Genomic DNA, 57,671 nt, shown 5'->3' on the forward strand with positions numbered 1-57,671 from the left:
GAAATCCTCCAGAGAACTGGCGCTGAACGACTCATCAAAATACCCGAAGCCCAGGTAACGGCCATTGTCTACCACCACCACTGACTTCTCCTCGGGGCTGCGGCCCTTCCCGATGATGACGAATGTATCGTAGTCGTACTTGAACGCGTCAATAGACTCAATCACGCGCTGGTTGTAGTCCTCCGGCGATTCTTTGCCCACGCAGGCGCCTTTGCATTGGTGTACCTGGTAATCAAAGCAAGGACCATTGGATTTGTACAGGTCGCACAGTTTCTGGCAGAGGTTGTACTTGGCCACGCGGTTGTAAAGAAAGTTCTTCGCCTGGAACTGATTGGACATGGTGAGCAGCGGCGGAACCTCGGTCTTGGCCTTCTGGAAGGTGAGCCGCAGGTAGCCTTCCTGATCGTAGTAAGAATAAATGCCCGAGTGGTACACGCTTCGGCGCTGGGCGCGGTTGTAGAAAGGCTTCCGCTTCTTGATCTCATCAGACTCAAAAAGCAAAGCCACTAACTCACTGCCCGTGCGCTCATAGGTAATGCTGGCGATGCGGTTCTTGAACTCTATGGACTTCCGGCTCTTGAAATCAATGTTGAAGTGCTGGATGATGCGCTTCCGAATGCTCTTGCTTTTGCCCACGTAAATGATCTCGCCATTCTCGTCATGGAAGTAATAGACGCCAGCCTCCAGGGGCAAAGCATCTACCATGTCCCTGGAAATGGCCGGTGGCAGGAGCGAGGTTTTGATCTCCTTTGAGATGGAAGAGGTCTCCAGCAGTTTATCGTCTTGGGAGTCATTCACCTTTTTCTCATCGATTTTCAGCAAACGGTCAAAAAGGATGGCCGTGGCCTCGGCATCTCCTATGGCGCGGTGCCGCATCTGCAGCGGAATGTCAATGCTCTTGCAGAGTTTGCCCAAGCTGTAAGACGGAAGCCCCGGCATAAGTTTGCGGCTCAGTCGAACGGTGCACAGGGTCTTGCGCTGGAAAGTAAAGCCAAGGTCGGCAAACTCTTTCTTCACGAAGGAATAATCAAACCGCACGTTGTGGGCCACAAACACGTTGCCCTCGGTGATCTGCACAATCTGCTTGGCCACCTCATGGAATTTAGGCGCGTCTTTCACCATCTCATCGGTGATGCCGGTAAGCTGCGAGATGAAGAAGGGAATAGGCCGGCCCGGGTTGATGAGGCTATGAAACTGGTCTACTACCTGGTTCCCGTCATGGATGAAAATCGCAATCTCGGTAATCCGATCTTCTGAGGGCTGACCACCGGTAGTCTCGATATCTATAATGGCGTACACGCGCGGAGATTAAAGTAAAAGATAGTGCTAGGTACTAACTATATTAGTAGAACCAAGAAAATGCCAAGAACGTTTCATCTGATTTTTGGCACCGTTTTATAAAAACGACGCAAAAAAGGGCAGCTTTATGGAGCTGCCCTTTTTTGCGATCTAAGCTTATGGCTTAATAAGCTTGTTTCAAAGTAGTGATGGTTTGTTTAGCGGCCTCAATTTCCTGCTTTTGACGCTGAATCAACGTTAACACGTTCACCGGCAAATCTTTGTCATTCAAGGCATTGTCATAGGCTTTTAGCGCCGCGGCATCACCGTTTTCGCATTCGCTCAAAATGGCTTTGCTGTCATTGGCGCCGATCGCAGACTTCAGGTTGATCCAGCCGCGGTGTACCGCTCCGGCAGCCTGTAACGCTGCGCCCTCCAGGGTTGTTTTCTCGGTGGTGCTGCCACCCAGGCTTTGGGCTGTACTTTCCAGCTCGCTCACAAACGTGGCGCGCTGATGAGCCAACCGATGGAACTCCGATTTCATTTGTGGGTTGTCTACGGCATCGGCGGCGGTTTCGTAGCCTTTTCTGCCATCGCGGGCAGTTTCCACTAAATCATTCAAAGTGCTGATAACTTTGCTATTTACATTATCCATAGTTTTATGTGTTAAATGGTACAGGTAGTAAGATTAACCCAGAACTGAAGTAAATGTTTGACATTCAACAAGTCTGGCTTGTGGTTTATACTTAACCCAGTACGCATAAGTTTCAGCGTTTATAGCCTGGTTTTCTGTAAACAGCTCCTAAACAGGGCCCTTCACCTGGTTCCGTCGGCTTTTGAGGCGCTTCAGAAGTCGGTTCTCGGCAGGTCCCTGGTTGATGTCGTTCAGCAGGAAGCCAAACGGTTGCAGGGGCTCATAGGCGTCAAAAATCACCTTCAGGATGGCGATGATGGGAATAGACAAAATCATGCCCGGCGCTCCCCAGATCTCGCCGCCCAATATCAACGCCACAATAGCGGCAAACGGGTTGATGCTTACCTTAGAACCTACCACAAATGGCGTAATGAAATTGCCCTCCAGGAACTGGACAAAAGCAAATATCCCGATCACGATGAGCATTTGCCCGGCCGAGCCAGTGTTCACAAACACAAAAAGCGCTGGAAACAAAGCCCCGATCAAGATGCCTATATAGGGAATGACAGTAAGGATGGCCGCCATCACCCCGAAGAAAATAGCGAATTCCACGCCCATGATGAGCAACCCAACGGAGTTGAGCACCGATACCACACAGATCACAATTAACAAACCCGAAAGATAACCCTGCACCACCCGCTGAATATTGTCTACCGTCTCCATCAGCGGCTCGCGCCGATCTCTGGTGATGAACTGAAACATGAACTGCCGCAGGTGATCTCGGTAGTACAGCATACAGAACACATAGATGGGAATCAACGACAGCACAGTAAGCGCCCCGGTAGTGAGGGAAATGGTGCTGCCCAGAAAAGCGGTGCCCGTCTGGGTCACGTTGCCCAAGGCTTTCTGCAGGAACTCACTTTTGTTTGTGGGCTTAATCCCGAACCGCTCATACAAAAAGGACTGGAACTTAGCGATTAGACCGCTCAACTTGCTGTTGATCTCAGTGAGCTCAGAGGAGAAGTTGGCTACCTGCGAGGAGAGAAACCAAATCAACATGCCCAAAATCAGGATAACCACCACCAGGGAAATGACGATGGAAATAGCCCTGGGAAGTCGTCTTTCCAGACCCCGGGCCATAGGCAGCAGCAGCAGGGCGAAAAGAGCCGCAAAGCAAATGGGGATGAGCACCGGTGAGAAGGTCTGCAAGAAATGCAGAAGCAGGAACAGCCCTAGCAGGATCACGGTGTACTTAAAATAGGAGGGTAGTTTTATTTCCATGGTTTTATTTCTGAGGAGTGAAAGGTTAAACAAATATTATTTGATAAAGCTAAAAATATTAGTATTTCAAATAATTGTCTATCAGTTTATTGGGTATTTGGCTAAAAATATAAGCAAAATCCAGGGTCTTAAATGAACTGCGAAGCACTATATTTGGTTACAGATAAATAGAAAACTTGATTTTTGGTAAAGTTTAACAGCCTTAAAACAGACCTTGATTTTAGACCGGTTTCTGCATTAAAATTGCTGTTTCGGGCTTTTGATGTCAAAGTACACGCAAATTTTCTTTTATTTTACCTTATTCTACTAAACCCTTAAGTTCCCCATGGCTGAACTGACTGATGTTACCTACAACGAGGATAGTATACGTTCGCTTGACTGGCGTGAACACATCCGGCTGCGCCCGGGTATGTACATTGGCAAGTTAGGTGATGGTTCCTCTCCCGATGATGGGATTTACATTCTTGTGAAAGAGGTGATTGACAACTCCATTGATGAGCACATGATGGGGCATGGTCGCACGATTGAAGTAAAGATTTCTGACCACAAAGTAGTGGTCCGCGACTACGGACGTGGTATTCCGCTGGGCAAGGTGATTGACTGCGTGAGCAAGATCAACACCGGTGGTAAGTATGACAGCCGCGCCTTCCAGAAATCGGTAGGTCTGAACGGGGTAGGTACCAAGGCGGTGAATGCTTTGTCCTCCAGCTTCAGAATCCAATCGGTGCGCGACGGCAAAACCAAGGTAGCTGAGTTTGAGCGCGGCGAATTGGTGAACGATGAACCGCTGCAGGATTCCAACCAGCGCAATGGTACCACTACCGTCTTTGTGCCAGATGACACTATTTTCAAAAATTACCACTTCATTCCGGAGTTCTTGGAAAACCAGATCTGGAACTACGTGTACCTCAACGCCGGCCTTACTATACATTTCAACGGACAGAAGTATTTGTCTGAGAATGGCCTCAAAGACCTGTTGAGCCGCAAGATTGCCGAGGAAAGCATGCGTTACCCGATCATCCACCTGAAAGGGGATGATATTGAGCTGGCATTGACCCACGGCAATGATTACGGTGAAGAATATTATTCCTTCGTGAATGGTCAGTACACTACCCAAGGCGGTACGCACTTAGCGGCCTTCCGCGAAGCCGTGGTAAAAACCGTGCGCGAGTTCTATAAGAAAGACTACGATGCCACTGATATCAGGGGTTCTATTGTAGGTGCCGTGGCCATTCGCGTTCAGGAGCCGGTTTTCGAAAGTCAGACCAAAACCAAGTTGGGCTCCATCAACGTGGCGCACGAAGGGCCAACCGTACGGAATTTCGTGAACGATTTCGTGAAGGAGCACCTTGACAATTACCTGCACAAGAACCCTTCTGTAGCGGATGCCCTGCGCAAACGCATTGAGCAGAGCGAGCGCGAGCGCAAGGACATGGCGGGTATCAAAAAGCTGGCTAACCAACGTGCGAAGAAAGCGAATCTGCACAACAAGAAACTGCGTGACTGCCGCTTCCACTTCGGTGAAAGCAAAGAACTGGAGAAAGAGGCGTTGACCACCTTGTTTATCACGGAGGGGGACTCTGCTTCGGGTTCTATTACTAAGTCTAGAAACGTGGAGTTGGAGGCGGTATTCTCCTTAAGAGGTAAGCCTTTGAACTGCTTCGGGTTGAAGAAGAAGGTAGTGTACGAGAACGAGGAGTTCAACCTATTGCAGCACGCCTTGAACATTGAGGAAGGCTTGGAAGGTCTGCGCTACAACCGCGTGGTGGTCGCAACCGATGCTGATGTAGATGGCATGCACATTCGCTTGCTACTCATGACGTTTTTCCTGCAGTTTTTCCCAGATCTGGTCAAAAACGGCCACCTGTACATTCTGGAAACACCGCTGTTCCGGGTACGGAATAAGAAGGAGACCATCTATTGCTACAATGAGCAGGAGAAGCAGAACGCCATGCGCAAGTTGGGCAAGAACCATGAGATCACCCGTTTCAAAGGATTGGGCGAGATCTCGCCGGAAGAGTTCGGGAAGTTCATCGGAGACAACATCCGTCTGGAGCCGGTGATCATGGGTAAGACCGAGCAAAACATCCAGAAGGTCTTGTCTTACTTCATGGGCAAGAACACGCCGGAGCGGCAACAGTTTATCATTGAGAATCTCAAGATTGAGAAAGATATAGTAGAGGAGGTATATGCTTAACGAAGAATTGGAAAACGAGAACAACCTGGAACTAGACGCGCAACTGGAAGGAGAGGAGACTATCCATGAGATAAGCTCTGTATCCGGACTGTACGAGAATTGGTTTCTGGACTACGCCTCCTATGTAATTCTGGAGCGGGCTGTTCCTGCTTTGGAAGACGGTTTCAAACCGGTGCAGCGCCGCATCATGCACGCCATGAAAGAAATGGACGATGGCCGTTTCAACAAAGTGGCGAACGTGATTGGCCAGACCATGCAGTACCACCCGCACGGGGATGCTTCCATTGGCGATGCCATCGTAAACCTGGGCCAGAAAGACCTGCTCATTGAAACCCAGGGGAACTGGGGCGATGTGCGCACTGGCGACAGTGCGGCGGCCCCTCGATACATTGAGGCACGCCTCACCAAGTTTGCCCTGGATGTAGTCTTCAATGGCCAAACAACGGAGTGGCAACTAAGCTACGACGGACGTAAAAACGAGCCGGTGACGTTGCCGGTGAAATTTCCGCTGTTGCTTGCGCAAGGCGTGGAAGGGATTGCCGTAGGCTTGTCTACCAAAATCATGCCCCACAACTTCCGGGAATTGATCAAAGGCTCTATTGACGTGCTCAAAGGCCGTAAAACCACCTTGTTGCCAGACTTCCCCACGGGTGGTTTGGCTGACTTCACCAACTACAACGGTGGGGGCAGAGGCGGTAAAATCCGTTTACGGGCTACTATTGAAAAAATAGACAAATCGCTGCTCATCATCCGGGATGTGCCTTACGGTACCACCACTACGGCGTTGATGGACTCTATTGTAAAGGCCAGCGAGAACAATAAGATCAAGATCAAGAAGGTGGTGGACAACACCGCTGCCGAGGTGGAGATTCAGGTGCACATTCCGCCTGGGATTTCGCCTGACTTGACCATTGATGCCTTGTATGCCTTCACCGACTGTGAAGTCTCCATCTCGCCTAACACCTGCGTCATCATTGAAGATAAGCCTCGGTTCCTGAACGTGGATGAACTATTACGTTTATCTACAACCAAAACGGTTCGGTTACTGGAGCGTGAGCTCGAGATCCGGATGGGGGAGTTGGAAGACAAGTGGCACAACTCTTCCTTGGAGAAAATCTTCATCGAGAACCGCATCTACCGCGACATTGAGGAGTGTGAGACTTGGGAAGCCGTTCTGGAAGCCATTGACAAAGGCCTAGAGCCGCACAAACCTTTGCTGCGCCGCGAGGTGACACAGGATGATATTGTCCGCCTGACAGAGATCAAGATCAAGCGTATCTCTAAGTTTGACTCCTTTAAAGCCGATGAGTTCATCAAAAAGCTGGAGGATGAAATGGCCGAGGTAGCCGATAATCTAGCGAATCTGGTGCGTTACGCCATCAGCTATTTTGAGGGTCTTTTGGCAAAATACGGCAAAGGCAAGGAGCGCAAAACACAGATCAGAACCTTTGACGTGGTGTCCGCCCAGAAAGTAGCAGTAGCCAACCAGAAGCTCTACGTGAACCGCAAAGATGGTTTCGTGGGCTATGGCTTGAAGAAAGACGAGTTTGTCTGCGACTGCTCTGACATGGACGATATTATTGCCATCCGGAAAGATGGTAAATTCATGGTGTCTAAGATCAGCGACAAAATCTTCATGGGCAAAGACATCATTCACGTGGGTGTGTACAACAAGAATGATGAGCACATGGTCTACAACATGATCTACGTGGATGGGAAAACCGGCATTTCGTTCGCCAAACGCTTTGCGGTAACCTCTATCACCCGTGACAAAGAGTATGACCTGACCAAAGGCGAGAAGAACTCCAAGGTAGTTTATCTGACGGCTAATCCTAACTCAGAATCTGAATTGGTGAGCATCACCTTGCAACCGGCTAGCACGGCGCGTGTGAAGCAGTTTGACTTTGATTTTGCAGAATTGCTTATAAAAGGCAAAGGCTCGCAGGGGAACATCGTGACCAAGCACCCGATCAAGAAAGTAGTGCAGAAAGCCTTGGGTGAGTCTACCCGTGGCGGACGCGAAATCTACTATGATGAGGTGATTGGCCGTTTGAACACTGAGAACCGTGGTCGCTACTTAGGATCATTCAACACGGATGATTCTATCCTGGTGATCTTCAAAGATGGGTCCTATGAACTGACTTCTTTTGAGTTGTCCAACCACTACGACGTGCCTAACATTGAAGTGATCCATAAGTTCTCTCCAGAGTTGGTGGTGTCTGCCGTGTACACCGAAGGCGAGACCAAGGTCACGTACGTGAAGCGCTTCGTGGTGGAGACCAGCACAATGGGTAAACGGTTTGCCTTCATCCCAGAAACCAAAGGGTCTAAACTCCTGGCGGCGTCTGTGCACCCTGAGCCTAAAGCAGAGATTAAGTTCCAGCGGGATAAGAAGTCTGATAAAGAGACAGAAAGCTTGCTCCTGAGTGACTTCATTGATGTGAAAGGATGGCGTGCCATGGGTAATAAACTTAATTACTTCAAGATTTTTGGTGTAAGTATCCAAAAAGAGGAAGAGACAGAGGTAGTGAAGCCAAAAACTGGTACTAAAATTATAAAAGCAATAAAGGTTGAACCCAGGATAATACAAGAACAACCCGCTTCTTTCTTTACAGGAGACCATGTTGTCCTTGAAATTGATAACTTAGAACCTGTATTGAATTTGGACGTAGATAACGAACAAACCGGGGATCTACTGAAACCAGTAAAGCCACCTAAAAAACAGTTGAATCTCTTTTAGGACTTTTTAAAAGTTATTTGTAGATTACCCTTACGTTGGACTAATAAGTAATTCTGGGGGAAAGGTATGCAAAGGACTTTTAGACTCGTTATAATCTTGATCACACTCATAAGTTTTCCGAACCTGGCTGCTATAGCGGGCGGCTTAGGTTCGGAAAAACTACTGTGGGAAGCAAATCAGTTATTCAGGGAGTTCAAAGACGTTGAAGCACTTGAAAAATATGAATTATTGCTTTCCTCCAATCCTGATATGCCAGAGGCCTTGACCAAGGCCAGCATTGTCTGCGGCCGTATTGGCAGCAGATTCCCCGATGACACTCATAAAGGGCTCTATTTCCAGAAAGCTTTTTCCTTCGCGCAGAAAGCCTTAGAGGTGGACAGTCTCTCCGCCGAACCAAACTATGTAATGGCGCTTTCCCTAAGCAATCTCTGCCAAACGGTTTCCATGAAAGACCGAATGGTGCAGTTGACCCAAATTAAAACATACATTGACAAAGCTTTAATTAAGGACCCCAAACTTGCGGGTGCCTGGCACTTAAAAGGCCGTTGGGCATTTAAAGTTGCCAACCTGTCCTTTGCCGAAAGATCAGCAAACCGGTTGCTCACCCAATTGCCACTGCCAACCGCTTCTAATGAGGTCGCCATCCAGGCTTTCAACAAAGCCATCGAATTGGAACCTTCCAACCTTCTGTATTACTATGACCTTGCCCGCGTGCAGCGGGAGGCAGAACTCAACAACGAAAGCGTGTCCACTTTGCAACGCGCGCTTGATCAAAAACTGGTTACGACCGAAGACCTTGAACTCAATAGAAAATGTAAAATCCTGCTGCAGGAAATCTTGAAAGTTAGATCTTAAAAGATCAACTTTCTTACCTAGCCCTACATGCCAGCGGCGCCCTTGATCAGGGGCGCCGCTGGCATGTAGGGCTTTTTTGTTTTAGGCTTGTTTTACAAAAAACGGGTGAAAAGCAGACCAAGGATAGGGGTTTTTGAATATTGATTGTCTTCTCTAGGTAAGCTTCCAGTAAAGAGCCTTTTAGGCCACCTTGATCATTCCAGTGTTCCTCCGGTGACAGCATAATTAAAATAGGCCTAATTAAATATAAGCTTGCCAAATTTTTTATATTAGAGAATCAAATTTCTTAAAGTGAGAAACTTACTAATCTGTATACTGCTTCTGGTTGGCTTAAGGGCCGCGCATGCCCAAACCGCACCCTTGGTAGGTAAAGTCATAGATGCAGAAAGCAAGAAACCCCTGGATTACGTAACCGTCCACCTGAAATCAGCCAAAGTGCCCGCTTTCACCGATGAGGCGGGACAGTACATCATCCGGAAATACACCACTACAGACACGGTTACTTTTACCTTGCTTGGATATTTGCCGGTGGTAAAATCAGCGGTTGAGCTGTTGAACAACGGCAACATCGGCCTGGTTCGGCAGAGTATTGCCATTCAGGAGATAGTAATTAGGCCCAGGGAGAACCCGGCTTATAAGATTGTGCGCGCCGCAGCCAAAAACAAGCACCTTTACTTGCCTGAAAACCAAGAGGCCATTCAGTTTGGCACCTACACCCTTATGAAAGGCAGCATTTTGGAGCGCGAGGCCACCGATAAAAAGAAAGGTTTCTCCAAAAGGTACGCGCCTTACTTAGACAGCCTGACCTTGAGTGACGCGCCCTCCCGCACGGCCTCCTTGCCCATCTTCCAGTCAGAGACGGTGAAAGAAACCTTCTTCAGCCGCAACCCTAAAAAGTCGAAAGAGATTCTGAAGGCTAGCAAAGTGGCAGGGGTGGGCATTGAAAAGGAAAGCCAGATTGCACAGTTGCTGAATGCCCAAGCCGAGCACTTCTCGCTTAACCAAAACTGGATGCGCATGTTTGACAAGGACTTTGTGAGTCCGATCGCTAACCAGTGGGCCGCTTACTATGATTATGACCTGGAAGACAGTGTGGAGACATCGAGTGGCAAAGTGTACCGCATCAAAATCCTTCCTAAGCGCTCGCAGGACCTCACCTTTGAAGGTACCATGTGGATTGCTGACGGCTCCTATTCTCTGCGCCGGATTGAACTGCGCCTGAACAAAGATGTGGCCCTGAACTTTGTCAAAAACCTGCAGATTGTCCAGGCTTGGAATGAGGAAGACCCGTCTTTGTTGCCTTTATCCAGCAAACGCAAGTTTCAGATCACCGGTTTGCCTGGTTCCGATGTCCGCTTGTTTGTGGAGACAATTACCACGTATACCGATCTGGTGTTGGGGCAGCCCAAACCCGAGGAGTTCTTCGACATGACCCACCAAATCAGTGATTCAGCCCTCAAATACAAGGAAGGATACTGGCAGACTATGCGTCCGCAGGCTTTCTCACCAGAAGAGCAGAAAAGGTTAGAATCCATTGCCCAGATAAACAAACTGCCCGAAATCCAGAGTGCCGTAAAGATTATCAGGGTGGCGGTAGAAGGGCACATGCCATTAAATGACAAATTTGAATGGGGACCGGTTTTTGGGACCTACGTGTACAATAAAGTCGAGGGCCACCGGGTGCAGTTTGGTGGCCGGACAACCCAAGAGTTCCACCCTAATTGGATCTTGAACGGATATCTGGGTTACGGTACCAAAGATGAATCCTTTAAAAGCCTCTTTAACATCCGGTACATCGCAAACCGGCAGAGGTGGACCGAATGGGGCGTAAGTTACCTCAACGATGTGGGACCGGCCTCCATGGATTTGAACAACAGTCAACTCAATAGCCTCTTCTTTTCGGCGTTCAGGTGGGGGAAGATGAATTTCCCTTACCAGCAGGAACGGATGCAGATGTGGGCCGAGCGTGAATGGCTGCCCGGGTTCCGGCAGCGCGTGACCTTCCGGCATACCAACTACCGGCCAGCCTTTGACACTGAGCCTTTAAGCGGGAAAAACGATGTCTCCAAGTACGATGGCTTCAGCACCACCGATGTGACCTTGAGCCTCCGTTACGCCTCAGCCAAGAAGGTTCTGATCAGGCACTATGAGAAAATTCCCATCGCCAATTCCACAGCGCCTATCGTTGGGCTGGATATATCGGCGGGCTTAAGCGGACTGATGAACTCTGACCTGACGTACCAGGAAGTTTCTTTATCGGTGGAGCAGCGCGTACGGGCTGGTATTTTTGGGTATGGCCGGTATTACTTTAAGGCAGGCAAGACCTTTACCAAAGTACCGTTACCCTTGCTGCAAGTACCTATCGGGAACGAGACGCCCTTCTTCATTCTTCATGGCTACAACTTAATGCCGTTCTTCTCCTTCGCCACGGATGAATATGTCTCCCTGCGCTATGACCACCATTTTGAGGGGGCTTTCTCTATCACCAATCGGTTGCCGCTGCTGAAGAAAACCAAACTACTGCTGGTAGCCGGTGGAGCGGTGTTGTACGGACGGTTAACGGATAAGAACAAGCCCACCTATGAGGTAGGGGCTACAGAAAAGGTGAATTTCCGGAGCCTGGAAAAAGATCCCTACGCCGAGGTGAACGTGGGTTTCAAGAACATCTTCCAATTGCTGCGGGTAGATCTGGTGCATCGGTTAACTTACAAAGAACTTGATTCGCCTTTGTGGGGTGTGCGCTTGTCGGTCTCTGTGAACCCTTAGCGTTTTGGGCCTGTTTAGATAAAATTGGTGCTAAAACGCAACAGAACTAAACTGGAAATGGTACCTTCGCTGCAACATCTATTCATGTACCTGTTATCTCATATGCGTTTTTCTTTATGGCTTTTGTGGTTAGGCTTTGGTTTTCTAGCAGCCTGCTCCCAGAAAACATCAGAAGAAAGAATGTTCAATCCTCAGCGGGTAGATAGCAGCGTACAAACCCAGATAAACGAACTGACCAGGGCCTTGGATCAGCGGAATCCGCAGCCTGAGTGGTATGTAAAACGGGCCAAGCTGTATTTGGCCGCAGACAAAGTGCCACCAGCCTTCAAAGATTTAACCTTGGCTACCACCATGGATCCTTCACTGGGTGAGGCTTATTTCTGGAAAGCCAAGATCCTTACCGGCCAGAGAGAATACCAGGAGGCCATGAAGATGATGATGCAAGCCAAAGCCTTTAACTTCTATTCACCCGAATCTGAAGCTATCCTGGCGGAAACATACGTGGGGTTGAAGTTGTATGACAGGGCATTAAGCCACAGCAGTAAAGCCATAAGATTAAGTCCGGGCGAGGCAAAGTATTACGTGTTATTGGCCAAAGCCCAGGCTGGAACCGGTGACACCACACGTGCGCTTTATAACCTGAACCGCGCGTTGGTACGAGATTCAGTCTCCCTGCCGGCGTACCGCGAGCTGAGCGCCATCTACACTGCGCGCGGTTTGTATGAGAATGCCATTCCATTGGTACAGGTAGGGATAAAGAAACAACCCAAAGATGGTTTTTGGTGGCAACAGTTAGGACAGTATTACCTTAACTACAATAGAACAGACACGGCATTGGCCTGCTTTAGCAGAGCCATCAACTTTCAGCCTAACAGGGCAGAAGGGTATGCGGGTTTAGGGGAGGCATGGTACAAGAAGAGACAGTACAGCACGGCGCTTCCGCAACTGCTGAAAGCGCAGGAACTGGGGCTAAAACTCACCGAGCACAACCGGTGGATCTTGGCTACTTGTCTGGAGTGGACAGGACAGAAAGCTGCCGCCAGACCCCATTATGCATTTTTAGTCAGAAAATATCCGCAGAACCGGCGCTATAGTGTAGCTTTGCAGCGCACCAATAGGCCTGTGCCGCAACGTCCAATGATGGATACTTTGCGCGCCGTATCTGTTTTTTAGCTATTTTGCCGGAAACTAGGCTAAACCGAAGAAGTTTATATCTTTATATATGATCAACATTACCTTACCAGACGGTTCGGTCCGTGAATACCAGGCAGGAGTAACCGGTATTGAGATTGCCGCCTCCATCAGTGAAGGATTAGCCCGCAACGTATTGGCCGTGAAAGTGAACGGCCAGGTGTGGGATTTAACGCGTCCTATCTCTGAGGATGGTCATATTCAGCTGTTGACCTGGAACGATGACGAAGGCAAGGCTACTTACTGGCACTCCTCAGCCCACTTGATGGCCGAGGCGCTGGAGGCTTTATATCCGGGAGTGAAGTTGGGGATAGGTCCGGCCATTGAAAACGGCTTTTACTATGACATTGACTTAGGCGATGACAGGAACCTTTCTCAAGAGGATTTTCCGGCCATTGAGCAAAAGATGTTGGAACTGGCCCGTCAAAAAAGCGAGTACGTGCGCCAACCCATCAGCAAAGCCGATGCCATCGCGTATTTCACCGAGAAGAACGATCCTTACAAGCTAGACTTGCTGGAGAGACTGGAAGACGGTTCTATTACTTTCTACACCCAAGGAAACTTCACTGACCTTTGCCGCGGGCCGCACATCCCCAACACAGGGTTCATCAAAGCCGCTAAGCTTATGAACGTGGCCGGTGCTTACTGGCGCGGTGATGAGAAGAGCAAGCAGTTGACCCGCGTGTACGCGATCACCTTTCCTAAACAGAAGGAATTGACGGAGTACTTGGAGCGCCTAGAGGAAGCTAAACGCCGTGACCACCGTAAGTTGGGCAAGGAAATGGAGCTGTTCGCTTTCTCTGAGAAAGTAGGCATGGGTTTACCGCTTTGGTTGCCTAAAGGCACCATGCTGCGCGAGCGTCTGGAGCAATTCATGCGCAAAGCCCAGATGAAAGCGGGCTACCAACCCGTAGTTACTCCGCACATTGGAGCGAAGGATTTGTACGTGACCTCTGGCCACTACGAGAAATATGGTGCGGATTCTTTCCAGCCCATCAGGACCCCGAACGAAGGGGAGGAGTTCTTCTTGAAACCTATGAACTGCCCGCACCACTGCGAGATATATAAGACCCGTCCAAGGTCTTACAAAGAACTTCCGGTGCGCCTGGCTGAGTTTGGGACAGTGTACCGCTACGAGCAAAGCGGTGAGTTGCACGGCTTAACCCGCGTGCGGGGCTTTACCCAAGACGATGCTCACATTTTTTGCCGTCCAGACCAGGTGAAGGAAGAGTTCACTAAAGTAATTGACCTGGTATTGTACGTGTTCAAGGCCTTAGGCTTTGAAAACTACACCGCCCAAATCTCTTTGCGTGACCCAGAAAATAAGGCCAAGTACATTGGTTCTGATGACCTTTGGGAGAAAGCCGAAAGCGCCATTATTGAAGCCGCTACGGAGAAAGGCTTGCCTACTGTAACTGAGTTGGGCGAAGCTGCGTTCTACGGACCTAAGCTGGACTTCATGGTGCGGGATGCCTTGGGCCGTAAGTGGCAGCTGGGAACCATCCAGGTAGACTACAACCTACCGGAGCGTTTTGAGCTGGAATACATCGGTGCCGATAACGAAAAACACCGTCCGGTAATGATTCACCGGGCACCATTTGGTTCTTTGGAACGCTTTGTGGCCGTGTTAATTGAACACTGCGGCGGTAATTTCCCGCTGTGGCTCAGCCCAGACCAGGTGGCAATTCTGCCTATTTCTGAAAAATACCACGAATACGCCCAAAAGGTAAATGCGCAACTTGCCGAGCAGGACATCAGAGGGTACATTGACACCCGTGATGAGAAAATCGGGCGCAAAATACGTGATGCCGAAGTGAGCAAAGTGCCTTACATGATTATTGTAGGCGAGAAGGAGCAGGAAAACGAGATCGTCTCGGTACGTAAACATGGCCTCGGGGACATGGGAACTTTACGCGTAGACGCTTTCGTTGACAACTTCCGAGCTGTGCTGGCAGAGATGCTTAATTAAAAATATTAGGTAATTACTTTTAATTTACAGGGAAAAAGGCGATATTCGCACCCTGATTGTACAACCTTAAACTTTAGGAGGTAAAACTATTTCTACGAATAACAAACGCTACGTGCCACGTGGCAAGGTCGAAGAACCTTATCGTATCAATCAGCGCATCACCGGCGTCCGTGACGTGCGGGTAGTGGGGGAGAACGTGGAGCCAGGTGTATACAGCATAGACCAAGCCCGCCGTCTTGCCACGGAACAGAATCTAGACTTGGTGGAGATTTCTCCAAAAGCAGATCCACCCGTTTGCCGTATTATTGATTATTCAAAATTCAAATACGAGCAAAAGAAGAAGCAGCGGGAAATGAAGGCGAAAACCACGAAGGTGGTGATGAAGGAAATCAGGTTTGGTCCTAACACCGATGACCACGATTTCGAATTCAAGCTGAAGCACGCCCGTCAATTCTTAGGTGAAGGTGCAAAAGTAAAGGCATATGTGCACTTTGTAGGCCGTACAATTGTCTTTAAAGAACGCGGTGAGCTACTTTTGCTTAAATTTGCCCAGGCGCTGGAAGATGTAGCGAAAGTAGAACAGCTGCCTAAACTGGAAGGGAAGCGGATGTTTCTGTTCCTGGGACCAAAGGTGAAGAAATAACAGTACACTTTTTATATACACCCAAATGCCAAAGATGAAAAGCAAATCAGGGGCTAAGAAGCGATTCACCCTGACAGGTACTGGCAAAGTAAAGCGTAAACACGCTTTTAAAAGCCACATCCTGACCAAAAAGACCACCAAGCAGAAGAGAAATCTGACCCACACAGGTTTAGTGAGCGAAGCTGACCAAGCCAACGTGTTAAGAATGCTTGCGTCTTAATCACATTCAATTTTCCAATTGTTTCATCGGGAACTGGTAACTAAGAATTAAACCGAGATCACCAGCCCCAAAAAAAAGTAGAAATGCCTAGATCGGTCAATACCGTGGCGGCTCGCCACAAGAGAAAGAGAATCATGAAAATGGCCAAAGGTTACTTTGGTCGTAGAAAGAACGTTTGGACAGTAGCCAAAAACGCGGTTGAAAAAGGTTTGCTTTATGCATACCGCGATAGAAAAGCGAAGAAAAGAGACTTCCGTGCTCTTTGGATTCAGCGTATCAATGCTGCAGCCCGTATCAACGGTCTGTCTTATTCCCAGTTAATGGGCGGTTTGAAAAAAGCCAACATCAACCTGAACCGTAAAGTTTTGGCTGACTTAGCTTTAAACCATCCAGAAGCTTTCACCGGAATTGTTGAGAAAGTGAGATAAGCTTTCCTGCTCATAACCTTTGAAAAGCCCAGCCAACGCTGGGCTTTTTTTTGTGCCTTTCTCTTCCTGGTTCTTCAAGCAGAAAGATTTGATACGGATACACAGGTCTTGAAGGGCAACGTTAACATGCGGTTCTCCTCAGGCCTGCCCAAAAATTGCGCCCAAATAACGCAAGCTATATTCTATGACTTACCACTAGAGTAAGTTACAAGTATTCATGCTAGCCTTAAATTCCACCTTATACTAAGGTGAATTCCTTAGCAAGGGGGAGAGGCATGTCTTACAACCAACTTCCACCACCAACAATTATCCAATTACAAAAGGTAGAAGGTAACTCTAGAGAAGAATATTTTAAAGAGGTACCAGATAAAACTAAGGCCCTTATGCTTTCAAACGCACTAGCCTTTTCACCTAGTTGGAAAGTAGATGTTAGAAACTGCAAAAGATAAAGAAAAGGGGGAAGAATCTTGAAAAGGTGGAGGTATAACGTATTTATACTCAGATAGTTAACATATTATTTTTGCTTTCTTTTTTGGCCTCTTACCGGAAAAGTTCTAATTATAGATTTAGAGTATAAAAAATGATTTAACTATAATACGTCAACAATCCTGAAAATATTCAAAATCCGGTTAAATCAGCCAAAATCAATCAAATTTTAAAGCTAAATGGCTCATTCAAAAGTGAATGCAATAATTTTGTTTAAAATGTACAAAATCAAAATTTAAACTGTTTAAACACACTTAAATTATTTTATTTCTTAGTTATTATATAACAAAATAAAGGTGTATTAAATGTATATACGTGTTTTTTAGATGTATAGAATCCTTTAGATATTAAGAATGTGTTATACGAGGTTTGTTTTCCTAAAGTTTTAAATTAGTTTTGAAATATAGCAGCTGCTTATCCCCGCCCCTTAATACCTAACCCTTTATTAACTTTATCTTAGAAAAATGAAATTAGGTTTTTACCGCTTCCTGCTCTTATTATGTCTATGCATCAGTTCTTACTCCGTATTTTCCCAGCAACCCACCGCTAATGAAAGTGTGAGACCCTACAATGCCCCATTTGGATTTGGTGCTAATATGGGTGCCTTTGGAAATGGCTGGAATGACAGAACGCTCGCCACAATAGTGAGCAAAGCAGGGGGAAATTCAATTAGGCCAACGTTACCGGAAAGTTTTGTGGAGCGCTGGGGTTATGCCATTCGGTTGAATGAATTCAAGTATTACGCTATTGATTTAGGAATGAAAGATGTGACCGTTTTCTTAGAAGGTCCTTCTGAAGCCCACCGTGACCTCACCACTTATCCGGGTTGCACCTATTCCTCAAAATCCTTTAAGAACCTTTATGAGCCCATCTGGCTATCTAATGGTACTGTAAACCCCAATAACTACTACGCCAATTACGTGTACAAACTGGTACAGACTTACGGCCCTTACGTAAAGAACTGGGAAGTGGTGAATGAGCCGGATTTAGGGTCTGCCACTCGTTCAAATTGGCTTACCCGTGCACCGTTACCGGCCGAGATGTCAAACTTCAGAGCCCCTTTCTTCAGCTACCTCCGCATGCTGCGCATTACCTGGGAAGTGGTTAAGAAGTATAACCCCGATGACTTTGTGACTCCTGGTGGTATTGGCTACCCTGAGTTCCTGGATGCCATGATGCGCTACACTGACAACCCTAATGGTGGAGCGGTGTCAAGTCAATACCCTCACAAAGGCGGAGCTTATTTTGACATGGTGAGTTACCACGTGTACCCCGCTTACAACCTTCGTAAATGGGATAGCAATGTTGGAGGCTTTGTATACCTGCACAACTCAGACTACGCGGCCGCTCAGGTTATAACCCATAAAAACTGGTTAGAGGCTGTTTTGCTTAAATACGGCTATAATGGCGCCACTTATCCTAAAAAGCATTTCATCGTTACGGAAACCAACATGAACCGCCGGACCATTGACTGGCGCTATGGCTCAGATGAGCTCCAGCGGAATTTTGGGATCAAAGCAATGGTGCTTGCCCAGAAGAACGGAATTAGACAGATCCAGGTTTACGGAGTAGGGGAAGCCATGAATGCCCCTGCCGCCGGAACGACCATCACCAGTGATTATAAATTAATGGGCCTGTATGAAAACCTCACCAGGGACACGTATGGTAATGAGAAACTGACCCCAGTAGGCAAAGGCTTTAAGACTACTTCTTTGCTCATTAAGGATTATACCTATGACGCTGGCCGAACCGCGGCCCTGAACTTGCCTGCCTCAGTAGAAGGCGGTGCTTTTGTAAAGAACGGAGAGTACGTGTATGTCCTGTGGGCTAAAAACCCCAATGATAAAACGGAGACTTACTCGCAGCCTTATTCTTTCCCTGCCGGGTTGAACATTGCCAAAGTAGACCGTTTTGAATGGGATTTCTACGCCACGGCCAAAAACACACAGCAGCTTTCCACCAACATCACCCTGAATTCCACCCCTTCCTTCTTCAAGCCGGTTGCAGGTACGTCCACCGGATTGCAAGGACAAACTATCACCTTCCCAACCATTGGATCGAAAGAAAACGGTACAGCACCGTTCGCCCTGCAAGCCACCTCTACCTCTGGTTTAACGGTAAGTTTCAAAGTAGTCTCTGGTCCAGCTACCTTAAGCGGGAATACCTTAACCCTTACAGGTGCCGGTACCGTAACGGTGCAGGCACTCCAAAGTGGAAATACTTCTTACAGTGCAGCCTTACCCGTTAATCAGAGCTTTACTGTTACTTCGGCCACTACTACTCCGGTTAACACCATCAATATTCCAACAACCCGGATTGAGGCAGAAAAATACACCAGCATGAGCGGTGTTTTTGTAGAGAGTTGCAAAGACGCCGGTGGTGGGTATGATGTGGGCCGCATTGATGCCGGAGACTGGATGAAGTACAGTGTTACGGTAAGTACTGCCGGTACCTACAACATGAGTTTCAGAACAGCAGGAACGGGTGTGGGGCAATTTGAGATTAGAAACAGCAGCGGTGCCATTTTGAAGACCGTTGACGTGGCCGCCACCGGAGGCTGGCAGACCTGGAGAACGACCTCTACGCAGGTTGCCTTGAGTGCCGGTACTCAAACCATCCAAATCTACGTGAAGAAAGCCGGCTGGAATTTCAACTGGATTGAACTGGGTGGTTCTGGTTCTACAACTCAGGCAGCTACCATCTCAGAAGGAGGTCTTGCCTCTTTAAATGAGAACGCCCTGACCCAGACCTGGTCTGTGTTCCCTAACCCATCCATTGACAGAGTTCAGGTCAGGGTTGGCCAGCAGGTGACAGGCGCTGTGCAGATTGATCTGGTTGACACTGCTGGAAGAACTATCAAGCATTTCACTGTCACTAAAGGAGCTGAGGAGATTACCCAAACAGTAACTTTAGAGAACCTTAACAGCGGACTGTACTTTATCCGCCTAAGAGGAAATGGCTTAAACGAGGTTAAAAAAGTAATCAAACAGTAGTTACCATTTTAATAGAAACATTTTTTGTCTTCTTTTATTAAATCCTGCCTAAAACAGAAGGGTAGTAAATAAAAAGGCCGGAGCTTTTGCCCCGGCCTTTTTATTTACTTGCTGGAGGTTCTATTTAGAATCCTCTTCTGTGCATAATTCTAATCACTTTATTGAAGCTTCCACTTCACTTCTTCATCTAATATATTGAGCCAAATGGATGGATTCTTTAGATCCTTGTGCCCAAGAAGAAGTGCTTACCCTATAAACCCAAATGTTTATAGCCTGCTTTTAAAAAAAATTGCCCAAAACTAATTATGGAATAGTTCTATTAAGGAATGGATACTTGCTAAATGTAGTTTACTTTAACTTAGCTTAGTATCTTAATCAAGGCTAATTAGTAACCTTATCTTAAAGATTGTTAACAAGGTAATTAACCAATGATTGAACCTTGTTTTTCCAAAATTCAGAAGAGCAACTTTAGAAAATAAGGAAAAAAAAGATGCCGCCTTTAACAACCAATTATAAGGATCTTTAAAAGGGAACACCCGTTCGCTTCTATATTATACATGACGCTTAAATATTAACCTCTGTGAAGGAAAATAATAACTGTTACGTTTATCAACTTTTTAGAAAAATCAAACTCAAAACAGTTAATCTAAAATAGAATCCACCTTCTGCAAACCTTTTCAAAAATTTAGTGGAGTATTTTTTTTGTAATGAAATAAAGGAAAACTAACCCTTTATAATATAAGGAGTCACGAAGGCACATTTTAGGTCTTAATTAAAGTGCTATTGCCCTTTAAACGCAATGCTGATTTCATTCTAATCGGTAATCGTTTCTTGGATAGCGCAAGATGGCTAACGCTAATTTTTCCTGAATATATAAAATGGAATTTAGCGAATCTTGTAAGCTTTTGTTTTTAAATCCTGAAGAAGGCAATCGTCAGGAAAGGAGAAGGTCTGAAAAGCAAAAAGCCTTCAAACGTTCTGTTTAAAGGCTTTTTGCTAAACTGGGTTTTGAACATGTAGCGGGGAGCAGAATCGAACTGCCGACCTCAGGGTTATGAATCCTGCGCTCTAACCATCTGAGCTACCCCGCCGAATTGTGGTGCAAATGTAGGAGAAAGATTTATAACTGCACAAGTTTTTTTCTATAAAAAATTTTCTTTTAATTGAAGAAGCATATCCGCCCCACCTTTACTACACCCTAACACACTTTTAACTTTATTGTCCTATGAGTAAGATAAAGTTCATTAGAGAGTACTCTCTGAATGCATCGCCTAAGATGCTGTATCCTTACCTGAGCACGGCGTCTGGTTTGTCTCAGTGGCTGTGTGACGCTGCCAAACAGATTGGGGACCGCAAGTACAACCTGGTGTGGGATAACCAGGACCACATTGCGGAAATGACGAGCCACCGGATGAACAAGTCAGTGCGGTTTACCTTCCCGGGCACGAACAAAGGGCCTTCCCATGACTACAGCTATATTGATTTCTCCATAGAGTCTGGGGAACTGACCCAGGAACAATTTTTGCGCGTGGTAGATTATACAGACGTGGGAGACGTTGAGCAATTAACCGAGCTCTGGGACAATCAGGTATTGACTCTGCGGGAGTTGATAGGAGGATAGCAGCCCTTTCCGCCGCTTTTTGTAAATTGGGCCACTTTTCCTGAAAGTGGGTCCAAAACCCACGGCCGGTGCTGAAGGAAGCGGTAACACTACATGAAAAAATTAGATAAGCTTATTCTTAAGTCCTTTATAGGGCCTTTTGTTCTCACCTTTGCCGTAGTAGAGTTTATTCTGCTCTTGCAGGTTATCCTCAAATACCTGGATGACCTCATAGGGAAAGATTTAGGGGTAGCCGTGATTTCAGAGCTGTTGTTTTACTTCAGCCTTAACCTGGCGCCTATGGCCTTCCCCTTGGCCATTCTGCTTTCTTCGCTTATGACATTCGGGAATTTGGGCGAGCACCATGAACTCACGGCCATCAAGACCTCAGGTATTTCGCTGGTCCGGGCGCTTAGGCCGGTTTTCCTTTTCGCGGTGCTGCTCACCATTGCCGCCTTTTTCTTCCATAACACCATCGTTCCGAAAGCCAACCTCAAGGCGTATAGCTTGATGTGGGACATACGCCAGAAAAAACCATCCCTTGACCTCAAAGAAGGTTCCTTCTACAACGGTCTGCCTAACCGCAGTATCAGGGTGGGGAAGAAGTTTGAAGATGGCCAGACCCTCAAAGACATCATGATCTATGACCATTCCAACGGACAGGGGAATGCCGTGGTCATGCTGGCCGACTCTGGCAAGATGTACACCCAGTTCAATGACCAGTACCTGGTGCTGGAGATGTTCCATGGCAAGACCTTTGCCGAGGAGCGCCCCAGCAGTTCTACCGGGTTCAGCCAAAGCACGGGTTACCTGCGGCAGGCCTTCACCAAGAACAAGATTGTGGTGAACCTGGCCTCCTTCCAGATGATCAGAAGCAATTCGCAGTGGTTCGCGGACAACAAGATGATGAAGAACATCAACCAGCTTACCCGCGTTACAGACTCTCTGCAGAAGCAGATCAATAAGGAAACCACCTTGCTGGAGCCCAACGTCAGACCTTTTTACTCGCACTTCAGTACCCTTAAAGCCAAAGACACACTTAACATCAAGGTAGCCGCTAAACGGCTCTCGCCAAAGGTTACCTTACAGGATGTGCAGACCGCGGCCAACTCAGCGAGGAATGTGAAAAGCTTCACCAGTTCCTACGCCTCCAGGTTGACCACCATCCAGCGAGAGCGCAACAACTACGAGATTGAGATCTACCGCAAGTTCACACAGGCCTTCGCCTGTTTCATCATGTTCCTGATTGGGGCACCGCTGGGGGCCATCATCCGGAAAGGGGGGCTAGGAATGCCCGTGATCATCTCCATCGCCTTTTTCATTGTGTATTACGTACTTAGCATATTGGGGGAGAAGTGGGGACGCGAAGGCGTGTGGCCGGTTGTAGCAGGCATGTGGGCCGCCAACAGTATCCTGTTGCCCATCGGTCTCTTTTTCCTCTACCAGGCCCGCAATGACTCTAACCTGTTGGAATTTGATTTCTGGCGCAAGTTAACCGCCAGATTCAGGCCCAATAGGGCGCAGTAAAAGAAATAACCGCTCTTTATTACAATGAAATATTTGAATATAAGGGTTTGTTTACTAACTTTGCGCCTTATAATCTGAACTGCGATAAAAAGAAAAGTACAGTTACACGCAATGAAATTAACTACCGAAGCGAAAAAAGAAATCTTCCAAACCAGCGGTTTTTCAAAGTCAGCCACCGACACCGGTTCTGCTGAATCACAAATCGCCCTGTTTACTGCCCGGATTAACCACCTGACAGAACACCTAAAATCCAACAAAAAAGACTTCTCCACTCGTTTGGGTCTTTTGAAATTGGTTGGTAAGAGAAGAAGATTACTGAATTACCTTACTAAAACCGACATTACGCGTTACCGCGCTATTATCGCTGAACTAGGCATTCGTAAATAATCCACATAGAAAGATTAGGGAATTCATTAATAAGGATTCCCTAATCTTTTTTATTGCCTCCGCTTTCCCTTCTTGCACTTAGCGCCCTGGGCTCTCTGCCTTTGGGTGCATTTTACTTTGATTGCATTTATATCAAGACCGATGTCATATAACGCTATAAATAAAACCATCCGCATGGCCAATGGCCGTGACATAACTATTGAGACTGGTAAGCTTGCCAAACAGGCCGACGGTTCTGTTGTGGTAAGATGCGGAAACGCGATGCTGCTGGCGACAGTGGTGTCTAACGTGGGTGCCCGTGAAGGAGTAGACTTCCTTCCCCTTTCTGTGGACTACCAGGAGAAATTCGCTTCTTCCGGTAAAATCCCCGGCGGTTTCCTGAAAAGAGAAGCCCGTCTTTCTGACTATGAAGTATTGATCAGCCGTCTGGTAGACCGTATTCTGCGGCCTATGTTCCCAGACGATTACCATTCCGAAACCCAGGTGATCATCAACCTGATCTCTGCCGATGCAGAAGTACTGCCTGATGCCCTGGCTGCTTTGGCCGCTTCTGCCGCTATCTCGGTTTCTGATATCCCTTTCAACGGACCTATCTCTGAGGTGCGGGTGGCCCGCATTGACGGTCAGTTCCAGATCAACCCCTTGCTTTCTGACCTGAAGCGTGCCGACATCGACCTGATTGTAGGTGGTTCTGCAGACAGCGTTGCCATGGTGGAAGGTGAGATGAGCGAGGTGTCTGAAGAAGACATGCTGGAAGCCATCAGAGTTGCCCATGAAGCCATCAGGGTTCAGGTACAGGCGCAGGTGGAGTTGGCGCAAGAGGTGGGTAACACCACCAAGCGCGAGTACAGCCACGAGACCCACGACGAAGAACTGAAGCAATTGATCTTCAAGGCTGCTTACGACCAAGCTTATGCAGTTGCTGCCGCTGGTAATAACGTGAAAGCCCAGCGTAAAGAAGCTTTCAAAGCCATCAAAGAAGAGTTTGTGGCTTCTCTGCCAGAAGACCATACTTATGATTCAGGCTTAATCAGCAAATACTTCCATGATGCTGAGAAAGAAGCGGTACGTGACGCCGTATTGAAGGAGCGTCGTCGTCTGGATGGCCGTTCTTTGGACGAAATTCGTCCTATCTGGTCTGAGGTGAATTACCTGCCATCTGCGCACGGTTCTGCCGTGTTCACCCGCGGGGAGACCCAGTCTTTGACCACCGTTACCTTAGGTACCAAATTAGATGAGCAGATGATTGATGGGGCCATGTTCTCTGGCTACAACAAATTCATGTTGCACTATAACTTCCCGCCGTTCTCTACCGGTGAGGCCAAACCAATGCGTGGTACTGGCCGTCGCGAGGTAGGTCACGGTAACCTGGCCATGCGTTCTTTGAAGAAAGTATTGCCAGCTGAAGACGAGAACCCGTACACCATCCGTATCGTGTCTGATATCCTGGAATCTAACGGTTCTTCTTCTATGGCTACCGTTTGCGCCGGTACGTTGGCGTTGATGGATGCAGGTATCCAAATTTCGGCCCCGGTTTCTGGTATTGCCATGGGCTTGATCATGGACGAGGAGTCTGGCAACTTTGCCGTTCTTTCTGATATCTTGGGTGACGAAGATCACCTGGGTGACATGGACTTCAAAGTAACCGGTACTGCCAAAGGAATCACCGCTTGCCAGATGGACATCAAAGTGAAAGGTCTTTCCTTTGAAATCTTGGGTCAGGCGTTAGCCCAAGCCAGAAACGGCCGTCTGCACATCTTGGGCGAGATGAACAAAACCATCGCGCAGCCTAACGCCGACTTCAAACCGCATACGCCGCGTTCTACCAATATTATTATTGACAAAGAATTCATCGGTGCTATCATCGGGCCAGGTGGTAAGGTGATCCAGCAGATCCAGCGGGATTCTGGTGCGGTTATTCAGATTGAGGAGAAAAACGACAAAGGCTACGTGAACGTGTTCGCCACGAACCAGGATGCCATGCAGTTGGCGGTCTCTAAAATCAAAGCCATTGTAGCCGTTCCGGAAGTGGGCGATACCTACACCGGTAAAGTGAAATCTATCCAGCCGTACGGCGCATTTGTGGAATTCATGCCAGGCAAAGACGGTCTGCTGCACATCTCTGAGGTGAAGTGGGAGCGTCTGGAAAGCATGGAAGGCGTGTTGGAATTAGGTGAGGAAATCCAGGTGAAACTGGTGGACATTGATCCTAAGACCGGCAAATTCAAACTTTCTCGCAAAGCTTTGCTGCCAAAGCCTGAGCGCCAGGAGTCAGCTCCCAAAAAAGACTAAGCACTAGCATCTTACAACCTGGTTCTGCACGTTCAAAAATTGGACATGAAGGGCCGGGTTTTAGGGCTCATTTATTTAAATCGGCTTTAAAATAGGAATGTTAGCAGGTGTTTTGGATTTAAGAGAACTTTTGGAGCGGGGGAGAGTGTTATCCCAGCAGCCAACCAATACAGAGATTTACACAGATAGAAATACACTCCAATGAGACAGCTGAAAATAAGCAAGCAGATTACCAACCGCGAAAGCCAATCCCTAGACAAATACCTGCAGGAGATTGGAAAGGTGGACTTGCTCACCCCAGACGAGGAGGTAACGCTTGCCCAGCGCATCAGAGAAGGCGACCAGTTCGCCCTCGAAAAATTAACCAAAGCCAACCTACGCTTCGTGGTGTCGGTGGCAAAGCAATACCAGAACCAGGGGCTTTCCCTGGGTGACTTGATCAACGAAGGGAACCTAGGCTTGATCAAAGCTGCAAAGCGTTTTGACGAAACCCGTGGTTTCAAATTCATCTCCTACGCCGTTTGGTGGATCCGTCAGTCTATTCTGCAGGCTTTGGCCGAGCAGTCAAGAATTGTGCGTCTTCCTTTGAACCGTGTTGGTTCTTTGAACAAAATCTCCAAATCTTTCTCAGAACTGGAGCAGAAGTTTGAGCGTGAGCCGTCTCCGGAAGAAATTGCCGAAGTACTGGAACTGACGACCGCTGAGGTAGTGGATACCCTAAAGATCTCCGGCCGCCACGTATCCGTAGATGCACCTTTCGTGCAAGGTGAGGAAAACCGTTTATTGGACGTTTTGGAAAACGAAGACGAAGAGTCACCGGATACCGGCCTGATGAACGACTCCCTGCGGAAAGAAGTGCAGCGCGCTCTTTCTACCCTGACCAAACGGGAGGCCGATGTGATCACGCTTTACTTCGGGTTGAACGGAGAGCACTCTCTTACCCTGGAGGAAATCGGGGAGAAATTCAACCTGACCCGTGAGCGCGTGCGCCAGATTAAGGAGAAAGCCATCCGCCGTTTACGCCATACTTCCCGCAGCAAGGCCCTGAAGCCTTACCTGGGATAGTTTTTACAGAAACATTTCCAAAGCCTTGGTTCTCACCGGACCAAGGCTTTTTGCTTTTAAAAATTCCAGGGCTCCAGCATTGCTGTTTCAAGCATGTTTTACAAAAAGCACTCCTAAAACGAGCGAGTTAAACCTTGAAGTGGGAGTATGGTCTAAAGAATGTTTTAAGCGGTGAGAATTGTTCTTGCATACAATTTGTTCTATTCTAAAGACCCTAAGGGTTGATGCAAGGTGGTTTATGCTTGATAATAAACTATTTAGGCCTGATTAATATTATTAGGACCCTAGAGGGAACCAGCTCATCTGCCGGTGTCTTTAAAATAATTCGTAATATTGCACTCCCAAATTATTACCCGATATGGAAAACGAAAAGGAGCGCGTAAAGTGTTTGATCATAGGTTCTGGCCCTGCCGGATATACCGCCGCCATTTACGCCTCACGAGCCGGTCTTAAGCCGGTTATGTACCAGGGCTTACAACCTGGAGGTCAGTTGACCATTACCAACGACGTAGAAAATTACCCAGGTTACCCAGAAGGCATCAACGGCCCGCAGATGATGGAAGATTTCCGTAAGCAGGCTGCCCGTTTTGGGGCCGATATCCGCTATGGCATTGCTACTTCCGTAGATTTCTCCGGTAAGCCGCACAAAGTAACCATTGATGACCAGAAAGAGATAGAAACTGATACCGTGATCATCGCTACCGGCGCCTCAGCCAAATGGTTGGGTCTGGAGTCTGAATCCAGATTGAATGGCAGCGGCGTTTCTGCTTGTGCGGTTTGCGACGGATTCTTTTACCGTGGCCAGGAAGTAGCCATTGTAGGAGCTGGAGATACCGCTTGCGAGGAGGCCCATTACCTTTCTAACCTCTGCTCCAAGGTGTACATGATTGTGCGCCGCGATGAGATGAAGGCCTCTACCATCATGCAGAACCGCGTGAAACACACACCTAATATTGAGATCATCTGGAACAGCGTCACCGAGGAGATACTTGGCGAGCACGCGGTAGAAGGCGCCCGTCTAAAGAATACGGTGACCGGAGAAACAACCGACCTGAAAGTGAGCGGTTTCTTTGTGGCCATCGGGCATGATCCTAACTCTAAGATCTTCCAACCTTTTCTGGAGCATGATGAGAGTGGCTATCTGAAGACCATCCCAGGAACCTCCAAGACCAATGTTGACGGGGTGTTTGCCTGCGGCGATGTGCAGGATAACGTGTACCGCCAAGCGGTAACCGCCGCTGGTACCGGATGTATGGCTGCGCTGGATGCCGAGCGATATCTGGCCTCGCTGGAGGAGTACTAAATAGAGGAGAACAAGCCACTATGCGTTGCAAAAGCAATAAAATAGGGGCTTGTTCAGTTTTAAAGCCGAACCTGGGAAAATTCAGGTTCGGTGATTAATTCGATTGAATGTTTCTAAGAAAGCTACTTTTACTTCTGTTGCTGGCAGGCTTTGTCCTTACGGGGCATGTGGCCGAGGCGCAGAGGAAAAGAACCAATAAAGACCTATTCAGAAGGAAGTCTCCCAGGATAAAACCGGTGAAGCCCGAAAGCCAGGTGGAGGTGAAGCAGGAGACGTCGCAGGACAAGGACAAACCTAACCGGTCTGAATTCAACCCGGTCAAAAAGCTCTCCATTGTAAGCGAGGATACCAGTTCTCTGAACCTAGGGGAGCAAAGTATTGTGGAGATTTCTGAGCAGATCCAGATGGATGATAGTGCCTGGGTGAAGATTGCCGCCTACTATGCCATTTGGGATACCCACAACCTGAATCCTTACCGCAAAGACGGGAGGCAGATCCAGGATACCATTGCGCTTACGCTGTATGACAAGAAGCACCCGTACAAGATGCCGCTGGTGAAGACCCCAGTGACATCTGATTTCGGCTTCAGAGGTTACCGGTGGCATTATGGGACAGACTTGGACTTGGACACGGGTGACTCAGTGAAGACGGCCTTTGACGGAGTAATCCGGATCTCTAAATGGGATGGCGGCGGCTATGGAAATTACCTGGTGGTCCGGCACGTGAACGGTCTGGAGACGGTATATGGTCACTTGAGCAAGCCCCTTGCCAAAGTGGGGCAGTACGTGAAAGCAGGAGAGTTGATAGGCTGGGGCGGAAGCACCGGACGCAGTTCAGGACCGCACCTTCACTATGAAGTGCGCTATGAAGGAAACCCCATTGACCCAGAGGAGATTTATGACTTCCCGGAGTACTTGTTGAAAGGCGAGAACTTCAAGGTTACCTCGGCGCTCTTCAACTATTACAACCGGGCAAAAAAGAAATCATCTTCGGGAGCCAGCCGGGCCAGAAAAGTAGTGTACCATAAGGTGAGAAGCGGCGAGGTGCTGGGGACCATTGCTCGGAAGTACGGCGTTTCTGTTTCGCAGATTACGCGTCTCAACCACATCTCCGCCAGAACAACCCTGCGGCCCGGCCGAAATCTCCGCATCAAATAACACAGAACATGAAGCTTGACTTACTGGCCTTTGCCTCTCACCCAGATGACGCCGAACTCGGCTGTGTTGGAACCCTGCTGGCCCACAAAGCCCAAGGCAAGAAAGTAGGCGTGGTGGACCTTACCCGTGGAGAACTGGGCACCAGAGGAACCCCCGAAAGCCGGGCACAGGAAGCCGCTGACTCCGCCAGGATTTTGGATTTGGATGCCCGTGAGAACCTGGGTCTGGCCGATGGTTTTTTTAAGAACGATGAGGAACACCAGCGGAAAGTAATTCAAGCCGTCAGGAAATATCAGCCAGAGATCGTGCTCATGAACGCCATTCATGACCGCCACCCAGACCACGGCCGGGGAAGCCAGTTGGTGTCTGAGGCATGTTTCTACTCTGGTCTACGGCAGATTAAAACCCAGGATGAAAATGGCCAGGACCAGCAGCCTTGGCGGCCTAAGGTGGTCTACCATTACATCCAGGACCGGTTCATCTCTCCAGATCTGGTGGTAGATATTACGCCGTATTGGGAGAAGAAAGTAGAGGCCATCCGAGCTTTCAAGACGCAGTTCTTTACACAGGATAGCCCTAACAGTGACGAGCCTGCCACCTATATCTCCTCCCCAGAGTTCCTGCGGTTCATTGAGGCCCGCGCGATGGAGTTAGGACATGCTATCGGCACTACCTACGGCGAGGGCTTTACCCGGGAGCGATTTATAGGGGTAAAGAACCTTTTTGATCTGATATAACCTTCATAATTCGACTTCTAACTAAGAACTCGGTTGTAACACGAAATCCGTTTTGAGCTCAGTTTGAAAAAACAGGCTCAAAACGGATTTCGTGTTTTTACAAGTGCATAAAGGAAATCCCCTGTTTAAAGGCCTATTTTTTAAAAAGGCCTTTAAACAGGGGATTTTAAAATCCTTGCAATTAGCTATTTCAACCGGTTCTTTCTCCATTCTGACATGGTACCAAAAGGGGCGTTTGTAGTTGCAGCGGAGGTGGAAGCTTTTTTGGTTTGGCCGGAGAACAGCGCTGCCAGTACGGCTGCTATTTCGGCTTCTTCCTGAGAAGGTGCTGGTTTCAGCACTGATGGATCCTGGAAGTAGCGCTCAATGAACTTGGTATCGAAGTTACCGGACCGAAAAGCCTCATGTTCCATCACAAATCGCCCGAAGGGCAGGGTGGTTTCAATGCCGGTGATCTGGTACTCGTCAATGGCCCTGATCATCTTCTCAATGGCTTCTTGCCGGTCTTTCCCAAAGGTGACCAGTTTGGCGATCATCGGGTCATAGTAAATAGGAATCTCCATGCCTTCCTCAAAACCATCATCTACCCGTACCCCTAAGCCTTGGGGGCGTTTGTAGGTGGTGAGGGTTCCAATATCCGGTAGGAAGTTGTTAGCGGGGTCCTCGGCGTAAACGCGTAGTTCCAGGGCGTGGCCTGTAATAGTAAGGTCTTCCTGAGAGAATGGGAGAGGCGTGCCTTGCGCAATTCTGATTTGCTCTTTCACCAGGTCTAAACCGGTGATCTGTTCTGTTACTGGGTGCTCCACCTGCAGACGGGTGTTCATTTCCAGGAAGAAGAAGTTCATGTTCTCGTCTAGCAGAAATTCCACGGTACCAGCGCCCACGTAATCACAGGCTTTGGCCACATCTACCGCGCAACGGCCCATAGCGGCGCGCAGCTCAGGCGTGAGTACCGCAGACGGCGCCTCCTCAATGACTTTCTGATGGCGGCGCTGAATGGAACATTCCCGCTCAAACAAGTGCACAATGTTGCCGTGCGTGTCCCCCAAAACCTGGATCTCAATGTGGCGCGGTGACCCGATGTACTTCTCAATGAATACAGCCCCGTTCCCGAAAGCAGAGGTGGCTTCACTTACCGCCAGTTGCATTTGCTGTTCAAAGTCAGAGACCTGCTCTACTACGCGCATCCCTTTCCCGCCGCCGCCGGCACTGGCTTTGATCAGGATAGGGAACCCGATGTTGGTGGCGATTACCTTGGCCTCCTCAATATCAGTGATGGCGTACTCGGTGCCGGGCACCATAGGGATGTTGTACTTTGCCACAGCGGCTTTGGCGGCCAGCTTGCTCCCCATGAGTTCAATGGCCTCGGGGGAGGGCCCGATGAAGGTGATACCGGCCTCTTGCACCTGCTGCGCAAACGTGGCATTTTCAGAAAGGAAGCCGTAACCCGGGTGAATCGCATCCACCCCCAAACGCTTACATACGTCCAAGATCACATCGGCGCGCAGATAAGAAGCGCTGGAGGCGGGCGGACCCACGCAAACGGCCTCATCGGCGAAGCGCACGTGCAGGGCCTGGCGGTCGGCCTCGGAATAAATGGCCACGGTCTTAATGCCCATCTCGCGGGCAGAGCGCATCACTCTAAGGGCTATTTCTCCGCGGTTGGCCACCAGCAGCTTTTCAATTTTCTTCATGTAGGCAAGTTCGGTTCGGTTCGTTCTTCAAAGAAAGTTGATTCCGGGCAAAGTTAAAAGGCGTTTTTGCACCCGCATTCTGGCACTGACTTTGTAATTGATTACATTCAATGTAAATTTGCCTACCTTTTAGGTTTATACTTATTGATTTTAGAAGGAAGTTTCACGGCCTTCACATCATTAACCGCCATAACATTATCTAAAGTGGATCTATTTGAAAAGTTATTAGCCAACCGCGGACCGCTTGGCAGCCATTCTCACTATGCGCACGGATATTTTACGTTCCCTAAACTGGAGGGCGAAATTGCCCCGCGCATGACCTTTAGGGGAAAACAGGTGCTTACCTGGAGCTTGAACAACTATCTGGGCCTGGCTAACCACCCGGAAGTGCGCAAAGCCGATGCCGATGCCGCCGCTGAGTTTGGAATGGCTTTACCAATGGGTGCCCGCATCATGTCTGGTAACTCCAATAACCACGAGCGCCTGGAAAGCGAACTGGCCGAGTTTGTGCAGAAGGAAGATGCTTTCCTGCTGAACTTCGGGTACCAGGGGGTAGTGTCCATTATTGATGCTTTGGTGGACCGCCACGATGTGATTGTATACGATGCAGAGTCACACGCCTGTATCATTGACGGGGTGCGTCTGCACCAGGGCAAGCGTTTTGTGTACCAGCACAACAACATTGAGAGCTTGGAGAAGCAACTGCAGCGTGCCACTCGCCTTACAAATGAAACCGGCGGCGGTATCCTGGTGATCACCGAAGGGGTGTTTGGCATGAGCGGTAACCTGGGCAAACTGCAGGAGATTGTGGCCCTCAAAGAGAAATACAGCTTCCGGTTGTTTATTGACGATGCCCACGGTTTTGGAACGATGGGTAAAACCGGTGCCGGTACCGGCGAGTTCTTAGGCGTGCAGGATGGCATTGACGTGTACTTCTCTACGTTTGCCAAATCCATGGCCAGCATTGGCGCGTTTGTGGCCAGCAATGAGCAGGTAATTGAATATCTCCGCTATAACATGCGCTCTCAGACGTACGCCAAATCCCTGCCGATGACCCTGGTAGTGGGTGCCCTGAAGCGCCTGGAGCTGCTTCGTACAAAACCAGAACTGAAAGACAGCCTTTGGACGGTGGTAAACGCCCTGCAGTCTGGCTTACGGGAAAAAGGCTTCAATATCGGGACCACGGAGTCACCAGTAACCCCTGTATTGCTCAACGGACAAATTCCTGACGCTACTGCCCTTACCCTTGACTTACGGGAGAATTACAATATTTTCTGTTCTATTGTGGTATATCCGGTAGTGCCTAAGGACGTAATCATGCTGCGTCTTATCCCTACGGCCGCCCACACCCTGGAAGATGTGGCAGAAACCATTTCTGCTTTCGAAGCCATTTCGGCAAAGCTGGACAAAGGACTTTACACAAAAACGTCTGTTCCCGCCTAGAAAACGGCTTTTTAAGAAATTAATACAAATGCTTATTTTTTTGCACCTTATTTTAAAATTCCTATATTAGAGCCATTAAACAACATGTTAAACCATTTAAACAAGCTCTAATGAACAATTTTTCCAAACTTAAGGATCTGGTTCTTTCCCTGGAAGGCGATTTTGAGAAATTCTATGACAAAAAGAACTCAGCCGCCGGTACCCGTGTAAGAAAAGGTATGCAAGATCTTAAAAACATGGCTCAAGACATCCGTAAGGAAGTTCAGGACATGAAAAACAGCGAAGGCGCTGAAAAATAATAAGTCGCTCTTTTATAAGATATTATAAAAAAAGGTGGGTCCAAAAGCCCACCTTTTTTTATGCTTTCTGCTAAAGAAGAAATCTCCTATTTCAAGCCTGTTTTCAGGAAAACGAGCTTGAAATAGGAGATAAGTAATAAGGTGGCCTTTAAGCCTGAATCACATGGATTACATCGCTTTTACCAGGTAGTAATTCTTCTTTCCCTTCTGCACCACCAGGTATTTGCCTTGTAGTAGGTCTTGGCTCAAAGCTTCGTCTGGCTTGCCTACTTTCTGCCGGTTAATGCTTACGCCACCGTTCTGGATCATTTTTTTTGCCTCCCCTTTTGATTCGAAAATCTGGTTCTGGGTTAACTCAGAGAGAAAGTCCACCGAAAGGGTTTCAGCGGTCAACGCGTCTTTGGCAACCTCAATCTGGGGCACGCCTTCAAACACCGCCAACAGGGTAGATTCCGGTAAGCCGCGGAGTGTCTCCAGGTCACCTTTCCCGAACAGGATTTGGGAAGCCTCCACAGCGCTTTCGTACTCAGCGGCAGAGTGCACGGTAGTGGTTACTTCTTTGGCCAGGGCTTTCTGCAGCACGCGCAGGTGCGGTGCCTGTTGGTGCTCGGCTACCAGGGCAGCAATCTCTTCCTGCGTCAATAAGGTAAAGCGCTTCACCAGTTTCTCAGCTTCTTCATCGGCTACGTTGAGCCAGAACTGGTAGAACTTATAAGGCGAGGTCATGTTGGGGTCCAGCCACACGTTGCCGCTCTCAGACTTCCCGAACTTGCTGCCATCGGCTTTGGTCACCAGTGGAGTGGTGAGGGCAAAGGCTTTGCCGCCTTCCATGCGCCGGATGAGCTCCGTGCCCGAGGTGATGTTCCCCCACTGGTCAGAGCCGCCCATCTGCAGGCGCACGTTCTTATGCTTGTAGAGGTGGTAGTAGTCGTAGCCCTGCAGCAATTGGTAAGAGAACTCGGTGAAGGAGAGACCCTCAGCGCCGTTTTCGCCCTCCTGGGCTGTGATGCGCTTCTGCACCGATTCCTTCTTCATCATGTAGTTCACCGTAAGGTGCTTGCCCACGTTGCGCAGGAAATCCAGGAACGAGAACTCCTTAAACCAGTCATAGTTGTTCACGATCTCGGCGGCGTTGGCCACGCCTTCAAACTGCAGGAACTTCTCCAATTGTTTCCTGATGCCTTCCTGGTTCGCGCGCAGCACATCCTCAGAGAGCAGGTTACGTTCGGCGTTCTTCCCTGAGGGATCTCCTATCATACCGGTGGCGCCGCCCACCAGGGCTATTGGTTTGTGGCCTGCCCGCTGCAGATGTACCAACAGCATAATGGTGGCCAAGTTGCCTATGTGGAGCGAGGAGGCGGTAGGGTCAAAACCTATGTAGCCGGTGGTCATGCCTGCGTTCAGTTGTTCTTCTGTTCCGGGCATGGTGTCCTGCAACATGCCGCGCCAACGCAGTTCTTCAATTAAATTCATGTGCTTCTAGTTTGCTTGCGCCAAAGATAAGAATCTTTTAAAAGGATAGCAGGGGAGAATAAGCTTGGGAGTTACCTAACCGTACTTCCTGTTTCAAGGCTTCTTTCCTGAAAGAAGGCCCTAAACACATTCGGCTCTTTTTATGCGCCCTCATAGTGGATTCGTTTCGGGACAATGGTAACTTTGGGGATCCGTTAGTTTCCACCATCCCAGAGACCATCCAGCCCATGGCCCTTACCGCAGACGATATCCTGAAGCAACTGAAGAACCGTGAGTTCGCCCCCGTGTATTTCTTGCAGGGCGATGAACCCTTCTACATTGACCTTATCTCTGACTACATTGAGCAGCACGCCCTCAATGACATGGAGAAAGGCTTCAACCAGGTGGTGATGTACGGCAAGGATACCGATGTTCCTACCGTGCTGCTGCAGGCCAAACGTTTTCCCATGATGTCTGACCGGCAGGTGGTGATTGTGAAAGAGGCGCAGAACCTGCCCAACCTGGAGGCTGACCCCGAGAAAGACCCGGCGGCCAAACAGCTGGATGCTTACCTGAACAATCCCTTGCCTTCCACTATCCTGGTGTTCTGCCACAAGCATAAAACTGTGGACGGCCGCAAACGGCTGGGGAAACTGCTAAGCAAGCAGGCCGTGTTCCTTACCACCAAAAAGCTCTACGACAACCAGGTGCCCGGCTGGATAAACCAGTTTATCAAAACCAAAAACCTGCTAGCGACCCCCCAGGCAGTCATGATGCTGGGCGAGTTCATCGGGTCTGACCTTTCCCGTTTAGCGAACGAAATTGAGAAATTGTCCATCAACCTCAAGCCAGGGCAGACGATTGACGAACGGCTGGTGCAGGAGAACATCGGGATCAGCAAGGAATATAACATTTTTGAACTGCAGAATGCGCTGGTGCGCCAGGATGTGCTCAAGGCCAATCGTATTCTCAATTACTTTGAATCAAACCCCAAGGACAATCCGCTCATCCCAAACCTAGTATTGCTGTTTTCCTTTTTCTCCAAGCTGATGACGCTGCACCTGCTGCCCCAGATCACGGAGCAAACGGTAGCTAAAGAACTGGGTAACCGCGGATTCCTCGCCAAAGAGTACCTGCAGGCTCTCCGGGTGTACCCGTACCGGCGCGTGTTGCAGGTCATCCAGTTCATCCACGTGGCCGATTTGCAGAGCAAGGGCATTGAGGGCGGCGCTATATCAGACGCGGCCATTCTCAAGGAACTGGTGTTTAAAATGCTGCATCCGGTGCCGGTTTACAGCTAAAAACCGTTTAGAGGCTATTTTCTAAAAACCGATTCTAAAACAGGAATTTTTGTAGGCAGCCTTTATGCTAAAATCCCTATATTAACGTTCCCAGAAAGAGCCGTTTGCGAAAATAAGCTGGTTTCTTTCTTTCTATTTTTCCTAATTTTGAAGGACAGGCCCGCCGGAGCAGAGCACCTTCTGTTTTCCACCAGGCATCGGCCTAAAGCCTAATTGACTATGAAACTACCTCACAAGTTAGCCCTGGCTACCGCCTTGCTGGGAGGAGCTCAGGTTGCCCACGCGCAGCAACCCCTGACCTTCCGCTCAGAAGAGCGCTTTTACCAGGAAGGGTTAGAGTTGTTTGACCGCGAGAAGTTCGGGGCAGCCCAGCAGGCCTTCGCCCAGTACATCAAGCTCATCAATGACCCGCTGAGAACCGCCGATGCCCAGTACTACTACGCCGTGAGCGGCCTGCACCTATTCCACCCCGATGCGGAGCAGTTGGTGTTGCAGTTTGCCTCCCGGTACCCGGCGCACCCCAAGGCGGCCACGGCTTTCTTTGAATTAGGCACCACCTTCTTTGACAACAAGAACTACGACAAAGCCATTGAGTACCTAGAGAAGGCCCCGGCCGACCGGCTGGACGATGCCCAACTGAAAGAATCTGACTTCAAGCTGGGGTACGCCTATTACTCCAAGAAGAACTACGCCAAGGCCAAAGAGCTGTTTGACCGCAACAAGAAAGGCACCCACCAATACACCTCTGCCTCCAGCTACTACGCCGGTTACCTGGCGTACCGCGAGGGCGACTACATCGGGGCAAAGCTGGACCTGCAGGTAGCGGAGAAAGACGAGACCTACCGCCCGGTAGTGCCTTACATGCTCACCGAGGTGCTCTACAAAGAGAAGAACTTCCAGGAGGTGATCAGCTACGGAGAGAAATCTTTGCAGATGACGCCGCCGGTGCAGAACCCCAAAGAGATTGAGGTGCTCATCGGGGACGCGTACTTTCAGCGCAATGATTTCAAGAACGCGGCCAAGTACTTCAAGAGCTACGCCCAAGGCAAGAAATCCTTGGACAAGACGGTGCAATACAAAATGGGTATCACCGACTACAAGAACAACGATTTCAAGAGCGCCATCCAGAACCTGAAGGCCGTGGCCTTCCAGTCAGACTCTCTGGGACAGAATGCCTCATATCACCTGGGCCTCAGTTACCTCAAAGACAACAACAAGCAATTTGCCTTGGGTGCCTTTGACCAGGCCCGCAAACTCAACATTGACAAGAATGTGAAGGAGGGGGCTACTGTGAAATACGCGCAGCTCAACTATGAACTGGGCAACAACTCTGAGGTGATTAACTCGCTGGCTTCCTTCACAAAAGATTACCCAGACTCAAGGTTCAGTGGCGAGGTAGACGATATCCTCAGCGAGGCGTACCTGAACTCTAGCAACTACCTGGAAGCCATCCAGCACATTGAGAAACTGCCTAAGCGCAGCCACCGCATTAATGAGACCTATCAGCGGGTCACCTACTACCAGGCGGTAAAACTCTACAATGACCAGTTGTTTCAGCAGGCTGTTTCCATGTTGGACAAATCCCTTGGTTTTCCTTACAACAAAGAGATAGAGGCCGGCAGTAACTTCCTGAAAGGCGAGGCTTACTCCATTGGGCAGCGCTGGCCCCAGGCTATCAACAGCTACGGAGCCGTGTTCCAGACTGTGAACTCTGGCCGCACCGAGTTTTACGTGAAGTCCCGCTACGGTATTGGATACGCTTATTACAACGAGAAGCAGTACGACAAAGCCCTGGTGCACTTTAAGGCGTACTTGAACGATAACACTATCAAAGCCGGTAACCCTAACTACGCAGATGCCATGATCCGCCTGGCGGATTGCTACTACGTGACAAAGGACTACAGCCAAGCTTTGAGCTACTATGACCAGGCCATGGCCGCCCGCACCCCGGACGCAGACTACGTGCACTTCCAGAAGGCGGTGGTGTATAACCTGACAGGCCGGAGAGACCAGGCCATCCAGAGCCTGCAGGCATTGCTCAAATCCTATCCTAAGTCCCGCTACGCGGATGATGCCGTGTACCAGCAAGGGATCATTGATTTTGAGAGCTCCAACTACGCCCCAGCCATTGCTTCCTTCACCACCTTGGTAGACAGCTATTCTTCCAGCACCTTGGTGCCGAACGCCTTGCAGAAGCGCGGGGTCGCTTACCTGAACCTTAAACGCCAGAACGAAGCCATTGCCGATTTCAAGCGGGTGATTGACCAATACCCTACCCATGAGGTAGCCAACAACGCCTTGTACAGTCTGCAGGAAGCGCTAGGTGCCACAAATGAAACAGAGCAACTGGATACCTACCTGGCCAAGTTCAAATCGGCAAACCCGGAGAGTGATGCTTTGGAAAGCGTTGAGTTTGAAGCTGCTAAATCACTTTACTTTAATGAGAAGTACAAGCAGGCTATTCCTAAGTTCGAAGGGTTCTTGAAGGGTTACCCAGCCAGTGCCTCGGTACCCAATGCCCGGTATTTCCTGGGAGATTCTTACCTGCGGAGCGGTGACAAGGAAAATGCCCTGCGCAGCCTTAAGGAGGTGGCCATTGAAGGAAAATCTGAGTACCTGAGCAAAGCCGTACAGCGCGTGGCAGATATGGAGTTTGAGAACGGCAACTATACCGAGGCCGCCAATTTCTACTCTCGTCTGCGTGACCTTGCTGCCAACAAGAAGGAGCAAGCCAATGCTTTGTTGGGCCTCATGAAGAGCTTCTACTTCACCAGTGACTACAACAACACCATCCTTATTGCCGATGACCTGATTGCCCGGGGTAACGCCACTCTAAACGCTTACAACTCGGCTTTGCTGTATAGAGGTAAAGCGAGCTATGCCTTAGGCCGCCTGGAGCAGGCTGAAAAAGAATTCGCTACTGCGGCTACTTCCGCCACCGACGTTAATGGTGCCGAGGCGCATTACTTGCTCAGCGAGATCTATTTTAAGCAGAATAAATTAAAAGAAGCCTTAGACCACGGGTTTGAATTCAGCAAAACCTTCGGGGACTATGAGCTTTGGTTGGGTAAAACCTTCCTGCTTATTGCCGATGTGTATGTGGCACAAAATGAGGCCTTCCAGGCTAAAGCAACTTTGAATTCCATTATTGAGAACTCTCCGCTGGAGGAAATCAAAACGGAAGCAAAGGCGAAGCTGGCTGCCTTAGAAAACAGTGTTACCCCGTCCACCAGCACCCCTAAAGAATAAGACCATGAGATATACAATGAAATGGGCGGGTGTCTCTGCTCTCTTTTTAATAGGCTTGATACCGGCCGCTCAGGCACAGCAAACGGGTTGGGGCGAAGGAAACAAACTGGAAAGCACCGAGATTGTGGTGGAGAAGAACCGTACCCTGGAGCTCCCCGAGGCCAACCGTAACTTCCAGAAGTTCCTTATTCAACCGCCGTCTCTGGGAGAACGCAAAGTAACCTATCGCTTCAATGAGTACCGTTTACCTGAGCATTACATCAACCTGCCCATGAAGGTGCTGGCCATTGAGCAGGAGCAACTCTCTAAGCAGTTCGGAAACTATGTGAAAGGCGGTATTGGCAACTACGGTACGTTCTATGGTCAAGGCTACTTCCATAATACCCGCAATGACAAATCATCCTTCGGGGCGCAGGTAGGGCATCTTTCCTCTGCCCATGGGCCCATTGAGAAATCCGGCTCTGCCAGCAGTTATGTGCAAGGTAACGGAGAACTTTACTATGGCCCAGTAGCCGTAGGCGGACGGGTGCGTTACGAGCGTGACCAGAATAATTTCTATGGCACCAGCAATGTGGCAGAAGTAGATAAGAATGCTATCAAACAGGTATATAACCGCTTTCTGGTAGAGGGGCACTTGAACAACCTAACGGATGTGAAGAACATCTTCCATTATGATGGAAAGGTTGGCCTTACCTATACCGGAGATGATTACAACGCCAAGGAGACGCACCTCTTCGGGAGGGTGGAAACGGCCTATGACCTCAGTGCTGAGTCTAAGATCAAGGTAGATCTGGACCTGGCCTACACCAGCCTGAAAGGCAATGATACCTATGGCCGCGGATTCTTCAAGGTTCGTCCGGCATACGCCCTGAAGATGGACCGCCTGGGCCTGATGCTGGGTGCTACCATTGCTTATACCGGTGACACTGTCAACGATGCTCGTAAATTCAACCTCTATCCGGCCCTGGAAGCCAATTACCAGGTAATCCAGGACAAGCTGACTCTATTTGTTGGGGCAGGCGGAGATTTGCAGCGGAATACGCTGTACTCTTTAAGCAAAGAAAATCCTTGGCTGAACCAGAACCTGAGCATCGCCGATGTAAACAAAGGATTAGAGGTGTACGCTGGGGTGAACGGCAGCATCAGCAAATCGGTGCAGTTTACGGGGCGGGTGGCTCTCCAGAACTACCGCAACTTGTACTTCTACAACAACTCAGTAACCGACTCGTCCAAGTTTGACTTGCTGTATGACGATGGAGTAACCAAGGTTTTCCAGTTTTTCGGGCAATTGACCTTTAACCAGTCAGAGGATTTGAGGCTGGGCGCGAAGGTGGAAAGCAATAACTACACAACCACCTCATTGCGAGAGCCTTTTCATCGGCCAGACATGATCGCGACCGCCTTTGCCTCATATAATCTTTCTGACAAGATTCTCTTGAACAGTGAACTTTACTATATTAGCAGTTCGTTCGGGGAAATAACCCGTACGGATGGTACCAAGGTGCTGCAAGAGACAGACAACATAGTGGACTTGAACCTGAAGGGTGATTATCGCTTCACTCCCCGGTTCTCCGCTTTCCTTATGGGAAATAACCTGCTGGGCAGCAAGTACCAACGTTTCGTGAATTACCCAACCCAAGGGATATCCTTTATTGGTGGGGTTACCTATTCATTCTAAATAAGTATGGTTCAAAGCCACATAAAATCGCTGCTGTACGCCTATGACTGCGTCATCATTCCCAACTTCGGGGGGTTGATCACGCATTATACGCCGGCCAAAATCCATCCGGTGAAGCATATGTTCTCACCACCCTCCAAAAGAGTTGCCTTCAATGAGCAGCTGAAGGTGAACGATGGACTTTTGATCTCCACCCTGGCCCAGAAACAAAAGTGGCCTATGCCGCAGGCCCAACTGGCAGTAGCAGAGTTTGTGGTAGAATTGAAAGAGCAACTGAGAACCCAGCATCGCTTTGAACTGGAAGACGTTGGCGTGTTCCGGTACAACGCAGAGCATAAGCTGGTGTTTGAAAACCTGGAGAGCGACAACTTTCTGGAGCAGGCCTTCGGGTTACCGGAATTGGTGGCTAAACCCATCTCTGGCAAAGAGACGCTTATTCTAAGAGGCAAATACCAGGACCAAACCGCCCCAGCCGAAGAAGGCAAAAAGGCAGGAAGCAAATTCCGGAAACTGTACCGCATCGGCGCTAGCCTGGTGGTGGGCTGCGTTTCGGTGGCTACCATTTACCTGTTGTCTGTTCAGGGCGATGTGGCTTTAAGCTCTTTGAATCCGGTGACCCTTTTAACAGGTTCAGAAAACCCTGCCTCTGTACAGCAGGAACAGCCCCAAACCCCTGATGTTGATGCTTTTGAGCAAGCACAGTTAACGGAGCAATATAAGTCTGCTTTGCCGGTTGATCCTACCCTTGAGGCGGAACTGGCCACCGAAGACTCCGTTTTGGCCTCTTTTCCTAAAACCAGCCCCGAAACGGTTACAGAGGAACCTAAGGCAGTGGAAGCCCCGGCTACAGTAAAGGAGGAAGTGGCCGTTGCCGCTACCCCTAAGGTAGCTGAGCCAGTTCCGGTGAAGGAGGAAAAAGTAGCGGTTGCTAAACCAGCAGTCAAAAAAGCCGAAAAAGCAGAAGTTGCTGAGCCGGCTACAATTAAACGCAAGACAGGCCGTTTTTACATCATCATGGGCGTGTTCTCCTCTTCCAACGGGTACGCGGCCATGCACCAGAAGCGCTTTGCTAAGAAAGGTTTGGAGGCCAAAATCATTACCTCCATCTATGATACCAAACACCAACGGGTTTCTGTAGCGGATTACGCCACTGAGGCCGAGGCATTCGCCGCATTACCGGCGTTGCGCTCTAAAATCAGCAATGAACTTTGGGTATATAACTATTAACATGAATTTCTTTCTTCTCCAGATTACCACCACTGCTGCTGACACAGCGGTGAATGTTGCCTCTAATGCCGCAGCTACCGCAGAAGCTGCTCCCTCTATCTCCCTTTTAGACATGGTATGGCGCGGAGGATGGGTAATGATTCCTATTTTCATCCTGGCTTTCGCAGCGGTGTTTATCATGATTGAACGTTACCTGGCTATCAAAAGAGCTAGCCGGGAGCCAGCCAGTTTCATGGACAACGTGAAGAACCTGGTGCTTAGAGGTGATCTGCAAGGCGCTAAATTGCTGTGCACCCAAACGTCCACTCCGCTGAGCCGCATGATTGAAAAAGGGATTCGTCGTATTGGATCTCCTTTGAAAGACATTGAAACCTCCATTGAGGCGGTGGGCAGACTGGAAGTTTCCCGTTTGGAGAAGAACATCAGTATTCTGGGAATTATCGCGGGTATTGCGCCCATGCTTGGTTTCGTGGGTACTATCTCCGGGGTAATCAAGATCTTCTATCAGATTTCCGTTTCAAATGACTTCGGGATCAACCAGATCTCTGGTGGTTTGTATGAAAAACTGGTGACTTCGGCGGCCGGTCTTATCGTGGGAATTATCGCGCACATTGGCTACCATTACCTAAGCCTGATGGTAGAAAGAGTGGTTTTCAAGATTGAGAACAACGCATTAGAGTTTACAGACTTATTACAGGAGAACTAAGCTTATGAAGCTTCGCCAAAAAAGACATTCTACCTCACACGTAGAAACAGGGGCCATGAACGACATCATGTTCTTCCTGTTGCTGTTCTTCCTGATCGCCTCTACCATGGCAAACCCAAATGCCGTGAAATTGCTTTTACCCAGTGCCAAATCCTCTAAAGAGGTAGCACAGGACCCCATCAATATCTCCGTGACTTCGGCCGGTGAGTATTTTATCAACAAGCGCCCGGTGGCACCCGAGAACCTGGAGATGGAACTTGCCAAGGAACTGACTGGCACAAATATTGAAAAGGCCACAGTGGTGCTGCGGGTAGATGCCTCTTTGAATGTTCAGAAACTTGTAGACATTTTAGAGGTTGGCTCTAAGTTGAAGGTGAAAATGATCATGGCCACCCAAAGCCCAAGTGCCGCTTCATAATTTTTTATGCAGACTACCGTAGTTAAGAAAGATCAGCTAAAAGCCCTGGTAGGCACCATTCTTTTTTATGTGGTGCTTTTCTTGGTTTTCTACTTTGTGATTTTCAAATCACCAGATCCGCCTTTGGCTGGCGGCGAGGGGATTGTGCTTAATTATGGCCTGGACGCTGAAGGCTTCGGGGATCTGCAAACCACGGCTACGGCTAATGCCTCAGACAACCCGGAAGACAGCAAGCCTGCCCGCCAACTGGATCAGCCAACGCCAATAGCCCCAAGTCCACAGCCGCAGGCACCCGCTACCGAAACCCAGCAGGAGAAAGTAGTGACCACTGATGACGAAGGTCCGGTATCCATTCCGCCTAAAGAAGAAGCAAAACCAGTCACCACGCCCCGCGAAACCCCGAAGACCGAAGTAGCCAAGCCTACCCCGGTGGTGGAGAAGCCCAGAGCCCTTTACCCAGGAAAGTCTACGACGGCCGGTGCTAACGGAACCAACGGTACCAGCAACAAACCCACCGGCAATAATAATGGGGACCGTCCCGGGAAAGTAGGCGACCAAGGTGACCCCAACGGTTCGCTTGATTCGCGGGCTCTCTACGGAACCCCCGGCAAAGGGAACGGCGGAGGAGGTGGCGGACCAGGCCTGAACATGCCCGGTTGGCGGTATGATGTAGCCCCCAAGCCAGATCCCTTTGACGATGAAACTGGAGTTGTCAAATTCCAGATCAAGATTGACGGGAATGGCGAATTAGTGAGTGTGAGAGTGCTGGAAAGCAACGTAAGCCCTAAAGTGGTGAACTGGTATAAAGAGCAAGTACAGAGAACCTCCTTCAGCCGGACCGCCGGCGGAAACTCAAACGGTGCCACCGGAACCATTACCTTTATCATAAGATCCAACTAAAGACGACCTTCGTGACCTACGAACAAGCCTTAGATTACCTATACCAGCAGTTGCCGATGTTTCACCGCATCGGCAACGCTGCTTTTAAGAAGAGCCTGGACAACATCATTGCGCTCACCAATGCACTAGACCAACCCCAGCACAAGTTCAAAACCGTGCACGTAGGTGGCACCAACGGCAAAGGCAGTTCCTCTTCCATGCTGGCGGCTGTGCTGCAAGCAGCCGGGTACAAAACAGGTCTGTATACCTCGCCCCACCTGAAGGAATTCACAGAGCGCATCAGGGTGAACGGAGAGATGATCTCCCGCGAGAAAGTAGCGGCTTTCACCCAACAGCACCAAGCGTTGTTTGAAGAAGTGAAACCTTCCTTTTTTGAAATGACGGTAGCCCTTGCTTTCGACTATTTTGTGGAGGAACAAGTAGACATCGCCATCATTGAGGTTGGCTTGGGCGGACGGCTGGACTCCACCAACATCATCACACCGTTGGTTTCCCTTATCACCAACATCGGGCTAGACCATCAACTGCTGTTGGGGAATACGGTTCAGGAGATCGCGCGCGAGAAAGCGGGCATCATCAAACCCGGAGTGCCAGCGGTCATCAACACTACCCAACCTTCAGTTTCCAGCATCTTTGAGGAAAAGAGCCTAGAAACCCAAAGCCCGCTCACTTTCGCAGATCAAGCGTACCGGGTAGAACTAAAGGAAACCAAAGGACTGTCCTCTTTTTATGCTGTCTACAAGGGAGATTCACTGTTCTTAGATGAACTAGAGCTTTCACTCTTGGGGAGCTATCAGCGCTTTAACTTACCCGGAGTTCTGGCCACGGTAGAGAACCTAAACAATCAAGGCTTCACCATCTCTGAAGAGCACCTGCGCGAAGGTTTGCGGAATGTTCAGGCACTTACTGGCCTGAAAGGCCGCTGGCAGGTTCTGGGACAGCAGCCTTTGACCATCTGTGATACAGGCCATAACATAGATGGCCTTCGTGCGGTGGTTACCCAACTGTTGGCCTTAAAGCCTAAACAGGTACACTTTGTGTTTGGGGCAGTGAATGACAAGGACATTGCCAGTGTGTTGCGGCTGCTACCCGTAAGTTACCGCTACTATTTCTGCGAAGCCCAAATCCCCAGAGCTTTGCCGGTGCAGAAGCTCTGGGAAGAAGCACAGTTTGCGGGCCTGAAGGGTGCTGCCTACCCAACCGTGGAAGACGCCATCTTGGCCGCCAAAGCCTTTGCCCAGGAAGATGAGGTAATTTTCATTGGCGGTAGTACCTTTGTGGTGGCAGAAATACCCGAACTATAAGTAATGGGCAGAGGAAAACTAGAGAAATTTGCAGTAAATGCTACCCGAACAAACGTGGTAGAACCAGGCAAAGAGAATTTTGAGAAACTGAAAGGCCACTGGAACCGTGACTTTTTCCTGAAAGAGCAACCGCTGGTGCTGGAGGTAGGATGCGGCAAAGGCGAGTACACGGTGGGCATGGCTCAGCTATTTCCCCACAAAAACTTCGTTGGAATTGATATCAAGGGCAACCGTATCTGGAAGGGGAGCTCCCTGGCCGAGGAAGCCGGATTGTACAACGTTGGTTTCCTGCGCATTTTCCTGGAGAACCTGGACCAGCACTTCGGGGAGCATGAGGTAGACGAGATCTGGATCACCTTCCCAGACCCGCAACCCCGTAAACGCGACATCAAACGCCGGCTTACTTCCCCGCGCTTCCTGGAGATGTACGAGCGTATGTTGAAACCCGGCGGCAAGCTCCACCTGAAAACCGACAGTGAGTTGCTCTTTGACTATTCACTAGAAGTGCTACAGGAACGACCAGCCTCCAATCTTCTTTATACCAAGGACCTCTACGAGTCTGACCTGCAGGAGCACACCATGGGAATCTACACCACCTTCGAGAAGAAGTACCTGGATCTGGGTGTCCCTATCAAATACCTGCAGTACCAGCTTTAATGTGCTAATGTTCTAATGTGCTGATGTGCTAAAGGGTTAATTTGAAGATTTGGAAATGTGCAGATGTGTAAATTTCTGAATGAGGTGATTCACCAGTTAGGTTTTTGATTCAGCCTTAGCATTGTAGGCAAGATATGCTGATTTTAAATAAAGAACCCTTTTGGGCCTGTTTTCATGAAAACTGGTCCTAAAGGGTTCTTTATTTTTTAGCCTTTTTCTTGTTGGATTTAAGGGTGTGCTCTACAACATTTTCAAATCTTCACATCCTCAAATCTTCAAATCTGCCATATTACCACATCAGCACATTGCCTCATTGGCACATTAATCAATCTTCTAGCTGCTCAAAAATCTCTTCCAGCTCATCAAAGTTCTTGAAGCCTGGGCGAATTTCCGTGCCGCCTTTTAGGGCGATGCCGGCCGGATGGATTTTTTCCAATGCCTCACGGGTGTTTTCCTTGGTCAGGCCGAAGCCCAGGAGGATGGGGTACTTTTTGGAAATATCGCGCAGGAAACGGAGGTTGGTATCATCAATGAAAGAGAAGTCCTCCGAGTCAATCAGGAAATATTCAACGTGTTGCTGGTAGGTTTCCAGTGTGCTGATGAGGTTTTCCTCCACGGTGTCTTTGTCAATGAGCACCCGCAGGATGATGGGCAAAGGCAAGTCGTCCAGTTCCTCTATAAAGTAAAGGCTGTTGAGTTGCAGCATGTCTACTTTATATTCCAGCAGCAGTTCCTCTAATTCCTGAGCGGGCAGATCGGTCACTTCGCCCACAAGTTTCACACCCGATACCCAACCAGAGATCTCTTTAAAGGCCTCTGGGGTCAAGTGCTGCGGTTGGCCGGGTTGCAGGGAAAAACCCAGCATTTCTACGCCCATTCCGGCGCAGTAACGGGCATCACTTAGGTTGGTAATCTGGTTGACAAGAACAATTGTATTAAGTGCCATGCTTGTTTTTTGCTTGTTTTCTGGGAAACGGCCCAATAGCGGGTGAATCCGGGGCCAAAAGTAAGCTGTTTAGGTTTTGTAGCCTACACCGGGTCCATCATTTTTGCGCAATTCTGGCCCTCGCCTTGGCTTATGCATCGTTAAACTTATTTTTTGTCCTCAGGGTTTTAGAAGGGGCTACAAGTAAGTGCTTGATCCTCAACGGGCGTAAAAGCGCCTTAAATTCACTATATTTGTAGCATTGTTTTTCGGCGGGACTGTGAATCCCGTTTTATTTCAGAAAAAATGAGTTCAAAAGGAAGAGTATTGGTCGCTATGAGTGGCGGCATTGATTCCTCTGTGGCAGCGGTGCTGTTGCACGAGCAGGGATACGAAGTAGTGGGCATGACCATGAAAACCTGGGACTACTCCAGTTCCGGGGGAAGCAAAAAGGAGACCGGCTGCTGCAGCCTTGATTCCATAAATGATGCCCGTGACATTGCGGTGCAGCTGGGTTTTCCGCATTATATAATTGACATCCGCGAAGAGTTCGGGGACTATGTGATCAACCATTTCACCGACGAGTACATTGCCGGCCGTACGCCAAACCCTTGCGTGCTGTGCAACACCCACATTAAATGGGATGCCTTGCTGCGCCGCGCCGATAAACTGGGTTGTGATTTCATCGCCACCGGGCACTATGCCAATATCCGGGAGGAGAACGGCCGGTATGTCATCTCCAAAGGGAAAGACCACAACAAAGACCAGTCTTACGCGCTGTGGGGAATCTCACAGGAAAGCCTGAGCCGCACCATTTTCCCGTTGGGGCAGCTGCATAAAACCGAGATCCGGCAGATGGCCATGGACCGCGGCTTTGATGCCCTGGTGAAAAAGGCCGAGTCTTACGAAATCTGCTTTATTCCGGATAATGACTACCGCGGTTTCCTGAAAAGGAGAGTACCCACCTTACAGGCGGAAGTGGCCGGCGGTGAGTTTGTGCTGGAAGACGGAACCGTGGTAGGCAAACACGAAGGTTATCCATTCTATACCATCGGGCAGCGGAAAGGTCTGGGCGTGGCGTTGGGTTACCCTGCGTTTGTAACCCGCATTGAGAAAGAAACGAATAGGGTAGTGCTGGGCAACTATGAGCAACTTGCCAAGAACGGCATGAACGTGGGCAAACTGAGCATGGGTAAGTACGAAAACGTGCATGGGCTACCTACTGAAACCATCACCAAAGTGCGTTACAATGACCCCGGTACCGCCGCTACCATTGAACAGGTTGGCGACAAGATGCTGGTGAAGTTCCATGCGGGCGTGAATGCCATTGCACCGGGCCAAGCAGCCGTTTTCTACGAAGGAGACGATGTGATTGGCGGCGGTTGGATTGAAACCAGCTTTATAGTAGACTAAGAAGTCAAACAGAATATATGAAACGAATCTTGCTCTTTGTGGTCCTGCTGACCAGCCTGCTTTCTTCCTGCGGAGACAATGAAATTACCCGAGATCTGGATAGGATGGGGTACCAGTATTATCCCTTGGAGGTGGGAAGGTTCTGGGTTTTCAATGTCACAGAGAACGAGTATTCCAGAAACCAGATCACCAAAACCACTACTTTCCAGACGCGTGAACTGATCAAAGACATCACCACCGACCAGACCGGGCGTGAGTGGTTCAGGGTAGAGGTGAGCCGCCGGAATTCTCCGGATGGTTCCTGGACAGTGAACGGTGTGAAGCTTATCTCCTTGTCTTCCTCAGACCTGCGCATTCTGGAAAACAACCAAACCACTGTGCACATGGTGTTCCCGGTGAAAGAAGGCTATTCTTTTGTTTCCAATGCCTTCAAAAATGAAGACCATGAGGACCCAGTTTACTTTACCTATACCAATTTAGGCAAGGCTTTTTTAGAAAACAGTCAAACGTATGAGAACACCTTAACCCTGGTGCAGGCTGAAAGCAAGACCTTTATTGAGCTGGAGAAAAGAAACGAGGTGTTGGCGCTAGGAGTTGGGCCGGTTAGCCGTACCAACAAGGACTACACCTATTGTGAAGATTCCTCGGGAGCCACTTGCCCCTATGGAGAGGACTACATCATAACCGGTTCAGACCGAGTGGAGACCTTGGAAAGCTCTGGTAAAGTGGACTAAAATCTATAAATCAAAAACAAAAAGCCTCGTTGTGGTTTCCACTTCGAGGCTTTTTGTTTTAAGCAAGACCTATTGGTTTAAAGCTTCTTTTCGTTAAAAGGGCTTAAAACGAAAAACATATAACCAGTTAAACCTGTCTACTACTTCTGATTGCTTTTTGTGGTTAGAAAGCGTTGCTTTGCATAACAAGAAAAACCCTCCTGATGCCTCATTTAATTGCTCCTTCCGTTTTGGCCGCCAATTTTGGTCAGTTAGACCGTGACGTTGAAATGCTCAACCAAAGCTCAGCTGATTGGATCCATGTGGATGTGATGGACGGCCGCTTCGTTCCTAATATTTCTTTCGGGTTTCCGGTGTTGCAGGCCATTCAGAAAGTGGCTCAAAAGCCCTTGGATGTTCACCTCATGATTGAGCACCCGGAACTGTACATTGAGCAATTCAGGGAAGGCGGTGCCGAGATCATCTCCGTGCACTATGAGGCCTGTCCGCATCTTCACCGGACCTTGCAGCAAATAAAAGCGTGCGGCGCCAAGGCGGGCGTGGCCTTGAACCCGCATACGCCGGTATCTCTGCTTTCAGAGGTGATCCAGGACATAGACGTGGTGATCTTGATGTCCGTGAACCCTGGTTTTGGCGGGCAGAAGTTTATTTCTAATACTTACCAAAAGATCAGAGAGCTGAAAGCACTGATCAATGCCAAAGGATCTTCCTGCCTCATTGAAATTGACGGAGGGGTAAATGAAGAAAATGCACCTTTGCTACTTTCTGCGGGGGCAGATGTGCTGGTAGCCGGGTCTTTTGTGTTCAACTCCCAGAATCCTACCCAAACCATCCAGGACCTGAAACAGATTACCTTCTAAGATATCATGCGCATGCGGACTGGTTGGTGTTGGGTAATCTTATTTCTACTGGGTTTGCCGGTCATGGCCCAGCAAGCGTTTTTGCAGGGGATTGTGCAGGATACGGTGCAAAAGCCGCTCATTGGTGCCACCGTCTCCTTGGAGGGTAAGAGTATTTCCACCTCCTCAGATGCCCGCGGCAGATTTAGTCTAAAGCTTGAGCCAAATACCCGGTATTGGCTTGTGGTGAGTTACATAGGTTACAAGACCAACCGGCAGGAAATTCAGGTACTGCCCCAAGAAAGAAGGTTTGTCACCGTAGAATTGCAGGAAGAAAACAGCCAGCTCACCGAGGTAAGGATTAAGGGCCGCCATGCGGAAGATACCCGAGACCAGGTGAGCATTACCCGGCTTGACCCGCGCCTCACGCAGACCCTTCCGTCACCCTTCCAGGAATTCAATAAAATTCTGCTCACGCTGCCCGGCGTCACCAGCAACAATGAACTGTCTTCCAGTTACTCGGTGCGGGGCGGTAATTTTGACGAGAACCTGGTATATGTGAACGGCATTGAAGTTTACCGACCCTTTCTCAACATCAGCGGACAGCAGGAAGGTCTCAGCTTCGTGAACCCCGATCTAGTGGAAGATGTCACGTTTTCCTCCGGAGGATGGCAGCCCAAATATGGTGACAAACTCTCTTCGGTGCTGGATATCCAATATAGAACCCCAACAAAATTCGCTGCCTCGGTTTCTGGTAGCCTCACGGGAGGATCTGTGCATGCAGAAGGAACTTCTCGTAAAGGCAGGCTCGGTTACCTGATAGGCGCACGCTATAAAACCGCGGCCTACGTGTTGAACAGCTTGGAAGTGCAAGGGGATTACCGTCCAAAATTCGCTGATGTGCAGACGTATCTCACTTATGACTTGTCTTCCAAAGAGCACCGGAACGCAGGACTCGAGGCTAAAACCCAGCTCAGCTTTTTAGGTAACGTCGCCAACAACAACTACCAGGTACGGCCCGAAACCCGGGAAACCTCCTTCGGGAACCAGTTCCAAATGCTGCGCCTGCTGGTGGGGTATGATGGCCAGGAGCAGATGCGTTACACCACTTACCAAGGCGGGCTAAGGTTGAAGCATGATTTCTCCTCAGACCTCCGGACCGAAATTATTTACTCGGGGTTGTATAGTCAGGAAAGGGAGTTCCGAGACTTGGAAGCAGGTTACCGCTTCTGCGACGCCATGCCCACGCCCGGAGTTTCGCCGTTCAACCGTTGTGCCGGAGAACGGGGAGTGGGCACCCGCTACGAGTATTCCCGTAACCGCCTGCGGGCTGCCTTACAGACATTGGAGTTCAGAACCACTTGGTTTCCTTCCAATAAAAACCAGTTTAGCGCCGGCATTAAAGGCAGCCGGGAGAACATCAGGGATGTATTGAATGAGTACTCTTTCCAGGATTCCTCTGATTATGTCTTTAACCTGGCCACTTTGCAGAGCGAGCAGGATCTTGCCTCCTGGCGCTATCAGGGGTTTGCCCAACACCAATGGAACATAGACAGCCTGAAGACCTTGACCTATGGACTTCGGTTTCATTATTGGTCAGTGAACAAGCAGTTTTCCGTGAGCCCCAGGATTCAGTACGCCATGCAGCTTCCAAGCCTGCCCGATTGGTCCTTTAAACTTGCTACGGGGCTTTATGTACAGGCTCCGCTTTACAGAGAGTTGCGAAATACCCAGGGTGAGTTGATCACTGGCCTGAATAACCAACAGGCATGGCACTTCATTTCGGGCACCGAGTACCGTTTTAAAAAGTGGGGACGGCCTTTTAAGCTCACCGCCGAGGCTTACTATAAATACCTGCCCTCGGTGATTCCGTATGAACAGGACAACATGCGCATCAGGTATTTGCCTCAGGTAAACGCCACCGCCTATGCCATGGGCGTTGATGTACGGGTGAACGGGGAATTTATCAAAGGAGAGGAATCCTGGTTTAGCTTGGGTTTGCTAAGAACGCGCGAGAATCTGATAGGAGACTCCACCATCACCACTGACCCACAAACCGGAAAGATCATCAAAAAGGAGCCCCGTGGCTATATTAGAAGACCCACGGACCAGCTGCTGAACTTTGGGGTTTTCTTTCAGGACCACCTGCCCAATAACCCTACCTTGCGCATGTACCTGAACATGGTATTCAGTACAGGGTTGCCATTCAGCCCACCAGGCAATATGAACCTGCGGAGCGGTTTCCCGGGACCCTCGTACAAACGGGTGGATATCGGCTTTTCCAAACTCATCACCATCAGAGGCACCGAAGGCTCAGGCAACTTCGGGCTCAAAAGCCTATGGCTAAGTCTGGAAGTGCTTAACCTCATTGCCGCTAACAACGTGATCTCCTACAACTATGTGCGTGATTTCAATGGCATTACTTATGCCGTTCCCAACTACCTGACTGGCCGGTTGTTCAACCTGCGTTTTATAGCCAAATTATAGAAAACGAGCAGAAAACAGGAGCCTAACACAGTACAGAAAACCATCAAAAACAGCGAGGCCGCCCTTACCTTAGGGGCGGCCTCGCTGTTTTTGGGTAAGAAAACTAAAAGGAAGCGTAAATCAATTGACCGCGAAACGCTTTTCCTTCCAGAGAACGGCGGCGTCTTCTATTTCGTCGGCGTAGGCCTCATAAGACTCTTTGGACTGTTTACCCAATTTCTGCGCCTTCTTGTTCAGTTCCAGAGCCTCTGCGTATTCATGCTTTTGGGCCAGCAGTTTGGCCTTTAGCCAGGTGTTGAAGAAGTTCTCCTCAATCTTGAGCGATTTATTTATCCATTCCAAGGCTAGCTCATGGTCTGAGTTCTGCTGAATAAGGTACCCCACGGCTTGGGCCAAGATAGCCCAATCTGAAGCTTTAGCAGAAGAAAGGGAATCTCTGATGAGCTTCAAGGTTTGGTTATGCGCGTCTACCTTTATGGGAATCACCAGTTGTTTGTTCGCCCAGTTCAACGTTAAACGGCCACTGTTAGGCGTAATGTCCTGAACAGAGTATTGGAGAGTCTCATGGAAAACAGACCATTGCGGATTAAAGGGAATCCGGACCAAATCCTGGCTGGCATCATAGCCATCGGTGCCCCACAGGCCTTTCTGCTTGCTCAAGACCAAAGACCAATTGCTGGAATCAGTGGGCAACACAAACAGAGTGTATGTACCGGCCGGAATATTATCCTGAGCAATCTTTACCTCGGTACTGAACTTGATGGTGGTGGCTTCATTGGCACCGGCGCGCCAAACTTTACCGTAGGGAACCAGTTTGCCCCAGATGTCGCGGTTCTTTACACCAGGTGCGCCATAGTTGATGGTGATATCGGTTACTCCAATGGTGTAGGTCAGGTTGGCTCTTGGGCTTGCCTGGGGTAATTTGAGCATGGTCTGAGCAAAGGCAGAGACAGTTAAGAGTAGGAGGGAAACCGCTATCAGGTATTTACGCATGGTTTATAGTTAGATGAACACTTAAAAAGCAGGGTTAATGGCACCAAAAGGTGGATAAACCTACCAAATAAGCAATAAATTTATCTTTTTCTATGTTTAATTTGTAAAATACAAATATCAAAAATTTGTCTGAACAAAACAAGTCAAAAAAGATGCCGTATCTGCTTGATTATAGGAAGAACGTACTACCTTTGAACTACATTATGAGCAGCACCTACAAAAATATCTCCCTTTCTATTGCCGCAACCGCGGTACACGGGGTGCATTGCCATCTTTTCCATCATTCCTCTTAGGAGGAATCAAATCATTATATCGTCCATTCCGGGGCAGGGCCCCATTTAAGCCGTCGCTTTTCTAAGAGAACAGCGAATCAGCTACTATCTTTGTTTTCCATTATACGCTATCCATAGCACCAACATACTCTATGATTCGGTTAGCCATCCAGAAATCCGGACGTCTTTCAGAGGACTCTTTGAAGCTTATCCGTGAATGCGGCATTTCCTTTATCAGTACTTCCTCCAAACTCAAGACCGAAGCCACCAACTTCCCGCTTGAAATTCTGTTCCTCCGCGACGATGACATTCCCGGCTACGTAGCCGACGGCGTGGCCGATATTGGCATTGTGGGCCAGAATGTGTTGGTGGAAGAAGGCTTGCAGCAGCTATCTGTCAAAAACCTGGGCTTCAGCAAGTGCCGTTTGTCTTTGGCAGTTTCCAAAGGAGACACCTATACCGATGTTACTTCTCTACAAGGCAAGAACATTGCTACTTCTTATCCCAACCTGTTGCAGGAATTTCTTACCTCTAAAGGCGTACAAGCCGATATCCATACCATTAGTGGCTCGGTGGAGATTGCCCCTAGCATTGGCCTGGCGGATGCGGTGTGTGACATTGTAAGTTCAGGCTCTACTTTGATCAGCAACGGTCTGCGGGAGGTGGAAACAGTTTTCAAATCGGAGGCAGTTCTGATAGCAAACCAAAACCTGGATGTGGAAAAGAACCGCCTGTTACAGCAGTTGTTGTTCAGGATGGAAGCAGTGCAGAAAGCGCAGAAGTCTAAGTACGTGGTGTTGAACGCACCCAACTCAGCCATTCCGCAGATCAAACCATTGTTGCCAGGTATCAAATCTCCAACTATCATTCCATTAGCCGAAGAAGGTTGGAGCTCACTGCACTCGGTGGTGAACGAAGACGATTTCTGGGACATTATCCAAAAGCTGAAAGAAGCCGGTGCCGAGGGTATTTTGGTGGTTCCAATCGAAAAGATGATTGGGTAAGTATGAAAACCTATCTATATCCTAAACTAGCCGAATGGGCAGCCTTAACGCAGCGACCAGTACAAAAGCTGGATCAGTTGCGGACAGGCGTGCAGCAGACTTTTGATCTGGTTCAGCAAAACGGAGATGCGGCTCTTGTTGAGTTAGCGGCTAAGTTTGATAAGGCAACGCTGCAAAGTGTATGGGTAACAGAGGAAGAAGTTGCCGCAGCTATCCCGCAAGTATCTGAAGAGTTAAAGGAGGCTATTGAGTTAGCATACAATAATATAAAGCGTTTTCATGAAGCGCAGCGTGAACCGGTACAACAGGTTGAAACCATGGCGGGTGTTACCTGCTGGCGGAAATCAGTAGGTATTCAGAAAGTAGGTTTGTACATACCGGGTGGTTCTGCACCTTTATTCTCTACGCTGCTCATGCTGGGTATTCCTGCCCAGATTGCCGGTTGCCGAGAGATCATACTTTCTACTCCGCCTAGCGCACACGGCTCTATTAACGCCACCATTCTCTACACCGCCAACAGACTCGGCATTAAACGCATATTGAAAGCGGGCGGAGCACAGGCAATTGCCGCTATGGCGTTTGGCACCGAGACTGTTCCGGCGGTAGATAAGATTTTCGGACCGGGTAACCAGTATGTAACCGCAGCTAAGCAAATGGTCACTCAAATGGGAGTAGCTATTGACATGCCAGCTGGTCCATCTGAAGTATTGGTCATTGCTGATGATACTGCGGATGCAAACTTCGTAGCTGCCGACTTACTTTCTCAAGCAGAACACGGCCCAGACTCACAAGTTGTTTTTGTCACCAATTCAGAAAATCAGCTCAAAAACGTACAGGCGGCCGTTGCAGACCAGGTAGCTAAACTTCCTCGTCAAACAGTAGCTGAACAAGCGCTGAATAACAGTATTGGGATAGTAGTGAATACGTTGGATGAGGCATTAGCTTTCTCTAACCTATATGCCCCGGAGCACTTGATTCTCTCTGTAGAAGCCCCAGAAGTACTGGCTGAAGGAGTTACGCAAGCTGGTTCCGTCTTCATGGGCCACTTTAGCCCAGAATCCGTAGGGGATTATGCTTCAGGAACTAACCACACGTTACCTACCAATGGCTATGCCCGCAACTATAGCGGTGTTTCCCTAGATAGCTTCGTGAAGAAGATTACGTTCCAGCAACTCACCCGTGAAGGTTTAGAGCGCATAGGACCTGCCGTAGAAACCATGGCTGAGGCCGAGGGGTTGCATGCCCATAAAAACGCAGTGACCATAAGATTGAATAAAATTTGAAAATGTGAAGATGTGAAAATTTGTAAATGGATTTTTACATCATAAAAAATGCTTTCAATTATTTGATTAATGAAGTAATGATTGGAGTAGGAGGAAACAGATAAATCATCGTCAAATCTCCTCATCTTCAAATCTCCAAATTTGATAAACATGTTTTCAATAGATAATTTCATTCGTCCGCACCTGAAGTCACTGAAACCGTATTCCTCGGCGCGTGACGAGTTTGAAGGCGAAGCCAGCGTCTATCTGGACGCAAACGAAAATAACCTGGGCAGTCTGGCAGGGGGCGTTGATTACAACCGCTACCCAGACCCTTACCAGAAAACCATCAAAGAAAAGCTGTCAAAGCTGAAAGGGGTTAGACCTGAGCAAATCTTCATTGGCAATGGTTCGGACGAAGCCATTGACCTGTTGGTGCGTCTGGTATGTGAGCCAGGCCGTGATGAGGTGTTGTTATTGCCACCTACCTACGGCATGTATGAGGTAAGTGCCAACATCCACAACATAGGCATCCAGCGGGTACCGTTAGATGAGCATTTTCAGCCTGTTTATGAAAAAATAGCCGAAAAGCATAACGAGCATACCAAGATCCTTTTCCTGTGCTCACCTAATAACCCCACCGGTAATATCCTGGAGCCAGCCACGGTAGAGAAGCTTATCCGCTCTTTCAATGGTTTGGTAGTAGTAGATGAAGCATACATTGACTTCACTGATTCACCTAGCTGGATTACCCGTTTAGACGAGTTCCCGAACCTGATGGTGATGCAGACGCTATCTAAAGCCTGGGGAATGGCCGGCCTTCGTTTAGGGATGGCTTTCGCTTCGCCGGAAATCATTGGCTACCTGAACAAGATTAAGCCGCCATATAACATCAACGTAGTCACGCAGGAGCTTGTAAGTGCTGCTTTAGATAAAACCGCGCAACTGGAGGATTTGCTTCATGTTATCATCCAGGAACGTACTCGTTTGGTAGAAGCTTTTGCAGCACTTTCGTTGATTGAAAAGGTGTACCCGTCAGATGCCAATTTTGTGCTGGTACAGGTGCAGAACGCCAATGAACTGTATGCCTACTTGCTAGATCGTGGCATAGTAGTTCGTAACCGTTCTACCCAACCGGGTTGCGCCAATTGCCTGCGCATCACCATTGGCACCCCTGCCGAAAACGATAATCTTTTAGAATCACTAAACGCCTATTCCGCCCAATAAGCCACTCTGTAAACCATGAAAAAAGTTTTATTCATAGACCGCGACGGTACCATTCTCCTGGAACCACCTACCGATTATCAGGTAGACTCTTTTGAGAAGTTCTCTTTCTACCCGAAGGTCATCCGTAACCTCTACAAGATATTTACAGAGCTGGACTACGAGTTTGTGATGGTGACCAACCAGGACGGCTTAGGCACAGATTCTTACCCTGAAGACACGTTCTGGCCCTACCAGAACAAGATGCTGGAGATTCTGGAAGGCGAGGGCATTCAATTCGCACACATCCACATTGACCACAGCTTTGAGCACGAGAACAGCCCTAACCGCAAGCCTCGCTTAGGTATGATGGGCAAGTACCTGACTGGGGAATATGACTTAGCAAATTCTTACGTGATTGGTGACCGCCTTACCGATGTGCAGATGGCTAAGAACCTAGGT

The 57,671-nt window shown here is 48.9% G+C and carries 44 protein-coding genes and 1 tRNA gene (2 of these 45 running past the window's edge); 37 read left to right on the forward strand and 8 right to left on the reverse strand.

Annotated features, from left to right (window positions below):
• The 3 genes from FOA19_RS12435 to FOA19_RS12445 all read right to left on the reverse strand — a co-directional run.
• A protein-coding gene (locus FOA19_RS12435) for an exonuclease domain-containing protein (RefSeq protein WP_149091137.1) crosses the window boundary here: on the reverse strand, positions 1-1,299 show its 5' portion. The gene continues 123 nt to the left of window position 1, outside the view; 1,299 of the gene's 1,422 nt are visible here — the first part of the coding sequence; its start codon is at positions 1,297-1,299; the stop codon falls past the left edge of the window.
• Positions 1,300-1,462: 163 nt separating this feature from the next.
• Positions 1,463-1,933 carry a ferritin-like domain-containing protein gene (locus FOA19_RS12440; RefSeq protein ID WP_149091138.1) on the reverse strand — a complete coding sequence of 157 codons (471 nt, stop codon included), beginning with the start codon at positions 1,931-1,933 and terminating at the stop codon, positions 1,463-1,465.
• A gap of 147 nt (positions 1,934-2,080) precedes the next feature.
• Positions 2,081-3,193, reverse strand: a complete 1,113-nt coding sequence (locus FOA19_RS12445) for an AI-2E family transporter (protein WP_149091139.1) — start codon at positions 3,191-3,193, stop codon at positions 2,081-2,083.
• A gap of 325 nt (positions 3,194-3,518) precedes the next feature.
• On the opposite strand from FOA19_RS12445, the gene FOA19_RS12450 reads away from it, so the two are divergent.
• The 10 genes from FOA19_RS12450 to FOA19_RS12495 all read left to right on the forward strand — a co-directional run bounded on the left by FOA19_RS12450 (position 3,519) and on the right by FOA19_RS12495 (position 19,681).
• A complete protein-coding gene (locus FOA19_RS12450; RefSeq protein ID WP_149091140.1) occupies positions 3,519-5,390 on the forward strand; it encodes a DNA topoisomerase IV subunit B in 1,872 nt (623 codons plus the stop codon).
• Positions 5,383-8,130, forward strand: a complete 2,748-nt coding sequence (locus FOA19_RS12455; RefSeq protein ID WP_149091141.1) for a DNA gyrase/topoisomerase IV subunit A — start codon at positions 5,383-5,385, stop codon at positions 8,128-8,130. The genes FOA19_RS12450 and FOA19_RS12455 overlap by 8 nt, the downstream gene beginning before the upstream one ends.
• A gap of 96 nt (positions 8,131-8,226) precedes the next feature.
• Positions 8,227-8,985: a tetratricopeptide repeat protein gene (locus tag FOA19_RS12460; protein WP_149091142.1), complete on the forward strand. Its 759-nt coding sequence runs from the start codon at positions 8,227-8,229 to the stop codon at positions 8,983-8,985.
• 360 nt (positions 8,986-9,345) lie between these two features.
• Complete coding sequence (locus FOA19_RS12465) at positions 9,346-11,751, forward strand: DUF5686 family protein (RefSeq protein WP_190300390.1); 2,406 nt, start codon at positions 9,346-9,348, stop codon at positions 11,749-11,751.
• Positions 11,752-11,931: 180 nt separating this feature from the next.
• A complete protein-coding gene (locus FOA19_RS12470; RefSeq protein ID WP_190300391.1) occupies positions 11,932-12,924 on the forward strand; it encodes a tetratricopeptide repeat protein in 993 nt (330 codons plus the stop codon).
• A gap of 49 nt (positions 12,925-12,973) precedes the next feature.
• Positions 12,974-14,911, forward strand: coding sequence for a threonine--tRNA ligase (gene thrS / locus FOA19_RS12475; RefSeq protein ID WP_149091145.1), 1,938 nt, complete (start codon positions 12,974-12,976; stop codon positions 14,909-14,911).
• 112 nt (positions 14,912-15,023) lie between these two features.
• The gene (gene infC / locus FOA19_RS12480) at positions 15,024-15,554 is read left to right on the forward strand and encodes a translation initiation factor IF-3 (protein WP_223808873.1); all 531 of its coding nucleotides are present in this window, start codon (positions 15,024-15,026) and stop codon (positions 15,552-15,554) included.
• A 25-nt stretch (positions 15,555-15,579) separates the two neighbouring features.
• The gene (gene rpmI / locus FOA19_RS12485) at positions 15,580-15,774 is read left to right on the forward strand and encodes a 50S ribosomal protein L35 (RefSeq protein ID WP_062545238.1); all 195 of its coding nucleotides are present in this window, start codon (positions 15,580-15,582) and stop codon (positions 15,772-15,774) included.
• A gap of 83 nt (positions 15,775-15,857) precedes the next feature.
• A complete protein-coding gene (gene rplT, locus FOA19_RS12490) occupies positions 15,858-16,202 on the forward strand; it encodes a 50S ribosomal protein L20 (protein ID WP_149091147.1) in 345 nt (114 codons plus the stop codon).
• A gap of 1,181 nt (positions 16,203-17,383) precedes the next feature.
• The gene (locus FOA19_RS12495) at positions 17,384-19,681 is read left to right on the forward strand and encodes a carbohydrate-binding protein (protein WP_190300392.1); all 2,298 of its coding nucleotides are present in this window, start codon (positions 17,384-17,386) and stop codon (positions 19,679-19,681) included.
• Between the two features lie 1,017 nt (positions 19,682-20,698).
• On the opposite strand, the gene FOA19_RS12500 is transcribed toward FOA19_RS12495, so the two are convergent.
• Positions 20,699-20,772, reverse strand: a tRNA-Met gene (locus FOA19_RS12500).
• A gap of 134 nt (positions 20,773-20,906) precedes the next feature.
• On the opposite strand from FOA19_RS12500, the gene FOA19_RS12505 reads away from it, so the two are divergent.
• The 8 genes from FOA19_RS12505 (at position 20,907) to bshB1 (ending at position 29,749) form a co-directional block, all read left to right on the forward strand.
• Positions 20,907-21,302, forward strand: coding sequence for an START-like domain-containing protein (locus FOA19_RS12505; protein WP_149091149.1), 396 nt, complete (start codon positions 20,907-20,909; stop codon positions 21,300-21,302).
• 93 nt (positions 21,303-21,395) lie between these two features.
• Positions 21,396-22,808: an LptF/LptG family permease gene (locus tag FOA19_RS12510; RefSeq protein WP_149091150.1), complete on the forward strand. Its 1,413-nt coding sequence runs from the start codon at positions 21,396-21,398 to the stop codon at positions 22,806-22,808.
• Positions 22,809-22,919: 111 nt separating this feature from the next.
• A complete protein-coding gene (rpsO, locus tag FOA19_RS12515) occupies positions 22,920-23,195 on the forward strand; it encodes a 30S ribosomal protein S15 (protein WP_062545232.1) in 276 nt (91 codons plus the stop codon).
• 141 nt (positions 23,196-23,336) lie between these two features.
• The gene (pnp, locus tag FOA19_RS12520) at positions 23,337-25,487 is read left to right on the forward strand and encodes a polyribonucleotide nucleotidyltransferase (RefSeq protein WP_149091151.1); all 2,151 of its coding nucleotides are present in this window, start codon (positions 23,337-23,339) and stop codon (positions 25,485-25,487) included.
• Positions 25,488-25,688: 201 nt separating this feature from the next.
• A complete protein-coding gene (locus FOA19_RS12525) occupies positions 25,689-26,552 on the forward strand; it encodes a sigma-70 family RNA polymerase sigma factor (RefSeq protein WP_048920485.1) in 864 nt (287 codons plus the stop codon).
• A 358-nt stretch (positions 26,553-26,910) separates the two neighbouring features.
• Positions 26,911-27,855 (forward strand): thioredoxin-disulfide reductase, encoded by a 945-nt coding sequence (trxB, locus tag FOA19_RS12530; protein ID WP_149091152.1) that lies wholly within the window; start codon positions 26,911-26,913, stop codon positions 27,853-27,855.
• 236 nt (positions 27,856-28,091) lie between these two features.
• Positions 28,092-29,012: a M23 family metallopeptidase gene (locus tag FOA19_RS12535; RefSeq protein WP_223808874.1), complete on the forward strand. Its 921-nt coding sequence runs from the start codon at positions 28,092-28,094 to the stop codon at positions 29,010-29,012.
• Positions 29,013-29,020: 8 nt separating this feature from the next.
• Entirely contained in the window at positions 29,021-29,749 is a 729-nt protein-coding gene (gene bshB1 / locus FOA19_RS12540; RefSeq protein ID WP_149091153.1) for a bacillithiol biosynthesis deacetylase BshB1, read from the forward strand.
• A 185-nt stretch (positions 29,750-29,934) separates the two neighbouring features.
• Here bshB1 and accC read toward each other — a convergent pair whose 3' ends face one another.
• Positions 29,935-31,443, reverse strand: a complete 1,509-nt coding sequence (gene accC / locus FOA19_RS12545) for an acetyl-CoA carboxylase biotin carboxylase subunit (RefSeq protein ID WP_149091154.1) — start codon at positions 31,441-31,443, stop codon at positions 29,935-29,937.
• A 204-nt stretch (positions 31,444-31,647) separates the two neighbouring features.
• Between accC and FOA19_RS12550 the strand changes: the two genes are divergently transcribed.
• The gene (locus FOA19_RS12550) at positions 31,648-32,886 is read left to right on the forward strand and encodes an aminotransferase class I/II-fold pyridoxal phosphate-dependent enzyme (RefSeq protein WP_149091155.1); all 1,239 of its coding nucleotides are present in this window, start codon (positions 31,648-31,650) and stop codon (positions 32,884-32,886) included.
• A gap of 110 nt (positions 32,887-32,996) precedes the next feature.
• Positions 32,997-33,185: a histone H1 gene (locus tag FOA19_RS12555; RefSeq protein ID WP_149091156.1), complete on the forward strand. Its 189-nt coding sequence runs from the start codon at positions 32,997-32,999 to the stop codon at positions 33,183-33,185.
• Positions 33,186-33,353: 168 nt separating this feature from the next.
• Here the strand turns inward: FOA19_RS12555 and tyrS are convergent, their stop codons facing one another.
• Entirely contained in the window at positions 33,354-34,658 is a 1,305-nt protein-coding gene (gene tyrS, locus FOA19_RS12560) for a tyrosine--tRNA ligase (protein ID WP_149091157.1), read from the reverse strand.
• A 155-nt stretch (positions 34,659-34,813) separates the two neighbouring features.
• Between tyrS and holA the strand changes: the two genes are divergently transcribed.
• From holA to trmB, 9 genes are all read left to right on the forward strand, one after another.
• Positions 34,814-35,938, forward strand: a complete 1,125-nt coding sequence (holA, locus tag FOA19_RS12565; protein WP_317132035.1) for a DNA polymerase III subunit delta — start codon at positions 34,814-34,816, stop codon at positions 35,936-35,938.
• Between the two features lie 219 nt (positions 35,939-36,157).
• Positions 36,158-39,187: a tetratricopeptide repeat protein gene (locus FOA19_RS12570; protein ID WP_149091158.1), complete on the forward strand. Its 3,030-nt coding sequence runs from the start codon at positions 36,158-36,160 to the stop codon at positions 39,185-39,187.
• A gap of 4 nt (positions 39,188-39,191) precedes the next feature.
• Entirely contained in the window at positions 39,192-40,865 is a 1,674-nt protein-coding gene (locus FOA19_RS12575) for a TonB-dependent receptor (protein ID WP_149091159.1), read from the forward strand.
• Between the two features lie 6 nt (positions 40,866-40,871).
• The gene (locus FOA19_RS12580; protein WP_149091160.1) at positions 40,872-42,092 is read left to right on the forward strand and encodes an HU domain-containing protein; all 1,221 of its coding nucleotides are present in this window, start codon (positions 40,872-40,874) and stop codon (positions 42,090-42,092) included.
• Position 42,093: 1 nt separating this feature from the next.
• Positions 42,094-42,798 carry a MotA/TolQ/ExbB proton channel family protein gene (locus FOA19_RS12585; RefSeq protein ID WP_149091161.1) on the forward strand — a complete coding sequence of 235 codons (705 nt, stop codon included), beginning with the start codon at positions 42,094-42,096 and terminating at the stop codon, positions 42,796-42,798.
• Between the two features lie 4 nt (positions 42,799-42,802).
• On the forward strand, positions 42,803-43,216 hold the full coding sequence (locus FOA19_RS12590; protein ID WP_149091162.1) for an ExbD/TolR family protein: 414 nt from the start codon (positions 42,803-42,805) through the stop codon (positions 43,214-43,216).
• A gap of 6 nt (positions 43,217-43,222) precedes the next feature.
• Positions 43,223-44,116: a hypothetical protein gene (locus FOA19_RS12595; protein WP_149091163.1), complete on the forward strand. Its 894-nt coding sequence runs from the start codon at positions 43,223-43,225 to the stop codon at positions 44,114-44,116.
• Positions 44,117-44,127: 11 nt separating this feature from the next.
• On the forward strand, positions 44,128-45,420 hold the full coding sequence (locus FOA19_RS12600) for a bifunctional folylpolyglutamate synthase/dihydrofolate synthase (protein ID WP_223808875.1): 1,293 nt from the start codon (positions 44,128-44,130) through the stop codon (positions 45,418-45,420).
• A gap of 3 nt (positions 45,421-45,423) precedes the next feature.
• On the forward strand, positions 45,424-46,077 hold the full coding sequence (gene trmB, locus FOA19_RS12605) for a tRNA (guanosine(46)-N7)-methyltransferase TrmB (RefSeq protein ID WP_149091164.1): 654 nt from the start codon (positions 45,424-45,426) through the stop codon (positions 46,075-46,077).
• Between the two features lie 325 nt (positions 46,078-46,402).
• Here trmB and trpF read toward each other — a convergent pair whose 3' ends face one another.
• On the reverse strand, positions 46,403-47,023 hold the full coding sequence (gene trpF, locus FOA19_RS12610; protein WP_149091165.1) for a phosphoribosylanthranilate isomerase: 621 nt from the start codon (positions 47,021-47,023) through the stop codon (positions 46,403-46,405).
• Positions 47,024-47,308: 285 nt separating this feature from the next.
• Between trpF and mnmA the strand changes: the two genes are divergently transcribed.
• The 4 genes from mnmA to FOA19_RS12630 all read left to right on the forward strand — a co-directional run bounded on the left by mnmA (position 47,309) and on the right by FOA19_RS12630 (position 52,475).
• The gene (mnmA, locus tag FOA19_RS12615) at positions 47,309-48,415 is read left to right on the forward strand and encodes a tRNA 2-thiouridine(34) synthase MnmA (protein ID WP_149091166.1); all 1,107 of its coding nucleotides are present in this window, start codon (positions 47,309-47,311) and stop codon (positions 48,413-48,415) included.
• A gap of 17 nt (positions 48,416-48,432) precedes the next feature.
• A complete protein-coding gene (locus tag FOA19_RS12620; RefSeq protein ID WP_149091167.1) occupies positions 48,433-49,149 on the forward strand; it encodes a hypothetical protein in 717 nt (238 codons plus the stop codon).
• Between the two features lie 203 nt (positions 49,150-49,352).
• Positions 49,353-50,009 (forward strand): ribulose-phosphate 3-epimerase, encoded by a 657-nt coding sequence (gene rpe / locus FOA19_RS12625; RefSeq protein ID WP_149091168.1) that lies wholly within the window; start codon positions 49,353-49,355, stop codon positions 50,007-50,009.
• A gap of 6 nt (positions 50,010-50,015) precedes the next feature.
• Positions 50,016-52,475, forward strand: coding sequence for a TonB-dependent receptor (locus tag FOA19_RS12630; RefSeq protein ID WP_223808876.1), 2,460 nt, complete (start codon positions 50,016-50,018; stop codon positions 52,473-52,475).
• Positions 52,476-52,595: 120 nt separating this feature from the next.
• Here FOA19_RS12630 and FOA19_RS12635 read toward each other — a convergent pair whose 3' ends face one another.
• Positions 52,596-53,468 (reverse strand): DUF2911 domain-containing protein, encoded by an 873-nt coding sequence (locus FOA19_RS12635; RefSeq protein ID WP_149091169.1) that lies wholly within the window; start codon positions 53,466-53,468, stop codon positions 52,596-52,598.
• Positions 53,469-53,892: 424 nt separating this feature from the next.
• On the opposite strand from FOA19_RS12635, the gene hisG reads away from it, so the two are divergent.
• From hisG to hisB, 4 genes are all read left to right on the forward strand, one after another.
• Positions 53,893-54,744 carry an ATP phosphoribosyltransferase gene (gene hisG / locus FOA19_RS12640; protein WP_149091170.1) on the forward strand — a complete coding sequence of 284 codons (852 nt, stop codon included), beginning with the start codon at positions 53,893-53,895 and terminating at the stop codon, positions 54,742-54,744.
• 2 nt (positions 54,745-54,746) lie between these two features.
• Positions 54,747-56,027, forward strand: a complete 1,281-nt coding sequence (gene hisD, locus FOA19_RS12645; protein WP_149091171.1) for a histidinol dehydrogenase — start codon at positions 54,747-54,749, stop codon at positions 56,025-56,027.
• 150 nt (positions 56,028-56,177) lie between these two features.
• A complete protein-coding gene (hisC, locus tag FOA19_RS12650) occupies positions 56,178-57,233 on the forward strand; it encodes a histidinol-phosphate transaminase (RefSeq protein ID WP_149091172.1) in 1,056 nt (351 codons plus the stop codon).
• Positions 57,234-57,248: 15 nt separating this feature from the next.
• Positions 57,249-57,671, forward strand: the 5' portion of a protein-coding gene (gene hisB, locus FOA19_RS12655; RefSeq protein WP_149091173.1) for a bifunctional histidinol-phosphatase/imidazoleglycerol-phosphate dehydratase HisB. 672 nt of this gene lie beyond the right edge of the window; 423 of the gene's 1,095 nt are visible here — the first part of the coding sequence; its start codon is at positions 57,249-57,251; its stop codon lies beyond the right edge, outside the window.

Origin of the sequence: Rufibacter hautae (assembly GCF_008271695.1) — a bacterium.
Lineage (GTDB): Bacteria > Bacteroidota > Bacteroidia > Cytophagales > Hymenobacteraceae > Nibribacter > Nibribacter hautae.

Bases quoted from the DNA above. Each gene is read 5' to 3' on its own strand.
- FOA19_RS12450 (WP_149091140.1), top strand. From the start codon at position 3,519: ATGGCTGAACTGACTGATGTTACCTACAACGAGGATAGTATACGTTCG.
- FOA19_RS12470 (WP_190300391.1), top strand. From the start codon at position 11,932: ATGTTCAATCCTCAGCGGGTAGATAGCAGCGTACAAACCCAGATAAAC.
- FOA19_RS12590 (WP_149091162.1), top strand. From the start codon at position 42,803: ATGAAGCTTCGCCAAAAAAGACATTCTACCTCACACGTAGAAACAGGG.
- accC (WP_149091154.1), bottom strand. From the start codon at position 31,443: ATGAAGAAAATTGAAAAGCTGCTGGTGGCCAACCGCGGAGAAATAGCC.
- FOA19_RS12555 (WP_149091156.1), top strand. From the start codon at position 32,997: ATGAACAATTTTTCCAAACTTAAGGATCTGGTTCTTTCCCTGGAAGGC.
- FOA19_RS12585 (WP_149091161.1), top strand. From the start codon at position 42,094: ATGAATTTCTTTCTTCTCCAGATTACCACCACTGCTGCTGACACAGCG.
- FOA19_RS12620 (WP_149091167.1), top strand. From the start codon at position 48,433: ATGAAACGAATCTTGCTCTTTGTGGTCCTGCTGACCAGCCTGCTTTCT.
- pnp (WP_149091151.1), top strand. From the start codon at position 23,337: ATGTCATATAACGCTATAAATAAAACCATCCGCATGGCCAATGGCCGT.
- trpF (WP_149091165.1), bottom strand. From the start codon at position 47,023: ATGGCACTTAATACAATTGTTCTTGTCAACCAGATTACCAACCTAAGT.
- hisC (WP_149091172.1), top strand. From the start codon at position 56,178: ATGTTTTCAATAGATAATTTCATTCGTCCGCACCTGAAGTCACTGAAA.
- FOA19_RS12595 (WP_149091163.1), top strand. From the start codon at position 43,223: ATGCAGACTACCGTAGTTAAGAAAGATCAGCTAAAAGCCCTGGTAGGC.
- FOA19_RS12525 (WP_048920485.1), top strand. From the start codon at position 25,689: ATGAGACAGCTGAAAATAAGCAAGCAGATTACCAACCGCGAAAGCCAA.
- FOA19_RS12510 (WP_149091150.1), top strand. From the start codon at position 21,396: ATGAAAAAATTAGATAAGCTTATTCTTAAGTCCTTTATAGGGCCTTTT.
- FOA19_RS12505 (WP_149091149.1), top strand. From the start codon at position 20,907: ATGAGTAAGATAAAGTTCATTAGAGAGTACTCTCTGAATGCATCGCCT.
- rplT (WP_149091147.1), top strand. From the start codon at position 15,858: ATGCCTAGATCGGTCAATACCGTGGCGGCTCGCCACAAGAGAAAGAGA.
- thrS (WP_149091145.1), top strand. From the start codon at position 12,974: ATGATCAACATTACCTTACCAGACGGTTCGGTCCGTGAATACCAGGCA.
- FOA19_RS12630 (WP_223808876.1), top strand. From the start codon at position 50,016: ATGCGCATGCGGACTGGTTGGTGTTGGGTAATCTTATTTCTACTGGGT.
- rpe (WP_149091168.1), top strand. From the start codon at position 49,353: ATGCCTCATTTAATTGCTCCTTCCGTTTTGGCCGCCAATTTTGGTCAG.
- FOA19_RS12580 (WP_149091160.1), top strand. From the start codon at position 40,872: ATGGTTCAAAGCCACATAAAATCGCTGCTGTACGCCTATGACTGCGTC.
- FOA19_RS12455 (WP_149091141.1), top strand. From the start codon at position 5,383: ATGCTTAACGAAGAATTGGAAAACGAGAACAACCTGGAACTAGACGCG.
- hisD (WP_149091171.1), top strand. From the start codon at position 54,747: ATGAAAACCTATCTATATCCTAAACTAGCCGAATGGGCAGCCTTAACG.
- rpsO (WP_062545232.1), top strand. From the start codon at position 22,920: ATGAAATTAACTACCGAAGCGAAAAAAGAAATCTTCCAAACCAGCGGT.
- hisG (WP_149091170.1), top strand. From the start codon at position 53,893: ATGATTCGGTTAGCCATCCAGAAATCCGGACGTCTTTCAGAGGACTCT.
- FOA19_RS12445 (WP_149091139.1), bottom strand. From the start codon at position 3,193: ATGGAAATAAAACTACCCTCCTATTTTAAGTACACCGTGATCCTGCTA.
- FOA19_RS12440 (WP_149091138.1), bottom strand. From the start codon at position 1,933: ATGGATAATGTAAATAGCAAAGTTATCAGCACTTTGAATGATTTAGTG.
- trmB (WP_149091164.1), top strand. From the start codon at position 45,424: ATGGGCAGAGGAAAACTAGAGAAATTTGCAGTAAATGCTACCCGAACA.
- rpmI (WP_062545238.1), top strand. From the start codon at position 15,580: ATGCCAAAGATGAAAAGCAAATCAGGGGCTAAGAAGCGATTCACCCTG.
- mnmA (WP_149091166.1), top strand. From the start codon at position 47,309: ATGAGTTCAAAAGGAAGAGTATTGGTCGCTATGAGTGGCGGCATTGAT.
- bshB1 (WP_149091153.1), top strand. From the start codon at position 29,021: ATGAAGCTTGACTTACTGGCCTTTGCCTCTCACCCAGATGACGCCGAA.
- FOA19_RS12635 (WP_149091169.1), bottom strand. From the start codon at position 53,468: ATGCGTAAATACCTGATAGCGGTTTCCCTCCTACTCTTAACTGTCTCT.
- FOA19_RS12575 (WP_149091159.1), top strand. From the start codon at position 39,192: ATGAGATATACAATGAAATGGGCGGGTGTCTCTGCTCTCTTTTTAATA.
- tyrS (WP_149091157.1), bottom strand. From the start codon at position 34,658: ATGAATTTAATTGAAGAACTGCGTTGGCGCGGCATGTTGCAGGACACC.
- trxB (WP_149091152.1), top strand. From the start codon at position 26,911: ATGGAAAACGAAAAGGAGCGCGTAAAGTGTTTGATCATAGGTTCTGGC.
- FOA19_RS12570 (WP_149091158.1), top strand. From the start codon at position 36,158: ATGAAACTACCTCACAAGTTAGCCCTGGCTACCGCCTTGCTGGGAGGA.